The sequence below is a fragment of the Streptomyces sp. NPDC059373 genome (assembly GCF_042751495.1).
Lineage (GTDB): Bacteria > Actinomycetota > Actinomycetes > Streptomycetales > Streptomycetaceae > Actinacidiphila.
Genome location: NZ_JBHYXC010000004.1, coordinates 57,672 through 115,342 on the forward strand (window position 1 = coordinate 57,672; position 57,671 = coordinate 115,342).

Genomic DNA, 57,671 nt, shown 5'->3' on the forward strand with positions numbered 1-57,671 from the left:
GTCATCGACTGGCTGAAGTTCACCGAGTCCCGGGTGGAGCGGCGCGACGAGCGCAAGCGGCGTGGCCGCCACCGGGTGGTCGGTCTGATCGTGGCGGTCGCTCTCGTGGCGGTCGGCGGCGTCGGCTACCTCTGGAAGACCGGCCGGATCCCCGGACTCGGCGGCACCGCCACCACGGCGACGACGGCGACCGGCGCCCAGAAGCGCGATGTGATCGTGCTTCACCTGCGCCCGCTCGACAGCGACCAGACCTCGACCGCGCTGCTGGTCAGCAACTCGACCACCAAGCACGGCACGACCGTCCTGCTGCCCAACTCCCTTGCCATCAACACCGACAGCGACACGACGACCACCCTCGGCAAGTCCGTCGTGGACGACGGCGCCACCCCCACCCGGGACGGCCTCGACACCCTCCTCGGCACCAAGATCGCGGGCACCTGGCGGCTCGACACCCCGTATCTGGAGCTGCTCGTCGACTCCCTCGGCGACATCCTCGTGGACACCGACACCACCGTGAAGTCCCAGGGCAAGACCCTCGTCACGCCCGGCAAGGCCCAGGAACTCAACGGCAAGGCGGCCGTCGCTTACGCCACCTACCGGGGGCCGGGCGAGCCGCAGGCCAAGCAGCTCATCCGCTTCGGGCAGGTCATCCAGGGCATGCTGAAGAAGTTCCCGAGCAGCACCAGCCTGGGCGTCAAGACCATCCAGACGCTGAACGCCATCCCCGACCCCTCGCTGAAGGAGAACGAGCTGGGCGCGAGCCTGGCCGCGCTGGCCGAGCAGGCCAAGACCGGCGCGTACTCCACGGCGACGCTGCCGGTGCAGTCCGACGGCACGCTCAGCGCCTCGGCGACGCAGAGCGTGGTCAAGGACGTGCTCGGCGGCACGGTGACCAACAGCAGCACCGACGGGGTCCTGCGGATCAGCGTCAAGAACGCCACCGGCGCCACGACCAACACCACGCAGGCGCAGGCGGCCGTGGTCAACGCGGGCTACACCTACGTTGACGCCGGGACCGGCACGACTCAGGCGGTCTCGCAGGTCGTCTACACCGACGACGCCAAGAAGTCGGACGCGCAGGACGTCGCCAAGACCCTCGGTCTGTCCACCAAGCTGGTCACGAAGGGCAAGGGCGCGTCCAACGCGGACATCACGGTCGTCCTGGGGAAGGACTACAAGCCTCTGAGCTGACCTGGGGTGATTCAAACCGGTCGGGGACTGTCCGTGGTCCGTGAGACCCTGGAGACATACGTCCCCGACCGGAAAGCCTCACCTGTGACCGCCACGGACCGCTCCATCGAGCTCATCAAGGCCGCCGCCCAAGCGGCCGCCGACAAGCTCGCGCACGACATCATCGCCTACGACGTCAGCGACGTCCTCTCCATCACGGACGCGTTCCTGGTGGCCTCGGCGCCCAACGACCGCCAGGTGAAGGCCATCGTCGACGAGGTCGAGGAGCGGCTGCTCAAGGAGCTGGGCGCCAAGCCGGTCCGCCGCGAGGGCGACCGTGACAGCCGCTGGGTGCTGCTCGACTACATCGACATCGTCGTTCACGTGCAGCACTCCGAGGAGCGGATCTTCTACGCGCTGGAGCGCCTGTGGAAGGACTGCCCCGAGATCGAGCTGCCCAAGGACGCGGTGGCGACCCGCGGCAAGGCCGATGAGCACGCGCGGTCGCTCGCGGCCGTCGACGAGGACGGAGACCTGAGCTGAACGGGAATACTCACGGCCGCGGCCGCCGGCTCGTGCTGTGGCGGCACGGCCAGACCGCATGGAATCTCGAAGGCCGCTTCCAGGGCACGACCGACATCCCCCTGACCGAGGTCGGCCTCGCCCAGGCCAGGCGGGCCGCCCGGCTGCTGGCCGCACTCAAGCCGGACGCGATCATCGCCTCCGACCTGCGTCGCGCCGCCGACACCGCCGCGGAGCTGTCCGCCCTCACCGAGCTGGACGTCGCGCACTACGAGGGCCTGCGGGAGACCTACGCGGGCGTCTGGCAGGGCCTGACGCACCAGGAGATCACTCAGCGCTTCGGCGAGGAGTACGCGGCCTGGAAGCGCGGCGAGCCCGTCCGGCGCGGCGGCGGCGAGCTGGAGACCGAGGTCGCCGATCGCGCCGCCCCCGTCGTCCTCGAGGCCGCCGACAAGCTGCCCGACGGCGGCACGCTCGTCGTGGTCAGCCACGGCGGTGCCATCCGCACCACCATCGGGCGGCTGCTCGGCCTGGATCCCTTCACCTGGGAATCGCTCGGCGGCCTGTCCAACTGCTGCTGGTCCGTCCTCTCCGAGGGCGCCCGCGGCTGGCGTCTCCAGGAGCACAACGCGGGCTCGCTGCCCGAGCCCGTCATGGGCGACGACGACTGAGACCCGATTTCGGGAATCGGGCTCTGACCGGCTAAGCTTCTTCTCGTTCGCAGGGCGGAAAGCCCGGGAACAGCGGGGCTATAGCTCAGTTGGTAGAGCGCTTGCATGGCATGCAAGAGGTCCGGGGTTCGAATCCCCGTAGCTCCACAAGACCGAGGCCGACTCGAGTCCGCAAAAAACGCGGACTCGAGTCGGCCTCGTCTTTTCTGCTCGGCTCCGCCTCGCGGTCCCGCGTCCTCTCAGAGGGTGCGGGACATCTGCTTTTCCGCGATCTCCGCGCTGATCTCCGACAGCCGCCGCGCGTGCACCGGGCAGCCGAGCAACGGGTCGCTCATGCCGCGCAGTTGCTCGATCCGGGCCCAGCTGTCCTCGTCGTTGGGCGTGTAGACCACGATGCGGTGCTCGGGCATGCCGTCGATCGCCAGCGAGACGGACGTGAGGTGGATGACGCCCACCGAGGCGTGCTGGACGAGCTTCATCCGAGAGCCGGCCGGGGCGACATCGCCACTGGCCCACATCTGGGCGAACTCGGCGCTCTCACGGATCAGCCGCTCGACGAAGGACTCCCAGGCCGGCTCGCCCACATGGCGCCCGTACGCCCCGCGCAGCTGGGCGACCATACGGGGCAGCTCCTCGGCGCGGTTGAGGAACGCCGAGCAGCAGGCGGGGCCGGTGAACAGCCGCAGCAGGACGTTGCGGTCGGCGCGCCCGGTGATCTGTACCGCCGGAAAGACGTCCCGGTAGGCCGCGTTGGACGCCCGGACGTCGTAGCGCGCGTTGTAGACCACCGCGCAGAGCGGGTCGAGGGCGTCGATGATGCCCTGCACCTCCTCGCCGACGGCTTCGGCGTCCGGGATGTCGTCGGCGACGAAGGGTACGCCCGCCAGGCGGTAGAGATGCTGCCGCTCGGTCACGTCGAGGCGCAGGGTGCGGGCGATGGCCTCCAGGACCTGGACGCTGGCGTTGATCGGGCGGCCCTGCTCCAGCCACGTGTACCAGGTGACGCCGACCCCGGACAGCTGGGCGACCTCCTCGCGGCGCAGGCCCGGTGTGCGGCGGCGGAACCCGGGCGGCATGCCGACGTCCTCGGGGGTGATCCGGGCGCGGCGGCTGCGCAGGAAGGCGGCGAGTTCGGTCCGGCGCTGGGGCATGCGACCATCGTGCCGTGCGCCCGGAGGCGGTGCCAGGTGCTGCCAGTACCAGTGTCACGGGGCTCTCGTTACCGGTACCGGGCCGCCGCCAGGCTCGAGGGCATGACGAACTCCGCGCTCAGCACTCCTCGTAGTCCTGTCCTCGGGCGGGCGCCCGACGCCGGGCGGCGACCGCCTGCCGGGCTGCTGCTCGGCATCATCCTCACGGGCCAGTTCATGGCCCTGCTCGACGTCTTCATCGTCAATGTCGCGGCCCCGACGATCCGTACCGACCTCAACGCCTCCGGCGCCGGGCTCCAGCTCGTCGTCGCCGGCTACACCATCTCGTACGCCGTGCTCCTGATCACCGGTGCGCGGATCGGCGACCTGTGGGGCCACCGCAGGGCGATGCTGGCCGGGCTCGCGCTTTTCACCGTCGCCTCGCTGGCCTGCGGACTCGCCCAGTCGACGGGGGAGTTGATCGCCTTCCGGATCGTGCAGGGCGCGGGGTCGGCGTTGTTCGTCCCCCAGGTGCTGAGCCTCATCCAGCGCAACTTCACCGGTGAGGGGCGGGTGCGTGCGCTGGGCGTGTACGCGGCCGTGCTGTCCTCCGGCGCGGCGATCGGGCAGTCCCTGGGCGGGGTGCTGGTCAGCGCGGACCTGTTCGGGACCGGCTGGCGGCCGGTGTTCCTGGTCAATGTGCCGATCGGCCTCGCCCTGCTGCTGCTTGCCCCGCGGGTCATCCCGCGTGACGCGCCCGGCGTGCCCGAGCGGCGGCGCGGGCTGGATGTGCCGGGGCTGGTGGTGCTGGGCGCGGCCGTGACGCTGCTGACGGTGCCGCTCGTGCTCGGGCAGGAGGAGGGCTGGCCGGTGTGGGGCTGGGTGTCCCTCGGGCTGAGCGCGGTGCTCTTCGGGGTCTTCGTCGCCCTTGAGGCCCGGCTCGCCCGTGGCGGGGGTGCGCCGCTGGTCTCCGGGCGCGTGCTCCGTGCCCCCGGCATGGTGCGGGCCGCCGCCGTCATCTGGCTGACCATGGCGGTCAACGCGGGCTTCCTGTTCGTCTTCGCCCTGCATCTGCAGAGCGGGCTCGGCGAGAGCGCGCTGCACACCGGCCTGACCTTCGCGGCCGCCGCCGTCACCTTCGGGATCGCCGGGCTGTACTGGCGGCGCCTGCCGAAGCGCTCCTACGGTGCGCTGGCTTCCGGCGGGCTGCTGATCGCCGCGGCCTCCCTCGCCGGACTGGGCCTGGTGATGCGGGACGGCGGGCAGCACGAGGCGGGTCTGCTCGTCGTCCTGGCAGGCCTCGGTGCCGGTCTCGGCCTCGCCTTCAGCCCCACCCTGACCCTCGCCCTCGGCCAGGTCGCCCCCGAGGACGCGGCCGACGCGAGCGGCTTTCTGGCCACGGTCACCCAGCTCGGCCAGCTCATCGGCGTCGCGACCTTCGGCACCCTGTTCCTCAACCGGGTGGCGCTGGCCGGCCACGTCCACCCCTCCGCCCACGCGATCGCCGTCACGGCCGCCGCACTGGCCGCCACGGCAGCCGTGGGCGCGGTGGCGGGCCTGCGGCGGTGACGTAAGGCCCCGGCGGGGGACCTGGTGGGCTCAGCGGCCGGCGTACGCGGGCTGGGAGCGCGGGGCCGTGCGGACGGGCGGGCGGCGGCGCCACGCGGAGGCGGTCACGACGCCGGCGACCGCGAGGAAGACCGCGCCGACGACGGGATAGACGGCGGAGAGGGCCATCTCGCCGACCGTCTGGTTGAGCTCGTGCCGCGTGCCGTCGCCGTGGGGGACCATCCACAGGGCGAAGGAGCAGAAGACCACGCCTGCGGCGACCGCGCCGACGGTCCATCTCCGGTCGTGGCGGCGGACGGCCTCGGCGCCGAGGAGCATGACCATCGGCACGCCCCAGACCCAGTGATGGGACCACGAGATGGGGCTGACGATGAGCGCGGTGACGCCGCAGGAGACGGCCGCCCAGGCCAGGCCGTACGGCAGGCGGTCGCCGGCGAGCAGGGCGGCGACCGCCACCGCGAGCCCCGCGCAGGCGATGGCGGCGGCGGGGATGAGCCACCAGCCGGCGGGGTCGCCGGTGTGGACGGCGCGGGCGAGGATGCCCCGCAGCGACTGGTTGGCGGTGTCCTCGCCGTGGCCGACCCGGTCGGCGGCGAAGATGATCTCGGTCCAGAAGCGCTTGGAGTCGTGCGGCAGTGCCAGCAGCGCCAGCGTGACCGTGGTCGCGAAGGTGGTGGCCGCCACGGCCGCCCGGCGCAGGTGGACGTTCCACCCGGGTCCGCCGCGCCGCATGCGCCGTATGCCCAGCGCCGCACCCGCCACCGCCAGGAAGACCACGAAGAGCGCCGGAGTGAGCTTGATCCCGGCCGCGATGCCGATGCCGACCCCCGCCCAGCGGTGGCCCGCCCGCCGGGTCAGATCCCACAGGACCAGGACGGCGAGCAGCAGGTTGATCTGCCCGTACCGCATGGTCGTCCACACCGGCTCGCACCACACCGCGACGGCGGCCACGGCGAGCGTCACGGCGGCCCGCGGCAGCCGCGCCGGGCGGCCGATGAGCCGCAGCGAGAGGTGCACCAGGGCCAGCAGCAGACCCAGGTTGACCAGGTTGACGGCCAGCCGCGCCGCGCTCTCGTCCAGCCACGTCAGCGGGATGAACAGCAGTGCGGCGAAAGGCGGATACGTAGTGGGCAGCTGGGCGTGGGTGGCCCGCATGTCGTACAGGTCGCGGCCCGCGCGCACGGTCCAGCCCTCGGCCCGGTAGACGTCCAGATCGAGCATGGACACGTTGGCGGCGCGCTGCGCCAGGTAGAAAGCGGTGAAGGACAGCAGACACACCACGGCCGCCACCAGCGTGGGCCGACGCGCGATGAAGGCCCGCACCGCCACCCTGCGCTGGGCGTCGGCGATCGTCTGCGTCGCAGTCACGGTGCGTGGCTCCTGAGGTCCGGGCGGTCGGCGCTGCGTAGGCGGCGTAAGGGGCACAGGCGCCTGACACTACCTTCATTCACCAGGACCGCCACCGGGCTCGAACGGTTCCGTTTCACCCCGCCCCCGCATGCCCCGATAAGGATTTGGCCAAACGCGACGGCAGCCCGTAATGTATGCGGAGTCGCCGGGGGGACCCGGGCACAACGACGCGCGGGGCTATAGCTCAGTTGGTAGAGCGCTTGCATGGCATGCAAGAGGTCCGGGGTTCGAATCCCCGTAGCTCCACTCCACGGAACACCTGGCAACACCGAGGGTCTGGACGCCGATGACGGCGGTCAGGCCCTTTTCTGTTGCCGCCGCAGCCCGGCCATGGCGGGCCTCGCCACGGCGGCGGTGATCATGGCCAGTAGCAGGAAGGCGGCCGGGACGCTCAGTGCGTCGCAGGCCCAGGAGAAGGCCGAGGTCACCAGGGCGCCGGCGGCCAGGCCGATCGCGTTGGCGGCGCCGAGGGTCCGGCCCGCGCGGGCCGGGTCGACGGCGCTCAGCAGCATGGAGCGGCCCGCGATGCGGGTGAGGCCGAAGGTGAAGCCGCCGACGAGGTGGTCAGGCCGCCGGGGACGCCGAAGTGCCGGCGCCGCAGGAGCTGCGTACGGTCATGGCCCGCACCCCCGAGGTGATCGCCCGGCGGCACCGCACCTGAGCTACCGCCGGCCGCCCTCCTCGACGCGCAGCGCCAGCGCCGGGCAGCGGCGCACCGCGCGCTGGGCCTGGCCGGTGAGGTGGGCGGGGACCTGGGTGCCGGCGATGTCGGGGTAGCCGTTGCGGTCGAGGCGGACGATCTCGGGGAGGATGCCGGCGCAGAGGCCGTGGCCCTTGCAGAGGGTCCAGTCGACGACGAGCCGCTGGTTGGTGGAGCCGGAGCCGCCCCTGCCGGTGGGGCCCTCGGAGCCGAGCAGCGGGAGGACGCCCTTGACGGGCCGCCCGCAGCCGCCGCCCAGCACATGCGCGGCGAGGTCGTCCGTGAAGGCGCTGATGGAGGAGAGGACGAAGCGCATGGAGCCGTCGGGGTGCTTGCACACGCCCCGGCCCTTCACGCCCATCGCCACCTTGCGCAGCTCCTCCAGGGCCGCCTGGCCGCCGCCGTTGAGGACGTCGCCGAGCAGCGCGGCCATCGCGGGCAGCCCGAGCTTGCAGGGCCCGCACTGGCCCGCTGTCTCGCCCGCGAGCCACTGGGCGACCTTCAGGGATTCGCCGAGCGGGCACAGGCCCGGGTCCAGCGGCAGCAGCGCGCCCGCGCCCAGCGTCGCCTTGTGGGCCTCCAGGCTCTCGCGGGCGATGGTCACCATCGAGGCGACCGACGGGTCGATCCAGCCGCCGTGGTAGCCGCCGACCAGGACACCCTGGCCGACTCCGGCGCCGCACATCTGCAGGATGTACGACATCGGGACGCCGGTCGGCGTCTCGACGACCACCTGCCGGGGCACCGACCCCGACACGGTCAGCATGGCGGTACCGGGCTCGCCGGCCACGCCCGTGGAGCCGTAGCGGATCGCGCCGAGCCGTGCCCCGATGGCGAGTTGGGTGAAGGTCTCGGTGTTGGAGAAGAGCGTGGGCGCGCCGTCGACACCCGCCTCGCTGGCGCTGACCTTGCGGCCGGGCGGCAGCGGAGTGCCGCCGTTGGCGGCCGAGATGATCGACGAGGACTCGCCGGACACGAAGCGTTCCGGCATCCGTACGATCCGGGCTCTGAGTGCCTTGCCGCGCCGGTCGCCGAGGCCGCGCTCGGCCATGGCGTCGCGTATCGAGGCTTCGTTGGTGTCGCGGGTGACGGCGACGACCAGCTGCGAGGCCCCCATCACCTCGGCGGCCAGCAGCGCCCCGTCGAGCATGAGGTGCGGGGCGCGCCGCAGGATCACCGCGTCCTTGCGGCAGGCGGGCTCGCCCTCGGAGCCGTTGACGACGACGACCGGCCGCACACCGGAGCGCCGCACGCTGTCGGCGACGGCGGTCAGCTTCTTGTGGAAGGGGAAGCCCGCGCCGCCCTTGCCGCGCAGGACCATCAGCTCGGCGAGGTCGATCAGTTCGCTCTCGGTCATGCCGGAGGGCATGGAGCCGTGCACCGACAGATGGGTGACCCGGTCGAGGCGCTCGACCTCGTCGAACCCGGCGGTGACCCGGGGCAGTCCGACCGCGCGCACCTCAGGGAGGACGTCGGCGCTGGCGGTCGCGGCGCCACGGACGGCCGGGAGGTTGTCCGGGCGCGGGCTCATCGCTGTCCTCCGTTGTAGTACGGGCCTTGGGCCTGAGAGGGCTGCTGCCAGTTGACGGGCTGCAGGCGGGTGGCGCTCACGTCGGCGGACTCACCGTACGGCACCTGCGTGGGAACTTCCGTGCCGTACGCCGGCGTCTCGTAGTACTGGCCCTGGTCGGGGATCGGCGGGAGCTGCGCGGTGGCGTCGGCGGGCAGCGGCTCGGCGTAGACCGGGGGCAGGCCGGCCAGTGAGTCGGCGGGCGGCGCGACCGGCGGGAAGTTCGGCAGCGGGGGCAGCGGGTCGGTGTACGCGAGCGGGACGCCGTCGTTGCGGCGGGTGGGCTCTGCGCGGCGCGAACGCCCGCGGCTGCCCTGGGGGCTGAGGCCGCCGGTGCCGGAGGCGGAGGGGCGCAGCGGGAAGAGGTTCTCGCCGCGCGTGCTGCGCAGCCGTACGACCAGGGCGATGGCGACGGCGATCAGGCACAGGACGTACATCACGACGAACTGGGTCTTGGCCGTACGCCCGGCGTTGAGCCCGTGCACCAGGGCCGCGCACCAGGAGGCGTACGAGGTGCAGTGCAGGATCCGCCAGCGCACCGGGTGGCGCCGCTCGGCGAAGGCGCTGCGCAGCGCGCCGGTGACGGCGGCAAGGATCATCGTGTACGAGGCGAAGGTGCCCAGGAAGATCAGGAACGCCTGTCCGGTGAAGCCGGCCGGGAGGAAGACCTGGAACATCGTGGCGTGGCCCTCGGCGACCTTGACCGAGATGTGGACGATCAGGAAGCACACGGCGGCCACCCCCAGCCCCCGGTGGATGCCCTGCGTCATGATCCGCTGGCGCGGGCCGAGGATGATCTCGTCGGTGGAGACCAGTCCCCAGATCACGGTGGAGGTCAGGGCGACCAGGCAGAGTACGCCGACCCCGAAGTCGAGGAAGGCACGGATCTGGCCGCTGGTGCCGGCACCGAGGGCGATCAGAAGCGCGCCGATGCCGCCGACGGCGACGAGGCGGGGCAGGCGGGCGGTGCGGAGAGCCTCGGGGAGGGTGTTGCCGCCTGGGGGATTTGACGCAAAAGGGCGGCTCCCGCGGCGGGAGTTGGAGCGTTGAGGGAGGGGGCGCATGCGCAGACGCTACGCATGGGCCACCCATGAGTGTGGTGCTTTTCAGCAACCCCGGGTGTGGATCATTACGAACTGCTAACGTCGGTCTGATCGGCGTGCAGGGTTTTCCCTCAAATGTGCCTCCCAGGTCGCCACTTGACGCTTTCTTGGTAATTACATTCCTCTGGCATGAACAGTTCACCGTAAGAGTGACGCCCTGACGATCCGTCTCGCAGGGGGTTTGATGAGCTCTTCACGCTCCAGAAAACGGCGCACCGGCCTGGCCTTGGCGGCATCGCTGCCGCTGGTCGCCGGCGCGCTGGCGATGGGTATACCCACCGTCGCCCAGGCCGACACCGGCAGCGCGTCCCGTGACGCACTGAGCGGCACCAAGCCCGCTTGGGCGACGGCCAAGGCCGACAAGGGCGCCACCGCCGACTCCAGCAAGGTCTCCGCCCGGGTCTACTTCGCCGGGCGCGATGCCGCTGGTCTCGCGGCCTACGCGAAGGCCGTGTCCGACCCGAGTTCGGCCCTGTACGGCAAGTTCCTCACCGCGAAGCAGGCCGACGCCCGCTTCGGCACCACCAAGCAGCAGGTGGCCGAGGTCAAGTCCTGGCTGACGTCCTCCGGGCTGACGGTCACCGGGACCACGTCCCACTATGTGACGGTCACCGGTGACGTCGCGGCCACCGAGAAGGCGTTCAGCACCTCGCTGCACAACTACAAGAAGGGCAGCAAGACCTACCGCGCGCCCTCGAAGACGGCCTCCGCGCCGGCGTCCCTGAACGGCGCGGTTCTCACCGTGACCGGTCTGGACAACGCCCCGCACGTGGTCAAGCACGACGACACGACCCTGCCTGACCCGAGCGCGGTCTTCAAGAACTCCGGGCCGTTCTCCTCGTACTACGGCTCCAACACCGCCAGCAGCCTGCCGTCCGCCTATGGCTCCAAGCAGCCGTACGCGATCAAGGGCTACACCGGCACGCAGCTGCGCGGCGCGTACGGCGCGAAGAAGGGCAACACCGGTAAGGGCGTCACCGTCGCCATCACCGACGCCTTCGCCTCGCCGTACATCGTCAAGGACGCCAAGACCTACGCGGCCAAGAACGGCGACGCCGCGTACGGCAAGGGCCAGCTCACCCAGGTCCTGCCGTCCTCGTACCAGTACACCGGCGCCGACGAGTGCGACGCGGCCGGCTGGTACGGCGAGGAGACCCTCGACGTCGAGGCCGTGCACGGCGTCGCGCCGAAGGCCGACATCACCTATGTCGGTGCCTCGTCCTGCACCGACGACGACCTGCTCGACGCGCTGAGCAAGGTCGTCGACAACCGGCTCGCCGACATCGTCACCAACTCGTGGGGCGAGGCCGAGCAGTACGACACCCCCGACCTCACCGCCGCGTACGACCAGATCTTCCAGCAGGGCGCGGTCGAGGGCATCGGCTTCTACTTCTCGTCCGGTGACAACGGCGACGAGCTTGCCAACACCGGTGTCAAGCAGGTGGACGCCCCCGCCAACTCCCCGTGGGTCACCGCGGTCGGCGGCACCTCGCTGGCGGTGAGCAAGAGCAACACGTACAACTGGGAAACCAGCTGGGGCACCACCAAGTCGCTGCTCTCCTCGGACGGCAGCAGCTGGGCGTCCCTGCCCGGCACGTACTCGTACGGTGGTGGCGGCGGCACCAGCAAGATCTACGACCAGCCGTTCTACCAGCGCGGTGTCGTGCCGGACTCGCTGGCCCTGGCCAACGGCGGCACCACCAAGCAGCGTGTCGTCCCGGACGTCTCGGCCGTGGGTGACCCGCAGACCGGCTTCCTGGTCGGACAGAGCCAGACCTTCCCCGACGGCTCGATCCAGTACAGCGAGTACCGCATCGGCGGCACCTCGCTCGCCTCGCCGGTCTTCGCGGCCATCCAGGCGCTGGCGCAGCAGGCGCAGGGCGGCGTGCCGATCGGCTTCGCCAACCCGTCGATCTACAACAAGTACGGCACCGCCGCGTATCACGACGTCACCGACTTCCCGCTGGGTGCGGGCAAGCGGTTCGCCGTGGTCCGGGTGGACTACGCCAACGGCTTCGACGCCAGCGGCGGCACCATCACCTCGCTGCGCAGCCTCGGCCGGGACAGCTCGCTGTCCGCGGTCGTCGGCTACGACGACGCCACCGGCGTCGGCAGCCCGGCGAACGGCTACCTGAAGTCGTTCTCCGCGTACGGTGGCCGTCACCACTGACGGCAGGGGCGGGCCCGCACCGGGGTTTCCTACCTCGGTGCGGGCCCTTCCCGCTCTGCGGTAACCTGAGCGCATGCGTGCCGTACGCCTTCTGCTTAGCGAGCCGCGCTGACCAGGACCCATGTCAGTGCGGCGCCCCCTCCTGTGTGAGGGGCTTTTTCATTTCCGCAGGCAGATGACCGCACGGACGGGCCGCAGGCCGTCATGACATCGATGGAGCACCGAGGACGATGAGCGAGACCACCTCCACCCCCTCCGCCGCCGAGACGGCTGCGCCCCACCGCTACACGGCCGAGCTGGCCGCCGAGATCGAGAGCCGCTGGCAGGACTTCTGGGAGGCGGACCAGACCTTCGCCGCCCCGAACCCCACCGGTGACCTGGCCGGCGACGGCGAGCTGGCCAAGCCCAAGGCCTTCGTCATGGACATGTTCCCGTACCCCTCCGGCGCGGGGCTGCACGTCGGCCACCCCCTGGGCTACATCGCCACCGATGTCTTCGCCCGCTTCCAGCGCATGACCGGCCACAATGTGCTGCACACCCTGGGCTTCGACGCCTTCGGCCTGCCCGCCGAGCAGCACGCGGTCGCCACGGGAACGCACCCGCGCGTGTCGACCGAGGCCGCCATGGAGAACATGAAGCGGCAGCTGCGCCGACTGGGCCTGGGCCACGACAAGCGCCGGTCGATCGCGACGATCGACCCGGACTACTACAAGTGGACCCAGTGGATCTTCCTGCAGATCTACAACTCCTGGTACGACGAGGAGGCCGACAAGGCCCGCCCGATCTCCGAGCTGATCGCGGCCTTCGCCGACGGCTCGCGCCCGACGCCGGACGGCCGCCCCTGGGCCGAGCTGACCGTCGCCGAGCGCGAGGCGGTGCTGGGTGACCACCGGCTGGCGTACTCCTCCCAGTCGCCGGTCAACTGGTGCCCGGGGCTGGGCACCGTGCTGGCCAACGAGGAGGTCACCGCCGACGGCCGCTCCGAGCGCGGCAACTTCCCGGTCTTCAAGGCCAACCTGCGCCAGTGGATGATGCGCATCACCGCCTACGCCGACCGTCTGCTGAGCGACCTGGACGCCCTGGACTGGCCCGAGGCGATCAAGCTGCAGCAGCGCAACTGGATCGGCCGGTCCGAGGGCGCGCGCGTCGGCTTCGCCGTGGACGGCCGCGACGAGAAGATCACCGTCTTCACGACCCGCCCCGACACCCTGTTCGGCGCCACCTACATGGTGCTGGCCCCCGAGCACCCCCTGATCGACACCGTCGTCCCGGCCACCTGGCCCGAGGGCACCCGCGAGGCCTGGACGGGCGGCGCGAACACCCCGGCGGAGGCCGTGGAGGCGTACCGCAAGCAGGCGGCCGCCAAGTCGGACGTCGAGCGGCAGACCGAGGGCAAGAACAAGACCGGCGTCTTCAGCGGCGCGTACGCGGTAAACCCGGTCAACGGCGAGAAGATCCCGGTCTTCGTCGCCGACTACGTCCTGATGGGCTACGGCACCGGCGCGATCATGGCCGTCCCCGGCCAGGACGAGCGCGACTGGGAGTTCGCCACCGTCTTCGAGCTGCCGATCGTACGGACCGTCCAGCCCCCCGAGGGCTGGGAGGGCGAGGCCTTCACCGGCCAGGGTCCGGCGATCAACTCCGCGAACGACGAGATCGACCTGAACGGCCTGGACGTCCCCGAGGCCAAGCGCCGGATCATCGCCTACCTGGAGCAGCGCGGCATCGGCGAGGGGACCGTCAACTTCCGGCTGCGCGACTGGCTGTTCAGCCGCCAGCGCTACTGGGGCGAGCCCTTCCCGATCGTCTACGACGAGGACGGCGTCGCCCACGCGCTGCCCGAGTCGATGCTGCCGCTGGAGCTGCCCGAGGTCGAGGACTACTCGCCCCGCACCTTCGACCCGGACGACGCCGACACCGAGCCCGAGACCCCGCTGTCGCGCAACGAGGACTGGGTCGACGTCGAGCTGGACCTGGGCGACGGGCGCGGTGTGCGCCGCTACCGCCGCGAGACCAACACCATGCCCAACTGGGCGGGCTCCTGCTGGTACGAGCTGCGCTACCTGGACCCGCACAACGACCAGCGCCTGGTCGACCCCGAGATCGAGCAGTACTGGATGGGGCCGCGCGAGGGCCGGCCGCACGGCGGCGTCGACCTGTACGTCGGCGGCGCCGAGCACGCCGTGCTGCACCTGCTGTACGCCCGCTTCTGGTCCAAGGTGCTGCACGACCTGGGGCATGTGTCCTCCGTCGAGCCGTTCCACAAGCTGTTCAACCAGGGCATGATCCAGGCGTATGTCTACCGCGACAGCCGGGGCTTCCCGGTGCCCGCCGCCGAGGTCGAGGAGCGGGACGGCGCCTGGTTCTGGCAGGGACAGCCCGTCAAGCGCGAGCTGGGCAAGATGGGCAAGTCCCTGAAGAACGCCGTCACGCCGGACGAGATCTGCGCCGAGTACGGTGCCGACACGCTGCGCCTGTACGAGATGGCGATGGGCCCGCTGGATGTGTCCAGGCCGTGGGACACCCGGGCCGTCGTCGGCCAGTACCGGCTGCTGCAGCGGCTGTGGCGCAATGTCGTCGACGAGACGACCGGCGAGGTCACGGTCACCGACGCCGAGCCGGACGAGGCGACACTGCGCGCGCTGCACAAGACGATCGACGGGGTGAGGGGGGATCTGGCCGGGCTGCGTTTCAACACCGCCATCGCCAAGATCACCGAGCTGAACAACCACCTGACCAAGGCCGGCGGCCCCGTGCCGCGCTCGGTCGCCGAGCCGCTGGTCCTGCTGATCGCGCCGCTGGCCCCGCACATCGCCGAGGACCTGTGGCGCCGGCTGGGCCACACCGGTTCGCTGGCCCACACCGACCTGCCCGCCGCCGACCCGGCGCTGGTCCAGGACGAGTCCGTGACCTGCGTCGTCCAGATCAAGGGCAAGGTCAAGGCCCGCCTGGAGGTCCCGCCGACCATCGCCGACGCCGACCTGGAGGCCCAGGCGCTGGCCGAGCCGGCGGTCGTCGCGGCACTGGGCGGCGCGGACATTCGCAAGGTGATCGTGCGGGCGCCGAAACTGGTCAACATCGTGACCGGCTGACGCCCCGACGATGTAACCCTTAGGGGCAGGTTGGGGGTTCCCCCGGAACCCCCAACCTGCCCTGTGCGTTTACGGTGGACGTAGTCCACCGAGCAGAGGAGCCGTCGTGGAAATCGCCGTCGCCGTGATCCTGCTCCTCTTCGCCTCCTTCGTGACCCTCGGCGTCGTCGCCACGGTGAAGACCGTGCGGGCCGTGAAGCGTGGCGTCGAGCGCACCGGTCTGCAGGCCCGCCGGATGGTCGAGGACACCACGCTCCGGGCCCGTAGCTACGCCCAGCCGGGGCCGGCGGGGCAGCTCGCGGAGCTGCGGCTCTCGCTGCGCACGTCGATCGCCAGCACCCGGGAGGCGCTGGAGTCGGAGGCGGCGTCGGATCCCTCGCTCACCGAGGCCGTCGGGCTACTGACCCGGCTTCGCGGCCACGCCAGGCAACTCGACGCCGAACTACGGCTGTTGGAGCGGGAGCCCGACCGGGGGCGTATCGCTGCCCGGCTCCCCGAACTCGAGGAACGTACCCGCCGCATCACCCACTCCGCGGACTCGCTGCGCTGGGCCGCCCAGGACCGCGCCCGGCAGTTCGCCGACGACGACCTCGCTGCGCTGGGCCGCGACATCGACATCGAGGCGGGAGCACTGCGGCACTGGGCGCCCGCGACGCCTGAGGCCACGGAGGCGGGCACCGAGGCGAAGCGCCTTGGCTGATCCGGCGCGGTTGGTCCTGGCTGATCCGGCGCGGGGCGGTCCGGGGTGATCCGGGGCGGGGCGGTCCCGGTTGATCCGGCTCGGGGCCTGGGCTGATCCGGGCGGGGTCCGGGGCTGACGGGGGCGGGGCCTCGGCTGATCTTGACGGGGTCTTGGCTGATCCGGGCGGGGCCGTACTGTCCTCGGCCCCCGCCCACGGGTAACCTCCCGCACATGTCGTCCCATGTCGCTATCGTCACCGATTCCACGGCCTACCTGCCGCAGGAGGCCCTGGCCAGGCACCGGATCACCGTGGTGCCGCTCGCGGTGGTGATCGGCGACGAGGCACTGGAAGAGGGTACCGAGGTCTCCGCCCCGGCCGTCGCGCGGGCGCTGCAGCGACGCAAACCGGTGACCACGTCCCGGCCCAGCCCGGAGGAGTTCGCCGCCGCGTACCGGGCGGCGGTGGAGGCGGGCGCGGACGCCATCGTCTCCCTGCATCTGTCGGCCGAGTTCTCCGGCACATACGACGCGGCGCTGCTGGCGGCGGGGGACGCCTCCGTCCCGGTGCGGGTCGTGGACACCGGGATGGTAGCGATGGCGCTGGGCTTCCCCGTGCTGAGCGCGGCGGAGGCGGCAGAGGCGGGCGGCTCCGCCGACGACATCGTGGCGGCGGCGGAGAAGCGGGCCTCGGACACGTCCGCGTACTTCTACGTCGACACCCTCGACTATCTGCGGCGCGGCGGCCGGATCGGCGCCGCGCAGGCACTGCTGGGGTCTGCCCTCGCGGTCAAGCCGCTGCTCCAGCTGGTGGAGGGCCGCATCCAGCTCATGGAGAAGGTCCGCACCGCCTCCAAGGCCGTCGCCCGGCTGGAGGAAATCGTGGTCGAGCGGGCCGGAAGCCGGCGGGTCGACATCGCCGTCCACCACCTCGCCTCCGCCGAGCGCGCCGCCGTCCTCGCCGACCGCCTGCGGGAGCGCGTGCCCGGCCTGGAGAGCCTCGTGGTCAGCGAGGTCGGCGCGGTGATCGGTGCGCACACCGGGCCGGGGCTGCTGGGAGCGGTCGTCTCGCCGCACTGAACTGGTGCCGGTGAGTTGTCGAGTTGGTTATCCACAGGGATTTGCCAAGATCATCTTTGGGGCTCGGGCTTCTCTAACGTCGGCTGCATGGCATCTTTCACCGCACTCCGCCCCAAACGGCCCCGCCCTGCCTCTCTGCTCCTCGACCGCGCGGCCGCGCTGTTCGAGCCTGGGCCTGGGCCCGGGCTTGGGCCTGCTGGGCCTGGGCCTGTGCCTACTGGGCCTGTGCCTGAGGCCGCTGTTTCTGCGGGCTCAGCGCCTGATTCGGCGGGCCGCCCACCGCCTGAGGCGCCGGGAGTCATGGTCCGGGTGCGCGGGTGGCTGTATGTGCGCTGCGGGATGGAGCCGAAGACCGTGGCGGCGTTGGCGGTGGTGCTGGTGGCGGCGGTCTGCTTCGCGGCGTACCACTTCTGGGCGGGGAAGCCGCAGACGGTGGCGGTGCCGCGGGTGTCGGCGGCAGCCCCGGTGGCAGGCGTGCCGCGGCCGGCGCCTTCGCCGGGGCCGCCGGTTGTGGCCGGGGCGCGGACGGGCGCCGGGGTGGTCGTCGACGTCGCCGGCAAGGTCCGCAGACCGGGGGTACGGAAGCTGCCGGCCGGTTCCCGCGTCGCGGACGCGGTGAAGGCGGCGGGCGGGGCGCTCCCCGGCGCGGACACCAGCGGCCTGAACCTCGCCCGCGTCCTGGCCGACGGAGAACAAGTCGTCGTCGGCGCCCCGGCTCTGGCCCCGGCACCCGGCCCGTCCGGCAGCGCACCGGGCCCGACCGCCCCCGTCAGCCTGAGCACCGCCACCCCGGAGCAGTTGGAAGCCCTGCCGGGCGTGGGCCCGGTGCTGGCCCAGCACATCATCGACTACCGCACCCAGCACGGCGGGTTCACCTCCATCGACCAGCTCAACGAAGTCACCGGCATCGGCGACCGCCGCTTCGCGGACCTGAAGCCCCTGGTCACCCCATGACCGCGCCGCCGACTCCGCCCGTACGTCCCGCCGTTCACGCCACCGCCGCCTCACCCCGCGGCGCCTCCAACCCCCACCAGGACACCCCGCCCGACCTCCGCCTCGTCCCGCCCGCCCTCGCCTCCTGGTTCACCGCCGCGTGGGCGCTCGGCGCCCCCGGGGGAGTGTCGGCCGCAGCCTGCGCTTCGGCCGTGGCCCTGGCCATCACGCTGCTCGCGCTCACGCTGCGGCGCCGCCGCGCCCAAGGCGGCCATCCGGTCGCCTTACGGCGATCAGGGGTCGCGGCGGTCACCGTCCTGCTCTGCGCGGCGGCGACCGGTGGTGTCGCCGCCCTGCATGCGGCGGACCTGCACCGAGGGCCGGTGCCCGCCCTCGCCGCCGAACATGCCCGCGCCACGGTGGAGTTGAGGCTCAGCGGGGACGCCCGCACCATCCGCCCCCGGGTCCGGGGAGCGGCTCGGGCGCCGGCGGCGGCGATGGTGGAGGCCGAGGCCGTCCGCGTCACGGCGTACGGCAGCACGGCGGTGGTACGTACGCCGGTGCTGGTCATCGCGGACCGGCCGGCGGAGCCCTGGCTGCGGTTGCTGCCGTCCACCCACGTCACCGTCGATGCCCGGCTGGCCCCGCCGGCCCGCCCGGGCGACCGCGTGGCCGCCGTGCTGTCCGTGCACGGCCTGCCCCGGGTGACCCGGTCGCCCACCTCCGTGCAGCAAACGGCGGGCCGCCTGCGCGCGGGCCTGCGCACAGCCACCGCCGGCCTCCCGCCCGACGCCCGCGCGCTGCTGCCGGGCCTGGTGGTGGGGGACACCTCCCGCATCCCGCCCGAGCTGCACGACGCCTTCGAGGCCACCGACCTGACCCATCTCACCGCCGTGTCCGGTTCGAACCTCGCGATCATCCTGATACTGCTCATCGGCCCGCCAGGCACCGCCATCCTCGCCGAACGAGGCGGCCTGGCACCCCGCCTCGGCATCCCACTCCGGGCGACAGCCGTGCTGGGCGGCGTGCTCACGATCGCCTTCGTGATCGTCTGCCGCCCGGACCCGAGCGTGCTGCGGGCCGCCGCGTGCGGGCTGATCACACTGCTGGCCATCGCCACCGGCCGCCGACGCTCGCTGATCCCCGCCCTGGCGGCCGCCGTCCTCCTGCTGTTGCTCTACGACCCGTGGCTGGCCCGCTCGTACGGCTTCCTGCTCTCCGTCCTCGCCACGGCCGCCCTGCTCACCCTCGCCCCGCTCTGGAGCGCCGCCCTCCAGCGCCGCCGGGTGCCGCCCCGACTGGCGGAGGTGCTCGCGGCTGCGGCCTCCGCGCAGGCGGCGTGCGCGCCTGTGGTGGCCGTGCTGGCCGCGCACGTCAGCCTGGTCGCGGTGCCGTGCAATCTGCTGGCCGAACTCGCGGTCGCCCCGGCCACGGTGCTCGGCTTCGCGGCGCTCGCAGCGGCGCCGGTCGCGATGCCCGCCGCCAAGGCCCTTGCCTGGCTGGCCGGTTGGCCCACGGCCTGGATCGCCGCCGTCGCCCGCCACGGCGCCGCGCTGCCCGGCGCCACCGTCGACTGGCCCGGCAGCTGGGCGGGCGCGGCCCTCCTCGCGGCGCTCACGGTGGCCGGCGTCCTGCTCGGCCGGCGCCTGCTGCGGCACCCGTGGCTGTGCGCCGCGGCCGTGCTGCTCCTCCTGCTGGCAGTCCTGCGTCCCGCCCCGCTGCCCAGAAGCCTCACCGGCTGGCCGCCGCCCGGCTGGCGGCTCGTCGCCTGCGACGTGGGTCAGGGCGATGCCCTGGTCCTGTCAGCCGGGGCCGGCACCGCCGTCGTCATCGACACCGGCCCCGAGCCCGCCCTCGCCGACCGCTGCCTGAGCTCCCTCGGCGTCACGACCATCCCGCTCCTCGTCCTCACCCACTTCCACGCCGACCATGTCGACGGCCTCCCCGGCGTCCTGCGCGGCCGCACGGTGGGCGCGATCGAGACCACCACCCTCGACGAACCGCCCGGCCAAGCCGCCTTCGTGCGACGCCAGGCCGCCGCCGCCCACATCCCCCTCATCCGCGCCGCCGCCGGCGAACACCGCCGCCTCGCCGCCCTGGACTGGCAGATCCTCTGGCCGCCACCAACCCCCTCCGCCCTCCCCGACGACGGTCCCAACGACGCCAGCATCGCCCTCCTCGTCCGCACCGCCGGGCTCACCCTCATGCTCCTCGGCGACCTCGAACCCGCCGCCCAGCAACGCCTCCTCACTGCCGTCCCCGACCTCCCCCGCGTCGACGTCCTCAAAGTCGCCCACCACGGCTCGGCCTACCAAGATCACGCCCTCCTGGCCCGCCTCCACCCCCGCCTCGCCCTCATCTCCTGCGGCGCCGACAACCCCTACGGCCACCCCTCCCCCCGCACCGTCGCGGCCCTCCGCGCCCAGGGCGCCACCGTCCTCCGCACCGACACCGACGGCCCCATCGCCGTCACAGGCAACCCCCAACACCTCCGCGCCGCCCTCATAGGCCCCGCCCTCAGGTAGCACTTCGATTCATCGCGTAGGCGGAACGGCGCAGACGCATGGCCGGCGTCTTCAGATCGCGTCAGGATGCGGTCTCCACCGTGCACTCCTCGATCCATCGCGAGACGACAGAGAAGGTCGCCAAGTACTCCAGCGCCTCCTGCTGACCCCAGGGGACCTTCTCCTCGTGCGCCGCCAAATTGCGGATGCCGAGGAAGGCGCCGGCGGACAGGTACTTCGCTCCGTCCTGCCGGGCTCTCCAGGAGGGCGTAGTCCGATCACCGGGGAACCGTAGACGCGGCTTACCCGGCTCGGGGTCCGATATGCCGAAGGACTGCATGCACAAGACGTTGTCGCCGACGTCGTGGCGCTTCAGTTTCTCCTGGAGGCGACGGTTCACGGTCCGTGCTGCGGCCAGGACGGCGTCCTGGTGGGCGTTCGCGGCCCACAGCTCCGTAACCGACTTCTGAACCCAGGGATGCATGGCCTCCGTGGTGACGGAGGCTGACTTGGGGCGGCGGAAGGCCTCGAAATCCTCAGCGTTCGTTGCCAGCTCCCGGGCCAGCAGGGCCGCATGCCGAGCGGGTCCCCAGCGCCTTTGTTTCCCGTTTCCGGCAGAGGCGGCGTAGTCGCCGGCTCCCTCTTGGTAGGCGTTGGCTATCTTCCTGATCAGCGCTTCCTTGCGGACCAGCGCTTCCACGTCGCTGCGAAGATGCACGAAGGCGTTGAGCCGGTCGACGTCGGCAATGAACTCGTCCAGCTTCTGGATGGCCCACGCGTGATCCATGGCCGGAGGCTACGGGAGTCGGCTCAGCGTGCGCCGGCATTTGCGCCAGGCGGACTCCCCGCTCCTGCGCGGACGCACATCGGGCCCCGCCCTCAGGCAGCCACCGGCTTGCGGACCAGGAGGAAGGCCTGCGGCTGCTTCTCGTCCTCGCCGGGCTCGCGGAGCATCCGGGCGTGCGCTGCGAATCCGGCCTGGCCCAGCAGCTCCGCGACATGGTCGGGCGGCAGCCAGTGGACGTCGAGCGACATCGGGTGCCCATAGCCATGTTCCAGGTGTCTGCGCTCATCGCCCGCCTTGAAGGCGAGCAGCAGGTGGCCGCCGGGGGCCAGCACCCGGTGGAACTCGGCGAACACCCCTGGCAGCAGTTCCGGCGGGGTGTGGATGACGGAGTACCAGGCGACGATGCCGCCGAGCACACCGTCCTTCAGGTCCAGTGCGGTGATCGACCCCTCGTCGAACCGCAGTTCCGGGTGCCTCCGTCGGGCCTCCGCGACCATCGCCGGTGACAGATCGACGCCGAACGCATCCAACCCGAGAGAAGCCAGGTGCGCCGTCACCCGGCCCGGACCGCACCCCAGATCGGCGACCGGCCCCAGATCGCCCGCCTGCACGAGTTCCGCGAACGCGGCAAGCATCGCCCGGTCCAACGGTTTGCGGGCCAGTTCAGAGCTGAGGAGTTCGGCGTAATCGACGGCAACGGTGTCGTAGTTGGCCCGGATGGCGCTCAGGTAGGAAGGCTCCGTCATGGAGGAGGACAGTACTCGCCCGAGCTTTCCGTCACCGGTCCCGCGTATACGCTCCCTTGACCTGCCAGAAACGTAAAAGGCCTTACGCAAGTACCTGCCGAGGTGTAAGTCTACGCGCGTTACACCCGTAAACGGCGTAGACCAGGCCCCCGGAGGCGTAAGTGCCCATCAACCGCAGAGACTTCATCAACCGCTCGGCCGCGACCGGTGCGGGCGTCGCCCTCGCCGGTACGGCCGGGGTGGTCGCCGCCGCGCCGCAGGCGGCCGCCGCCGAGACGAAGAGCGGCGGGAAGGGAGGGCCTGCCCCGAAGACGTACTCGTTCTCGATCCTCGGCACGACGGACCTGCACACGCACGTCTTCAACTGGGACTACTACACCAACGCGGAGTACAAGGACACCAAGGGTGACGAGGTCGGCATCGCCAAGATCGCCACCCTCGTCGAGCAGCAGCGCGAGGCCAAGGGCCGCGACCGTACGCTGCTCATCGACGCCGGCGACATCATTCAGGGCACCTCGCTCGGCTTCTACTACGCCAAGGTCGACCCGATCACCGGCACCGACGGCAAGCCCGGCCCCGTACACCCCATGGCCGCCGCCATGAACCACATGCGGTACGACGCCGCCGCGCTCGGGAACCATGAGTTCAACTACGGCATCCCGCTGCTCCGCACCTTCCAGGAGCAGTGTCACTTCCCCCTGCTCGGCGCCAACGCCCTCGACGCCAAGACGCTGAAGCCCGCCTTTCCGCCCTACGCCATCAAGCACATCCCCGTACCCGGCCGCCCCGCCATCAAGGTCGGCATCATCGGCCTGACCAACCCCGGCATCGCGATCTGGGACAAGGACAACGTCTCCGGCAAGATGGTCTTCCCCGGCCTGGTCGAGCAGGCGGCCAAGTACGTACCCAAGCTGCGCTCCATGGGCTGCGACGTCGTCTTCCTGACCGACCACTCAGGCCTCGACGGCACCACCTCCTACGGTGACGCGCTGCCGTACGTGGAGAACGCGTCCAACCTCGTCGCCGAGCAGGTGCCCGGCATCGACGCGATCCTGGTCGGCCACACCCACGTGGAGGTGGCCACCTACAAGGTCACCAACAAGAAGACCGGCAAGGACGTTGTGCTGTCCGAGCCCTTCTGCTGGGGCAAGCGGCTGTCCGTCTTCGACTTCGAGCTCGAATTCACCTGCGGCCGCTGGGAGGTCACCTCCGTCACCTCCGACGTCCTCAACGCCAACGCGGTGGACGAGGACCCCGGAATCGTCGCCCTGCTCAAGGCCGACCACGACGCGGTCGTCACGTACGTGAACCAGCCGCTCGGCACGTGCACCGAGGAGATGTCGGCCACCGAGTCCTGCTGGAAGGACACGGCGATCATCGACTTCATCAACTACGTGCAGACGCAGACCGTCAAGGCCGGCCTGACCGGCACCGACGCCGACCTCCCCGTCGTGTCCGTCGCCGCCCCCTTCAGCCGGACCGCCGACATCCCCGCCGGGAATGTGACGATCCGTGACATCGCGGGGCTCTACATCTACGACAACACGCTGTACGGCAAGAAGCTCACCGGCGCCCAGCTCCGGGACTACCTGGAGTTCGCGGCCGCGTACTACAACCAGGTCCCGTCCGGCACGAAGGTGGACACCGCCACCCTCACCAACAGCACCTCCGGCGGCGCCACCCGCTGGGACTACACGTACGACATCGCCACCGGCCTCACGTACGAGATCGACGTCGCCAAGGCGGTCGGCTCGCGCATAGCGAACCTGCAGTACAACGGCGCGGCCATCGACGACACCCAGGTCTTCGTCGTCGCGGTCAACAACTACCGCGCCTCCGGCGGCAGCGGCTACCCGCACATCTCCGACGCCGAGATCGTCTACAACGGCGGCCAGGGCATCCAGCAGCTGCTGATCGACTACCTGGTCTCGGCGGGGGCCATCGACCCGACGGTCTTCTTCACCGACAACTGGAAGCTGACGCAGGACGGCACGCCCGTCTTCTGAGCCACATGCGTAAGGGGCCCGCGCCATGACGCGGGCCCCTTACAGGCCCAGACCCTCAGACCCCCAGACCTCAGACCTCAGGCCTCCAGCCCGAGCTCCTCCTCCGGCACCGAGATCACCCAGCGCGTCTCGCGCTTCGGCCGCAGGTACAGCAGCCAGTACAGGCACGACACCGCCACGATGCCGCCCGTGATCAGCAGGTCCCGGGTGGTCTGCTGGGTCAGCACGTACGCCAGCACCGCGATCAGCAGCACCGGCACCGCCGGCCACAGCGGCATCCGCCACGCCTGCCGCTTCTTGTGCTCCCCGCGTCGCGACGCCAGCGACGCCACCGCCACCACGATGTACATCGCGGCCACCGCCACGCCCGTCACGCCGCTCAGCGTCTCCACCGGTACGAAGCACAGCACCGCACCCGGCACACCCACCGCCAGCGTGGCCACCCACGGTGAGCCGAAGCGGCCGCCCAGCCGGCCGAAGGCCCGGTTGACCGGCTTCGGCCAGGCGCGGTCGCGCGCCGACGCGTACAGCACCCGCGAGTTCTGGATCACCATGACAATGCCCGCGTTGATGATCGCCAGCGCGATGCACAGGCTGATGAACGTGCCCATCGCCGAGTTGCTCCAGCCCTGTACGAGGGCTGACAGGTTGCCCTCCGCGAGGGTGTGCAGGTCCGGCGCGCCGAGTGTGATCGCGATGGTCGGGACGATCACGACCAGGGCCCCGATGGCCAGCGTCCACAGCACCGTCCGCGAGACCGTGCGCTTGGGGTTCTCCATCTCCTCCGACAGATACACCGCCGTGCTGAAGCCCTGCAGTACGAAGAGCGCGATCGCCAGCCCCGCGATGATCGTCCCCGCGGTCACCGCCGAACTCATCCCGTGCCCGGCGTCCGTCACCGGGTGCACCAGCACCGACGCCGACCGCGCGCTGTGCGAGAAGCCGAGGAAGGCCACGATGCCGGCCGCGACGACCTCCAGGAAGAGGAAGATGCCGGTGATCCAGGCGTTGGCCCGCAGGTCGAGCAGGCCCATCACCGTCGCCAGGAGCATGACGCCGGCTCCCGCGATCTGGCCGTTGATGTGCACGATCGGCGCCAGATACTCGCCCGTACCGAGCGCGATGATCGGCGGCACGATCATCACCACGATCAGCGACAGGACGAACACCACCCACCCGGCCAGCCGGCCGACGAGGGTGCCCACCATGGCGTACTCGCCACCCGCGCTCGGGATCAGCGTCCCCAGCTCCGAGTAGCAGAACGCCACCGCGATACACAGCACGGCGGCGATCACGATCGTCAGGGCCGTCCCCGTACCCAGATCCGCGAACAGCGGCGGCACGATCACGAACAGCGACGAGGCGGGAGTCAGGCACGACAGCGTCAGCAGCGTGCCTCCGACCACACCGATGGACCGGGTCAGTGCCTTCGGCGCCTCAATCGGCGGAGCCAGCGGCGAATGCGGGGGCGCCAAGGGGTCAAGCGTGTCGGTCATGCGGGATCCGATCGGGTCGGGCTGAGGGGGCTACCGCCTCCGGTCAAGGAAACATGAACGGAATGTGTACTTCCGTCCCGGCATGAAACCCCGCGCATCAACGACCCGTCAAGAGGTCTCGGACAACGAAATCCGTAGCTGTGAGCCGCTGTGACTCCGTAAACCCTCAAGAAACCCCGCTACCGATGCGGATTTACTCGCTTCCGGATCAGAATAGCCACGCCCCATCCCGCATCGGATCCCGGTCTCGCATCTCGGACAACGTCCCCCACGCCTGCACTCACCGCGGCCGCACCGCAACGATGCGCTGCGCTACTCCGCCTCCCGCCAGCCGTCGTACTCCTCGGCAAGCGCCGCCAGTGCCGCCGCGTCCAGTTCGCCGCGCTCGTCCTCGATGATGACGAGCCACTGGGCGTCCTCGGCGTCGTCCTCGCCGGCCAGGGCGTCGCGGACGAGCCGGGGGTGGTGGGGGAGGGCGAAGCGGGTGGCGGCTTCGGCGGCGAGCTCTTCGGCGGAGTCGCGGTCCGGGAGGACGAGAAGATGGCGTAGGTCGTTCACCGGGACATTGTGGCCGAGGTGTCCGAGGGGCGTGCGATGCTGGGCGGCGATGGCCAGGAACAGTGCGAACACGGCGGCGGACGACCCGCTCGCGCCCCTCACGCTTGCGGTGGGGCAGGAGGATCTGCTGCTCGACCGGGCGGTCCAGCAGGTGGTGGCGGCCGCGCGGGCCGCCGACGCGGACACGGATGTGCGGGATCTGGCGCCGGAGGCCCTGCAGCCGGGGACGCTGGCGGAGCTGACGAGCCCGTCGCTGTTCGCGGAGCGGAAGGTCGTCGTCGTACGGAATGCGCATGACTTGTCGGCGGAGACCGTCAAGGACGTGAAGGCGTACCTCGACGCGCCGGTCGAGGAGATCACGCTGGTGCTGCTGCACGCGGGCGGCGCCAAGGGGAAGGGCTTGCTGGACGCTGCCCGTAAGGCGGGGGCGCGGGAGGTGGCCTGCCCGAAGATGACGAAGCCGGCGGACCGGTTGGCCTTTGTGCGGGGCGAGTTCAGGGCGCTGGGGCGGTCGGCGACGCCGGAGGCGTGCCAGGCGCTGGTGGACTCGATCGGCAGCGATCTGCGGGAGTTGGCGAGCGCCTGCGCGCAGCTGGCGGCGGACGTCGAGGGCACGGTCGACGTGGCGGTCGTGGCCCGCTACTACACCGGGCGGGCCGAGGCGACGGGCTTCGAGGTGGCCGACCTGGCGGTGACCGGGCGGGCGGCGGAGGCGCTGGAGCGGCTGCGCTGGGCCCTGGCGGTGGGACAGCCGCTGCCGGGGATCACCTTCGCACTCGCGTCGGGCGTGCGGTCCATCGGCAAGCTCGCGAGCGCCCCGCGCGGCGCCAGGCCGGGAGACCTGGCCCGCGAGCTGGGCATGCCGCCCTGGAAGATCGACCGCGTACGCCAGCAAATGCGCGGCTGGACCGGCGACGGTGTCTCCGCCGCCCTCCGCGCCGTCGCCGAGGCCGACGCCGCCGTCAAGGGCGGCGGCGCCGACCCGGCGTACGCCCTGGAGAAGGCCGTGGTGGCCATCGCCCGGGCCGCGCGCCAGCGCTAGCCGCTGCGCTGCGTGCGTTGCGTGCGCTGCGCCCGGTCCGGGGGTGGGCGTCAGGCCGCCTTGAGCTTCTCCAGGGTGGCCTTGGTGTCGGTCTTGAGCCATTGCGTGGCCTCGTCGACCTGGGGCGGGTCCGTGTCGCTGTCGTAGGAGGAGAGGTAGACGCTCCAGCTCATCTGGTACGTCATCCAGCCGTCGCGGACGGCGAGAGTGGCGGCGCGGGAGCCGGAGGTGGTGCCGCTGGTGGTGTCCTCGGTGACGACGTAGGCCTCGTCGCCTATGCCGGTGACCTTCTCGACCTGGTAACCGTCGTAGCGGTCGCCGTAGTTCTCCCACTGGGCGGTGAACTCGGGGCCGGGGTCGGTGGCGTGGTGGAGGTCGACCTGGACGGAGAAGTAGGCGTCGGAGTAGGACGAGCTGGATTTCTTCAGCGAGATGCTGCAGTAGCTCTCGTCGAGTGCGTCCGCCTTGAGGGCGCTGTGGATGGGGCTGCTGTCGACCTGCGGGTACTCGTTCTTGAATGAGGAGTAGTCGACCGAGGAGCAGAGGTTGGACGTGGCCTGGTAGCCGCGCAGGTCCGCCTTCGGGGTGTTGTCGCCGCCGAGCAGGACGACACCGCCGGCCCAGAACGCGGAGGCGACCAGGGCGCCGAGCAGGATCCACAGGATTGCGCGGCCGGCTCCGCCGGATCTGACCGGTGGTGGCGGGGGCGCGTAGCCGCCGGGCGGGAGCTGGAGCTGCGGCTGGGCGTACGGATTCTGCTGGGGCGGTACGGAGGGCGGCGGGCCGTAGCCGCCGGGCGACTGCGGGTTGGGGTACGGATAGGCGCTCGGCTGTGCCGGCAGCGTGGGCTGGGACGGCGGCTGGGACGGCGGCTGGGACGGCGGCGCGGAGGGCGGCTGCGACGACTGTGGCTGCTCAGGCGGCGTGGACATGACGTGACGATAAAGCAGCACATAGTCATCCCGGCGCCAGTACGCCCAGATCGTTACGGGTGCATGACGAAGGCCCTCGCACCGACCGGTGCGAGGGCCTTCGTCTCCCTGCCCCCGCGTGGCGAACGCAGGCCGCGGGCAGGGTCTGAGCTTGTGGTGCCGGTCCGGGCGGTAGAGGGGCCGCTGCTTCCGGTTTCCGGCGGTGGTGCGTAGTGCTGGTGCTCAAAGCTGGTGGTGCGTAAAGCGGTGAAACGGAAGGTCAGGCGTTGATGCCCGAGACCTGACCGGCCAGCGCCGACTTCTTGTTGGCGGCCTGGTTCTTGTGGATGACGCCCTTGCTCACGGCCTTGTCGAGCTTCTTGGCGGCCAGACGGGCAGCCTCGGTGGCCTTCTCGGCGTCACCGGCGGCCACGGCCTCACGGGTGCGGCGGATGGCCGTCTTGAGCTCGGACTTGACGGCCTTGTTGCGCAGGCGCGCCTTCTCGTTGGTCTTGTTCCGCTTGATCTGGGACTTGATGTTCGCCACGAAAGAGCCTTTTCCTTCATTCGTTCCGGGTGAGCGCCTCGGCTGAGAGGGCACGAAGCGCAGTGGTTCAGGTTACCAGCCGTGCCACCGGCGGCCCAAACCGACGTCGGGCCGCGGACATGGGACTATGGAGGCCGACATCCTTCCATCCTGACGTATCGATCCTTCCGACCAGACTGGACCCTGCGTGCCCGCGACCCCTCTCCACGTGCCGGAGCCGAGCCGTACCGACCCGGCGCTGATCCGCAACTTCTGCATCATCGCGCACATCGACCACGGCAAGTCGACGCTCGCCGACCGGATGCTCCAGCTGACCGGTGTGGTGGACCAGCGGCAGATGCGAGCCCAGTATCTGGACCGGATGGACATCGAGCGTGAGCGCGGCATCACGATCAAGTCGCAGGCCGTCCGGCTGCCCTGGGCGCCGAACACCGGCGAGGGCGTCGGCAGCACCCACATCCTCAACATGATCGACACCCCGGGCCACGTGGACTTCACGTACGAGGTCTCGCGCTCGCTCGCGGCCTGCGAGGGTACGGTCCTGCTGGTCGACGCCGCGCAGGGCATCGAGGCGCAGACCCTGGCCAACCTCTACCTGGCGATGGAGAACGACCTCACCATCGTCCCGGTGCTCAACAAGATCGACCTGCCGGCCGCGCAGCCCGAGAAGTTCTCCGAGGAGCTCGCCAACCTCATCGGCTGCCAGCCCGAGGACGTGCTCAAGGTCTCCGCGAAGACCGGTATCGGCGTGGACGCGCTGCTCGACCGCGTGGTCCGGGACGTCCCGGCGCCGGTCGGCGTCAAGGACGCCCCCGCCCGCGCGATGATCTTCGACTCGGTGTACGACTCCTACCGCGGTGTCGTGACGTACGTCCGTGTCGTCGACGGACAGCTCAACAAGCGCGAGCGCATCAGGATGATGTCCACCGGCGCCACCCACGAGCTGCTGGAGATCGGTGTCTCCTCGCCCGAGATGACCCCGGCCGACGGCCTCGGCGTCGGCGAGGTGGGCTACATCATCACCGGCGTGAAGGACGTCCGGCAGTCGAAGGTCGGTGACACGATCACCTCCCTCGCGAAGGGCGCCACCGAGGCGCTCGGCGGTTACAAGGACCCCAAGCCGATGGTGTTCTCGGGCCTGTATCCGCTGGACGGCTCGGAGTACCCGGACCTCCGCGAGGCCCTGGAGAAGCTTCAGCTCAACGACGCCGCGCTGGTCTACGAGCCGGAGACCTCCGCGGCTCTCGGCTTCGGCTTCCGCGTGGGCTTCCTCGGGCTGCTGCACCTCGACGTGATCCGCGAGCGCCTGGAGCGCGAGTTCGGCCTCGACCTGATCGCCACCGCCCCCAACGTGGTCTACCGCGTGATCATGGAGGACGGTAAGGAGCACACGGTCACCAACCCGAGCGAGTTCCCCGAGGGCAAGATCGACGAGGTCTTCGAGCCGGTCGTACGGGCCACGATCCTCGCGCCCACCGAGTTCATCGGCTCGATCATGGAGCTGTGCCAGACCCGCCGCGGCACGCTGCTGGGCATGGACTACCTCTCCGAGGACCGCGTGGAGATCCGCTACACCCTCCCGCTCGCCGAGATCGTCTTCGACTTCTTCGACCAGCTGAAGTCCAAGACCCGGGGCTACGCCTCGCTCGACTACGAGCCCACGGGCGAGCAGTCGGCCAGCCTGGTCAAGGTCGACATCCTGCTGCACGGCGACAAGGTCGACGCCTTCTCCGCCGTCACCCACAAGGACGCGGCCTACGCGTACGGCGTGCGGCTCGTCGCCAAGCTGCGTGAGCTCATCCCGAGGCAGGCCTTCGAGGTGCCCATCCAGGCGGCCATCGGCTCGCGGGTCATCGCCCGCGAGACCATCCGCGCCATCCGCAAGGACGTCCTCGCCAAGTGCTACGGCGGTGACATCTCCCGCAAGCGGAAGCTGCTGGAGAAGCAGAAGGAAGGCAAGAAGCGGATGAAGATGGTCGGCTCGGTGGAGGTGCCGCAGGAGGCGTTCATCGCGGTGCTGTCCAGCGACGAGAACGCGGCCAAGAAGAAGTGATCCCGGGGCCCTCGGTGCCCTGACCCCCTTAACCCCCCCTTGTGCGGCAAATGGGTGATTGGCGAAAAAGCCGGGCATTCGCGGTTTCTGGTGGGCCGCTGTCGCCGTTACTCATGGTGACAGCGGCGAAGGGCGCCGCTGCGGAAGGGGAACTGAAGTGAAGTACACGAAGGCCGCCGCGATCGTCGCCGGTTCCATGATCGCGCTGGGCGCGGCGGGTGCGGCCCCGGCGTTCGCAGACAGCGGCACGCTGCCGCTGGGTGACGGTGCGACGAAGCTTCTGGAAGCCAAGGACGCGATCACCAAGACCGGCCTGAAGGCCGTCACCGGCAAGGCCGGCGAGGTGCTGGGCGGTGTGGGCAAGACCGGCGGCACGTCCCCGATGGTCGGTGGCCTGCCGCTCGGCGGCTAGTGCGCGGGTCGGCGGGCCCGCCGGTTCCGGGCGGGCCCGCCGTTTGCGTGGACGCGTGTCCGAATACGTGTATGTGTCACGTACCTCACTCGTCACGGTTGCATCGCGGCAGCCGTAGCCCCTTACAAAGCGGGTGTCATTTCTCTACCCTGATCACGACTCGTTGGTTACTCGCGAGTTAACCCAGCAAAGAGGCGGGCTCCCGGAGGTTGTCGTGACGGACACGCAGACGTTGATCGAGAATCGGCCGCCCTCCGTGGCGACGCTCTTCCTTGAGCGGGTCGAGGCGACGCCCGACGCCGATGCGTACAGCTACCCGGTACCGGCGGCGGGCGGTGGCCCCGAGGAGTGGCGGACGCTGACCTGGAGGCAGGCCGCGAGCAGGATCTTCTCCATCGCGGCCGGCCTGATGGACCTGGGCGTACGGCCCGAGGAGCGGGTGGCGATCGCCTCGGCGACCCGGGTCGAGTGGATCCTGGCGGACCTGGGCATTCTCTGCGCCGGCGCGGCCACCACCACCGTCTACCCGAGTACGAACGCGGACGAGACCGCCTTCATCCTGGCCGACTCCGGCAGCCGGGTGCTGATCGCCGAGGACGCGACGCAGCTGGCCAAGGCCGTCGAGCGGCGCGGTGAGCTGCCCGAGCTGGCCCATGTGGTCGTGATCGACCCGGCGGGCGCCGAGCTCGGCGACGACGGCTGGGCGCTGTCGCTGGCCGACCTGGAGCAGCGCGGAGCGGCGTACCTGGAGAAGAACCCGGACGCCGTGACGAAGGCGGTGGCCGCGCAGACCAGGGACCAGCTCGCGACGCTGATCTACACCTCCGGCACCACGGGCCGCCCCAAGGGCGTACGGCTGGCGCAGGACTCGTGGTCGTACATGGGCCGGGCGATCCAGGCGATCGACCTGCTGACCGACGACGACGTCCAGTACCTGTGGCTGCCGCTGGCGCACGTCTTCGGCAAGGTGCTGATCGCCGGGCACATCACGGTCGGCGGGGTCGTCGCCGTGGACGGCCGGGTCGACAAGATCATCGAGAATCTGCCGGTGGTGCGGCCGACGTACATGGCGGCCGTGCCCCGGATCTTCGAGAAGGTCTACAACGGGGTCGCCGCCAAGGCCCGCGCGGGCGGCGGCGCCAAGTACGCGATCTTCAAGTGGGCGGCCGAGGTCGCCCGCGAGTACGGCAAGGTCACCCAGGACAACTTCCGGCGCACCGGGACCCCCAGCGCGCCCTTCGGCCTCGCCGCGAAGCACGCGGTCGCCGACAAGCTCGTCTACGGCAAGCTCCGCGAGGCATTCGGCGGCCGGCTGCGCGCCTGCGTCTCCGGCTCCGCCGCTCTCGCCCCCGAGATCGGCTACTTCTTCTCCGGCGCCGGCATCCACATCCTCGAGGGCTACGGCCTCACCGAGTCCAGCGCCGCGAGCTTCCTCAACCCGGGCGAGGCCTACCGCACCGGCACCGTGGGCAAGCCCTTCCCCGGCACCGAGGTCCGGATCGCGGAGGACGGCGAGATCCTGCTGCGCGGCCCAGGCATCATGCAGGGCTACCACGGGCTGCCGGAGAAGACGGCGGAGGTGCTGGAGTCCGACGGCTGGTTCCACACCGGCGACATCGGCGAGCTGTCCGCCGACGGCTATCTCAAGATCACCGACCGCAAGAAGGACCTGATCAAGACCTCGGGCGGCAAGTACATCGCCCCGGCCGAGGTCGAGGGCCAGTTCAAGGCGGTGTGCCCGTTCGTCAGCAATGTGCTGGTCATCGGCGCCGACCGTAACTTCTGCAGCGCGCTGCTCGCCCTCGACGAGCCCACGATCCTGGGATGGGCGACGGAGAACGGCCTCGACGGCAAGCCGTACGCCGACGTCGTGACCTCCGAGGAGGTGCGCGAGCTGATCGCCGGCTACGTCCAGCGGGTCAACGACGGTCTCCAGCGCTGGCAGCAGATCAAGACCTTCCGTGTGCTGCCGCGCGACCTCGACGTGGAGCACGGCGACCTGACGCCGAGCCTGAAGCTCAAGCGGCCGGTCGTGGAGCGGGAGTTCAAGGACCTGATCGACGACATGTACGCGGGAACGCGCGAGGCGTAGACGTAAACGGGTCGGCGGCCGCCCTGCTCACGCGGGGTGGCCGCGCCCCTGGGCGTGCTCGGTGCGCAGCGCCTGGAAGGCGCGTTCCATGCCGGCGACGCGGCGGCCGAGTTCGGCGACGTCGTCGCGGTCGTCGCAGGACAGCTGCCGCTCGACCGCGCAGAGCCGTTCGTCGATGTCGGCCAGGTGCTTGTGCTCGGCGGTGACGAGGTCGCGTACCAGCAGCTCGCGCAGCTGCTCGGCCTGGACGGCGAGCTGCCGGGTCTTGCGGTGCAGGTCGAGGAAGACGGTGACCTTCGCGCGCAGCACCCAGGGGTCGAAGGGCTTGGTGAGATAGTCGGCGGCGCCGGTGGCGTAGCCGCGGAACGCGAAGCTGGTGTCGAGGTCGTTGCCGGTCAGGAAGATGATCGGGATGTCCTTGGTCTGGTCGAGGCGCTTGATGTTGGCGGCGGTCTCGAAGCCGTCCATGCCCGGCATGAGGACGTCGAGGAGTACGACCGCGAAGTCCTGGCGCAGCAGCGCCTTCATCGCCTCCTCGCCGGAACGGGCGCGCACCAGCGGCTGGTTGAGCGAGCCGAGGACCGCCTCCAGGGCGACCAGGTTGTCCTCCATGTCGTCGACGAGCAGGATTCCCGCCTGGTCGGCACGTGCGGCAGCCGCAGCGGCACCTGAAGTCATGGCGTGGGCCTCGCGTGGTCGACGGGATCATCCGGGCGGTCGGGGTCGTCGGGGCCTTCGCCGTCGTCCTGCTCCGGGGCGAGCAGGGCGCAGGCGACGCTGAGCAGCCGGTCGACGTCCACCGGTTTGGGTACGTAGTCGTTGGCGCCGCAGGCGATGGACTTCTCGCGGTCGCCGGGCATGGCCTTGGCGGTGAGGGCGATGATCGGCAGGTCGGCCCAGCGGGCGGTGCGGCGGATGGCCTCGATGGTCTCGTAGCCGTCCATCTCCGGCATCATGATGTCCATCAGGACCAGGGCCACGTCCGGTTGCCGCTCCAGGGTCTCGATGCCCTCGCGGCCGTTCTCCGCGTAGAGGACCGGCATGCCGACCCGCCCGAGCACATGGGTCAGGGCGAAGACATTGCGGATGTCGTCGTCGACGATCAGCACCCGGCTGCCGGGCAGGATCCGGCCCGCCCGGCCGTCGCGCCACTCCTCCAGGCGGGAGGTGGTGGGCCAGGTGTCGTCCTGGTCGGCGAGCATCGTGAGGCGGAACTCGCCGTCACCGGCGGTGTCGTGCTCTCCCGCGACCGGGGGGCCGGGCAGCGTCCCGGGCTCGGGCTCCCAGCCGGGACCGCCGCCCGGGCCGACGCCGCCGGACTGGCCGCCCGCGTAGACCGCGGGGACGTACAGCGTGAAGGTGGAGCCCCGGCCCGGCTCGCTCTCGGCGACGATGCGGCCGCCGAGCAGCCCGGCGATCTCGCGGCTGATGGACAGGCCGAGGCCGGTGCCGCCGTACTTGCGGTTGGTGGTGCCGTCGGCCTGCTGGAAGGCCTCGAAGATGACGGGCAGCTTGTCGGGGGCGATCCCGATGCCGGTGTCCTTGACCGAGAAGGCGATCAGTTCCTCGTCGGTGCCGGCGCCCTCGCCCCGGTAGCGGGACACGCGCAGCTCGACCCGGCCCTGCGAGGTGAACTTGATGGCGTTGGACAGCAGATTGCGCAGGATCTGCTGGAGCCGCTGCTCGTCGGAGAACATCTCGCGCGGTACGCCCTCGCCGACCGCGACCTCGAAGGCCAGGCCCCGGTCGAGGGTGATCGGGCGGAAGGTGGCGTGGACGTAGTCCAGCACCTTGATCAACGGCAGCTTCTTGGGACGTACGTCCATCCGGCCGGCCTCGATCTTGGACAGGTCGAGGATGTCGTTGATCAGCTGGAGGAGGTCGGAGCCCGAGCGGTGGATGGTGGTCGCGAACTGCACCTCCTGCTCGGACAGCCGGCCGTCGGGATTGTCGCCGAGCAGGCGGGCCAGGATCAGCAGGGAGTTGAGCGGGGTGCGCAGCTCGTGCGACATGTTGGCCAGGAACTCCGACTTGTACTGCGAGGAGGTGGCCAGCAGGGCGGCCTTCTCCTCCAGTTCGGCGTTGCTCCGCTGCAACTCGGCCTGCTGGCGCTGGAGTTCGTCGGAGCGTTCCTGGAGCTGCATGGCGAGCCGCTGGGACTCGCTGAGCAGCGACTCCGTACGGGAGTTGGCGATGATGGTGTTGATGGCCACGCCGATGGTGTTCACGAACTGGTCGAAGAAGGCCAGGTGGACATCGGAGAAGCGGGAGAAGGAGGCCAGTTCGATGACGCCGAGCAGCTTGTCCTCGAAGAGGATCGGGATGATGACGACGCTGGCCGGGGCGGCCTCGCCCAGCCCTGAATTGATCTTGATGTAGTCGGGCGGGGCCTCCTCCATCAGGATCCGCTTCTTCTCGATCGCCGCCTGCCGTACGAGGCCGTGCCCGGGCATGCCGGGGGTGTCGACGGTGGCGCCCTGCGCCGATCCGTAACCGGCGATGAAGGCCAGGCCCTTGTTCTGGTTCTGGCCGGTGGTGTCGGTCTCGGCGAGGAAGAAGGCGCCGTACTGGGCGTTCACCAGCGGGGTCAGCTCGCGCAGGATCAGGTCGGCGACCTCCATCAGGTCGCGGTGGCCCTGCATCAGACCCGCCAGGCGGGCGAGGTTGGACTCCAGCCAGTCCTTGGCGCGGGTGGTCTCGCGGAGGTTGGACACCATGAGGTTGATGTTGTCCTTGAGCTCGTCGACCTCGCCCTGGGTCTCCACGGTGATGGAGCGCGACATGTCGCCCTGGGCGACGGCGGAGGCGACCTCGGCGATGGCACGGACCTGGGTGGTGAGGTTGGACGCCAGGTCGTTGACGTTGGTCGTGAGGCGCTTCCAGGTGCCGTAGACGCCCTCGACGCGGGCCTGGCCGCCGAGCCGGCCCTCGGTGCCGACCTCGCGGGCGACGCGGGTGACCTCGGAGGAGAAGGAGGACAGGGTGTCGACCATCGTGTTGATGGCGGTCTTCAGCTCCAGGATCTCGCCACGCGCGTCCACGTCGATCTTCTTGGACAGGTCGCCGTTGGCGACGGCCGTGGTGACCTGCGCGATGTTGCGGACCTGGGAGGTGAGGTTGTCGGCCATGAAGTTGACGTTGTCGGTGAGGTCCTTCCAGACCCCCGACACCCCCAGCACCTGGGCGCGGCCGCCGAGCCGGCCCTCGGTGCCGACCTCGCGGGCGACGCGCGTCACCTCGTCGGCGAACGCGCGCAGCTGCTCCACCATGGTGTTGACGGTGTCCTTGAGCTCCAGGATCTCGCCGCGCGCGTCGACCGTGATCTTCTTGGAGAGGTCGCCGTTGGCGACCGCCGTGGTGACCTGCGCGATGTTGCGGACCTGCGACGTCAGGTTGGATGCCATGAAGTTGACGTTGTCCGTCAGGTCCTTCCATACGCCGCTGACGCCCCGGACCTGTGCCTGGCCGCCGAGATTGCCCTCGGTGCCGACCTCGCGGGCGACGCGCGTCACCTCGTCGGCGAAGGCGGAGAGCTGGTCGACCATCGTGTTGATGGTCGACTTCAGCTCCAGGATCTCGCCCTTGGCCTCGACGGTGATGGTCTTGCCCAGATCGCCCTGGGCCACGGCGGTCGCCACCTGGGCGATGTTGCGGACCTGGGAGGTGAGGTTGTCGGCCATGAAGTTGACGTTGTCGGTGAGGTCCTTCCAGACCCCCGACACGCCCCGGACGTGGGCGCGGCCGCCCAACTGGCCCTCGGTGCCGACCTCGCGGGCGACGCGCGTCACCTCGTCGGCGAAGGCGGACAGCTGGTCGACCATGGTGTTGACGGTCGACTTGAGCTGAAGGATCTCGCCCTGCGCGTCGACCGTGATCTTCTGGCTGAGGTCGCCGTTGGCGACGGCGGTGGTGACCTGCGCGATGTTGCGGACCTGCGACGTCAGGTTGGACGCCATGAAGTTGACGTTGTCGGTGAGGTCCTTCCAGACCCCCGACACGCCCCGGACCTGGGCGCGGCCGCCCAACTGGCCCTCGGTGCCGACCTCGCGGGCGACGCGCGTCACCTCGTCGGCGAAGGCGGACAGCTGATCGACCATCGTGTTGACCGTCAGCTTCAGCTCCAGCAACTCGCCGGTCGCCTCCACCGTCACCTGCCGGGTCAGATCGCCGCGTGCCACCGCCGTCGTCACCACGGCGATGTCCCGCACCTGGGCCGTCAGCCGGGCGGCCATCGTGTTGACGGCCTCGGTCACGTCCCGCCAACTGCCGGACAGGCCCTGCACCTTGGCGCGACCGCCCAGCCGCCCTTCCGTACCGACCTCACGGGCGACCCGGGTCACCTCGCCGGTGAACAGCGAGAGCTGGTCCACCATGCGGTTCACCGCCCGCCCCAGCCGCCGCAGATCACCGCGCAGCGGCCGGTTGCCGTCGTGCAGGTCCACGCGCTGCGTGAGGTCGCCGCCCGCGACCGCGTCGAGCACGCGGGTGGCGGTGGCCGCCGGTATGACCAGGGCGTCGATCAGGGCGTTGGTGGCCTGCACGCTCATCGCCCACGAGCCCTGCCCCGGACTCGGCGACAGCCGCTCGTCGAGCCTGCCCTGGCGGACCACCTCGCGGCGGACCCGGGTCAGCTCGGTGGCGAAGTGCTGCTCGCGGGCCACGATCTGGTGGAAGACCTCGGCCAGTTCGGCCATCACGCCCTCGTACGGACCGTCGAGCCGCGCCCGGAAGTCGCCGTCGGCCAGGGCTCTCATCGCTGTCAGCAGCGGCCTGAGCCCGGGTGGGGCCGACGGGGATTCGTGCTGGGGTTCGATCTGCTGACGTATTCGGGCGGAAGAGGCGGAATCAGGGGCGGGAACAGCCGATTTAAGAGCCATGACGGCCTTCTTCGGTGACTCGGCGCTTACGAGCCCGCTCAGTCTGTCACGCTGACCCTGCCACTAAGGGCGCAATGCCGGATCTGCTCAGGAGCCGCACAGTGGGGCCAGATTCCATGCCGCGCGAGTTCGTTTCCCGTACCAGCCTGCCCGGGAACCAGCTCGCCGCCTCCGCCGCGCGCAAATTCGTACGCGCCGCGCTCGCCGAGTGGACCACCCGGGACGTCTGGCCGGTCGACGGGGTCAGCGACCGGGTCGTGGACGACGCCGTGCTGGTCGTGAGCGAGCTGGTGACGAACGCCGTCATCCACGCGGGCACGACCGCCGAGGTGCTGTGCCGGCTGGACACGCTGTGCGAGCCGTGCGGGCTGGTCATCGAGGTCTCCGACCACCACCCCGCGCGGGTGATCCGCAACCCGGTGGAAATGGAGCGCGAGGGGCGCGAAGGAGGGCGCGGACTGCAGCTCGTCGCCGCGTTCTCGGAGGAGTGGGGGATCACCTACCGGCGCGACCTCAAGACCATCTGGTCCCGGATCACCGTCGAGCCCGAGGGCGAGCCGGCCGCGGACCTCACCGAGGGCGACCGCGCCCTCCAGCGCGACCTGCGGGCCGCCGAGATCCTCGCGCCCGCCCCGCTGCGTACGTACCGGCGGCACGACAGCGACTGGATCAGCCGCGGCTCGCTCTCCTTCCTCGCCGAGGCCTCCGACCTGCTCGCCGGCCAGCTCGACGAGGACATGGTCGCCTCGCTGGCCGGCCAGCTGCTGGTCCCCCGGCTCGCCGACTGGTGCGCGGTCTGGCTCAATCCGGAGGGCCCGGAGAGCGAGCCCCGGCTGGCCCGTGTCTGGCACCTCTCCGAGAACCGCATCGACGGGCTCCGCATGATCCTGGAGAAGGACCCGCCGCCCTTCTCCACCTCCGCACCGGTCCGCCCCGGCGCCATGCCCTGGCCCTGGCCCGTCGCCGCCGAGACCTTCGACCCCGGGGGTGCCGCCCTCGCCTGCCCGCTGATCGTCGGCAGCCGCTGCCACGGCACGCTGCTGCTCGGCCGTACAGGGCTCATGCGCATCCCCGACGAGGTCATCGGGCTCATCGAGGACTTCGCCCGCCGGGTGGCCCTCGCGATCGGCACGGCCCGGCAGTACGCCCGCCAGGCCATGATCAGCCAGGTCCTGCAGCGCGGACTGCTGCCCGCCACCATCGCCCGCATCCCCGGCGTAGAGACCGCCATCGTCTACGAGCCCACCGGCGCCGATGTCGTCGGCGGCGACTTCTACGACCTCTTCCCGGCCGGCGGCGGCCGCTGGTGCTTCGCCCTCGGCGACGTCCAGGGCAACGGCCCCGAGGCGGCCGCCGTCACCGGGCTGGCCCGGCCGGTGATGCGGCTGCTCGCTCGCGAGGGCTACGGGGTCGCCGAGGTCCTGGACCGGCTCAACCGCGCCCTTGCCGACGAGGCCGCCGCCGCGCTCGGCGGTGAACCGCCGCGTTTTCTCTCCCTGCTGTACGGCGAGATCGTGCCGCACTGCACCGGCCGCGGCGCCCGCTGCACCCTCGCCAGCGCCGGGCACCCGCTGCCGCTCCTCCTCTCCGCCGCCGACGGGCAGGTGCGGGCCGTCGCCCTCCCGCAGATACTGCTCGGGATCACCGACGACGCCCGGTACGAGAGCGAGTCCTTCGACCTCGGGCCGGGCGACACGCTCCTGTGCGTGACGGACGGGGTCACCGAGCGGCGCAATGGCAACCGCCAGTTCGACGACGACGACGGCCTCACGACCGCCCTGTCGGCCTGCGCGGGGCTCGGTGCCGGTGCGGTGGCGGAGCGGATCCGGCGGGCGGTGCACGAGTACGACGCGGCCCCGCCGGACGACGATCTGGCGCTGCTCGTTCTCCAGGCGCAGTGAGTCGCTGTCCGGGCGCACCGAGTCGCCGTCCCGATGCCGGACAATGGGTGGCATGCCTTCCGTACTGCCTGACGGCGAGCCCCTGCCCGAGAACGGCGCCCTGCCCATCGCCGCGCTCGCCGGTGCCGGGGAGCGCCCGCTGGGGTTCTACCTGCACGTTCCCTACTGCGCGGCGCGGTGCGGCTACTGCGACTTCAACACGTACACGGCGAGCGAGCTGCGGGGCAGCGGTGGCGCCCTGGCCTCTCGTGGCAACTACGCCGACACGCTGATCGAGGAGATCCGGCTCGCGCGGAAGGTGCTGGGGGACGACCCGCGCGCCGTCGAGACCGTTTTCGTGGGCGGCGGCACGCCGACGCTGCTGGCCGCGGGTGACCTGGTGCGGATGCTGGGCGCGATCCGGGACGAGTTCGGGCTCGCGGACGGTGCCGAGGTGACGACCGAGGCCAATCCGGAGTCCGTGGACCCCGGCTATCTGGCCGAGCTGCGGGAGGGCGGCTTCAATCGGGTCTCCTTCGGCATGCAGAGTGCCAAGCAGCACGTGCTGCGGGTGCTGGACCGGCAGCACACCCCCGGCCGCCCCGAGGCGTGCGTCGCCGAGGCGCGGGCGGCCGGCTTCGACCACGTCAACCTCGACCTCATCTACGGCACCCCGGGCGAGTCCGACGACGACTGGCGGGCCTCCCTGGACGCCGCGATCGGCGCCGGCCCGGACCACGTGTCGGCGTACGCGCTGATCGTGGAGGAGGGCACGCAGCTCGCACGGCGCATCCGGCGGGGCGAGGTCCCGATGACGGACGACGACGTCCACGCCGACCGCTACCTGATCGCCGACGAGAGGTTCGCCGCCGCGGGCTTCGACTGGTACGAAGTCTCCAACTGGGCGGCCTCCGTCTCCGGGCGCTGCCGCCACAACGAGCTGTACTGGCGCGGCGCCGACTGGTGGGGCGCCGGGCCCGGCGCCCACAGCCACGTCGGCGGCGTGCGCTGGTGGAACGTCAAGCATCCCGGCGCGTATGCGCAGGCGCTCGGGGAGGGGCGTACGCCCGGCGCCGGGCGGGAAGTGCTGGCTGACGAGGACCGCCGGGTCGAGCGCATCCTGCTCGAGCTGCGGCTCGTGGAGGGGTGCCCGCTGGACTTGCTCAAGCCGGCCGGTGCGGCCGCCGCGCAGCGCGCGGTAAGCGACGGCCTCCTGGAGAGCGGTCCTTACGCGGACGGGCGCGCCGTCCTCACCCTGCGCGGGCGGTTGCTGGCGGATGCGGTCGTCCGGGACCTGGTCGACTGATCACTCGCCGGAGTGAACCGGTGCGGATTCGCGGTGCGGCTGCCTAGGCTGTTCCTAGGCTGCTGCCGTGCAGACGGCAGCGGGAAGTGGAGGGCCACGGAGATGACCGCTGTGGATGATCGCCGGATGACTGAGTTCTTCGAGAGTCTTGAGGCTCCCGAGGGTGTCAAGGTGGAGCTCCTCAGGGGGGAAATCGTGATGATGGCGGGGCCGGACCTGGTCCACAACCTCATCGTGCAGACGGTTCAGGACGCGATTCCCCGTGATCGCTGGCACAGGCTGCAGACGCAGGACATCGATCTCCTCCGCGAGGCCAGTGAGCCTCAGCCCGATCTCGTTGTACTGGCTCGGGACTCGGCTCCCCTGTCCGGGCGGCTGCTGCCCGCTGGACTTGTCACGATGCTCGTCGAGGTGGTGTCCAAGACGAGCAAGCTCCGCGACTATGTGACCAAGCGGTCGATCTACGCGGCGGGGGGTGTACCCACGTACCTGATCATTGACCCTTTCTCGGCCAAGTGCGTGGTCCTTACCGAACCTGGCGGCGTCGGCGAGCAAGCCGATTACCGCGCCGAGCGGACCAGTAAATTCGGAGAGCCGGTTCCTCTCGACGCCGTGGGCGTGACGCTCGACACTTCGGAGTTCGGCACGCTCCCCGACGTCATGAAGGCGCCGTGACGAAGTCGATCAGCTCCTCCACCCGCCCCAGCAGCTCGGGCTCCAGGTCCTTGTAGCTGCGCACGCAGCCCAGAATCCGCTGCCAGGCCGCCCCCGTGTTCTCCGGCCAGCGCAGCGCCCGGCACACTCCCGTCTTCCAGTCCTGGCCGCGCGGGACGGTGGGCCAGCCCGGAATCCCGACGGAGGAGGGCTTCACGGCCTCCCAGACGTCGATGTAGGGGTGGCCGACCACGAGCACGTCCGCCCCCGTGACCTGAGCCGCGATACGGGACTCCTTGCTGCCCGGCACCAGGTGGTCGACCAGGACACCCAGCCGGGCGTCCGGTCCGGGGCTGAATTCGGCCACGATCGCGGGGAGGTCGTCGACGCCCTCCAGGTATTCGACGACGACGCCCTCGATGCGGAGGTCGTCGCCCCAGACGCGTTCGACCAGTTCCGCGTCGTGGCGGCCCTCGACGTAGATGCGGCCGGCGCGGGCGACCCGGGCGCGGGCGCCGGGGACGGCGAGGGAGCCGGAGGCGGTGCGGGCGGGGGTGCGGGGGGCGCCGGGGGAGGGGCGGACGAGCGTGACCTGCCGGCCCTCGAGGAGGAAGCCGCGGGGGGTGAGGGGGAAGACGCGGTGCTTGCCGAAGCGGTCTTCGAGGGTGACGGTGGGGCCCTCGGCGGACTTCTCGCAGCGGATGACGGCACCGCAGAAACCGGTGGTGGCCTCTTCGACGACGAGGCCGGGTTCGGCGGCGACCTCGGGCGCGGGGGCCTTCTTCTTCCACGGCGGGGTGAGGTCGGGACCGTAACTCCTGCTGCGCATGAGGCAGATCGTATCTAGTGCCCCTCCCGGCACTAGGACGGGCCGAAACGCGCGGCCAGTGTGTCCCGTTGGGCGCGTACGAACCGCGCGTCCACCACCGCGCCGTGGCCGGGGACGTACAGGGCACCGTCGCCGCCCAGCCGGAGCAGCTCGTCCAGGGTGGCGGGCCAGGCGGCCGGGGACGCGTCCGGGCCGGCCTGGGGTTCGCCGGACTCCTCGACCAGGTCGCCGCAGAAGACGACGCGGGGAGTGCCGGGGACGACGACCGCCAGGTCGTGCGTGGTGTGGCCGGCGCCGGGGTGGACCAGGAGGACCCGGCGGCCGCCGAGGTCGAGTTCATGGTGCCCGGAGACGAGGTTGCCGGGGCGTACGAGAGCGGCGGCGGCCTCGGCGGCGGAGGCAGGGTCGGCACCGTACGTGACCGCGTCCCGGGGCAGGGAGGGGCGTTCGCGGTCCAGGTAGGTGTCGAGGGTCACGCCGCCGTGGATCCGCACGCCGGGGAAGGCGGCGGCACCGAAGACGTGGTCGAAGTGGCCGTGGGTGAGCGCGATGTCGGTCACAGGGCGCCCGGTGAGGGCGGTGATCTGCTTGCGCAGCTGAGCGCCCTCCGCGAGGGTGGAGCCGGTGTCGATCACGAGGACGCCGTCGTCACCGGTCACGACGCCGATGGTCACGTCGAGGAAGGGCAGCCGCCGCCGGGCCACCCCGGGGGCAAGACGCTCCCAGCCGTCGGTAGTCACGCGGCGACCGTATCGGGCCGCCCTTGCCGGGGCCTTGCTACCGCGCCGTACACTGGCTGCGGGGAAGCTGGCACTCCTCCGACATGAGTGCCAGGGTGACGGGTGAGAAAGTCTGGAGGTGTGCGCTGGTGCTCAGCGAACGTCGGCTCGAAGTGTTGCGCGCCATCGTCCAGGACTACGTGGGTACGGAGGAGCCGGTGGGCTCCAAGGCGCTCACGGAGCGGCACAGCCTCGGGGTGTCGCCCGCCACGGTCCGTAACGACATGGCGGTGCTGGAGGACGAGGGCTATATCCACCAGCCCCACACCAGCGCGGGCCGGGTCCCCACCGACAAGGGCTATCGGCTCTTCGTCGACAAGCTCGCGGGCGTCAAGCCGCTGTCGACGGCGGAGCGGCGGGCGATCCAGAACTTCCTGGACAGCGCTGTCGATCTTGACGACGTCGTGGGCCGCACGGTGCGGCTGCTGGCGCAGCTGACCCGGCAGGTCGCGGTGGTGCAGTACCCGTCGCTGACCCGTTCCACCGTCCGTCATGTCGAGCTGCTCGCGCTGGCTCCGGCCCGCATCATGCTCGTACTGATCACGGACACCGGACGGGTCGAGCAGCGGCTGGTGGACTGCCCGGCGCCGGTCGGCGAGACGGTGCTGGCTGATCTGCGGGCCCGGCTGAACAGCCGGGTGGTGGGCCGCCGTTTCGCGGATGTGCCGCCTCTGGTGCAGGATCTGCCGGAGGGCTTCGAGCAGGACGACCGGCCGGCCGTCTCGATCGTGCTCGCCACCCTGCTGGAGACGCTGGTCGAGGAGACCGAGGAGCGGATCATGCTCGGCGGCACCGCGAACCTGACCCGCTTCAACCACGATTTCCCGCTGACGATCCGTCCCGTGCTCGAAGCACTCGAGGAGCAGATGGTGCTCCTGAAGCTGCTCGGCGAGGCCAAGGACTCGGGCATGACCGTGCGAATCGGTCACGAGAACTTCCATGAGGGCCTGAACTCCACATCGGTGGTCGCCGTCGGCTACGGTTCGGGCGACGAGGCGGTGGCAAAACTCGGCGTGGTCGGACCGACCCGCATGGACTACCCCGGAACGATGGGAGCGGTACGCGCAGTGGCACGTTACGTCGGACAGATCCTGGCGGAGTCGTAAGTGGCGACGGACTACTACGCCGTCCTGGGTGTGCGCCGCGACGCGGGCCAGGACGAGATCAAGAAGGCATTCCGCCGGCTCGCGCGCGAACTGCACCCGGACGTCAATCCGGATCCGAAGACCCAGGAGCGGTTCAAGGAGATCAACGCCGCTTACGAGGTGCTCTCCGACCCGCAGAAGAAGCAGGTCTACGACCTCGGCGGCGACCCCCTGTCGGCGACCGGCGGTGCCGGCGCGGGCGGTGCGGGCGGCTTCGGCGCGGGCTTCGGCAACTTCAGCGACATCATGGACGCCTTCTTCGGGCAGCAGTCGCAGCGCGGGCCGCGCTCGCGGACCCGGCGCGGCCAGGACGCGATGATCCGGCTGGAGATCGAGCTCGACGAGGCGGCCTTCGGCACCACCAAGGACATCCAGGTCGACACGGCTGTGACGTGCGGCACGTGTGCCGGCGAAGGCGCGGCTCCGGGCACCTCGGCGCAGACCTGCGACATGTGCCGCGGCCGCGGTGAGGTCTCCCAGGTCACCCGGTCCTTCCTCGGCCAGGTCATGACCTCGCGGCCCTGCCCGCAGTGCCAGGGCTTCGGGACCGTCGTGCCCACGCCGTGCCCCGAGTGCGCGGGCGACGGCCGGGTCAGGTCGCGCAGGACCCTCACGGTCAAGATCCCGGCCGGCGTCGACAACGGGACGCGGATCCAGCTCGCCGGTGAGGGCGAGGTCGGCCCCGGCGGCGGTCCGGCGGGCGACCTGTACGTCGAGATCCGCGAGCTGCCGCACCCGGTCTTCCAGCGGCGCGGCGACGACCTCCACTGCACGGTCACCCTGCCCATGACGGCCGCCGCGCTCGGCACGAAGTGCCCCCTGGAGACCCTGGACGGCCTGGAGGAGGTCGACATCCGGCCCGGCACCCAGTCCGGCCAGTCGATCCCGCTCCACCAGCGCGGCATCACCCACCTGAGGGGCGGCGGGCGCGGCGATCTGATCGTCCACGTCGAGGTCATGACCCCGAGCAAGCTCGACCCCGACCAGGAGGAGGTGCTGCGGCGCCTGGCGAAGCTGCGCGGCGAGGAGCGGCCGCTCGGCCAATTCCAGCCCGGGCAGCAGGGGTTGTTCTCGCGGCTCAAGGACGCGTTCAACGGCCGGTAGCGGTTCCGGTCCGGCCGGTGGTGGCAGGGGGCGGGGTGCGGCAAAACGCCCCGCCCTCCGCCATGAAACGATGGCCTCATGCCAGCGCTGACCGAGCTTTCCGCGTACCCCATCGTCCAGGCGCCCATGGCCGGCGGTGCGTCGAACCCGACGCTCGCCGCCGCCGTGAGCGACGCCGGAGGGCTCGGCTTCCTGGCCGCCGGGTACAAGACGCCGGCGGCGATGTACGAGGAGATCAAGCAGGTCCGCAGCCTGACCTCGAATCCGTTCGGCATGAATCTCTTCATGCCGCAGCCCGCGACCGCCGACCGCTCCGCCGTCGAGTGCTACGCCGAGCAGTTGGCCGGTGAGGCCGCCTGGTACGACACCCCGCTGGGCGACCCGGACTCCGGCAGCGACGACGCGTACGACGCCAAGCTGGCGATACTCCTCGACAACCCGGTGCCGGTGGTGAGCTTCACCTTCGGCTGCCCGGACCGCGACACGCTGGACGCGCTGGCGGACGTCGGCACGGTCACCGTGGTCACCGTCACCTCGGCCGCCGAGGCGCTGGCCGCGCAGTACGCGGGCGCGGGCGCGGTGTGCGTTCAGGGCGTCGAGGCCGGCGGCCACCAGGGCACCCACCGCGACGACCCCGAGCTGGACGGCGCCGGGGTGGGGCTGCTGGCGCTGGTGCCGCAGGTGCGTGAGGCGGTGCAGCTGCCGGTGATCGCGGCGGGCGGGCTGATGCGCGGCGACCAGATCGCCTCGGTGCTGGCCGTCGGCGCGGACGCGGCGCAGCTCGGCACGGCGTTTCTGGTGACCCCGGAATCGGGGGCCAACGCCCTGCACAAGCGGGCCGTCACCGACCCCGTCTTCACCCACACCGAGCTCACCCGGGCCTTCTCCGGCCGTCCCGCCCGCGGCCTGGTCAACCGCTTCATGCGCGAGCACGGCCGGTACGCCCCCGCCGCCTACCCGCAGGTCCACCACCTCACCTCGCCGCTGCGGAAGGCCGCGGCGGTCGCCGGTGACGTGCAGGCCATGGCCCTGTGGGCGGGCCAGGGACACCGCCTCGCCCGGGACCTCCCGGCGGCCCGCCTGGTCGAGCTCCTGGTCTCCGAATGCGACGCCGCCCGTGGCGCGATGGCCGCCAGGACCGGTTCCGGGAGCGCCCTGTGACCGCCCCGGTCTTCATCGTCGGCCCCGAGCAGCCGCTCGCCGTCGGGCGGATCGTGCTGTCCGGCACCGAGGGCCGCCACGCGGTCTCCGTACGGCGGCTGCGGGCCGGCGAGGACATCGTGCTGACCGACGGCGCGGGCACGGGTGCGTACGGCCGCGTCGCGGCGGCCGAGGGCAAGGACCACCTCGAGGTCGACGTGACACAGGTCAGGGCCGAGCCCGCCCCCCGCCCCCGGATCACCGTCGTCCAGGCCCTCCCCAAGGGCGACCGGGGCGAGCTGGCGGTCGAGACGATGACCGAGACCGGCGTCGACGCGATCGTGCCCTGGGCCGCCGCCCGCTGCGTCACCCAGTGGCGGGCCGAGCGCGGCGCCAAGGCCCTCGCCAAGTGGCGCTCCACCGCCCGCGAGGCCGCCAAGCAGTCCCGCCGCCTCCGGTTCCCCGACGTGGCCGACCTCATGACGACCCGTCAGGTCGCCGACCTCCTCGGCGCCGCAGCCTTCGCCGCCGTCCTCCACGAGGAGGGCTCGCAACCGCTCGCCGCCGCCGCCCTCCCGGACGACGGCGACATCGTCCTCGTCGTCGGCCCCGAAGGCGGCGTCGCCCCGGACGAGCTCGACGCCTTCGCCACCGCCGGCGCCAAGCCGTACCGGCTCGGCCCGACCGTGCTGCGCACGTCCACGGCGGGGGTCGCGGCGACGGCACTGCTGCTGGGGCGGACCGGGCGCTGGGGCTGACAGTGACCGCAAAGTGATCGTGCAGGCCGTCGCCGCTGGTTAGGGTGACGACGTGACGCAGCCCTCGTACCTCCGCTTTCCGCACCTGCACGGCGATTTGATCACCTTCACGGCCGAGGACGACGTCTGGGCGGCGCCGCTCGACGGCGTCGGCCGCGCGTGGCGTGTCAGTGCCGACAACGTTCCGGTCGACCATCCCCGGATTTCGCCGGACGGGGAGTGGATCGCGTGGACGTCGACGCGGGACGGGGCGCCGGAGGTGCATGTCGCGCCGGTGGACGGGGGACCGTCGAAGCGGCTGACGCACTGGGGGAGTTGGAAGACCTCGGTGCGGGGGTGGACGGCCGCGGGCGAGGTCGTGGCGATCACGACGTACGGTCAGGCGTCGCTGCGGCGGAGCTGGGCGCGGTCGGTGCCGCTGGACGGCGGGCCGGCGCCGACGCTGCCGTTCGGGCCGGTGGGGGACCTGGCGTACGGGCCCGAGGGCGCGGTGCTGCTGCAGTCGGTGGCGATGAGCCGCGAGGCGGCGGCGTGGAAGCGCTACCGGGGCGGGGCGGCGGGCAAACTGTGGCTGCGGGCGGCGGAGGACGCGGACTTCGAGCGGGTGCACGCCGGGCTGGACGGCAACCTGGAGTGCCCGCTGTGGGTCGGGGACCGGATCGCCTTCCTGTCGGACCATGAGGGCGTCGGGGCGCTCTACTCCAGCCTTGCCGACGGCTCCGACCTGCGCCGGCACACCCCCGTCGACCGCTTCTACGCCCGGCACGCGTCCACGGACGGGGCCAGGGTCGCGTACGTGTCCGGGGGCGAGCTGTACGTCCTCGACGACCTGGAGGGCGCCGAGCCCCGCCCGCTCGCCCTCCGGCTGGGCGGCCAGCGCACCGACCTGCAGCCGCACCCGGTCCGGGCCGCGCACCACCTCGGCGACGCCCGCCCCGACCACACCGGGCGCGGCAGCGCGGTCGAGGTGCGCGGCACCACGCACTGGGTGACACATCGCGGCGGCCCGGCGCGGGCGCTGGCGGCGGAGCCGGGGGTGCGGACGCGGCTGCCGAGGGTGTTCGGCGGCGAGGGCGACCAGCAGGTGGTGTGGGTGACCGACGCGGAGGGCGAGGACGCCCTGGAGGTCGCCCCGGCGGCAGGGCCGACGGCAGGACCGGGGCCCGGCGCGGCGCCGCGCCGGCTGGCGGCGGGGCGGCTCGGCCGCGTACTCGGGCTCACCGTCTCGCCCGACGGGCACCGGATCGCGGTGGCCTCACACGACGGGCGGATCCTGCTGGTCGAGACCCAGACCGGAGAGGTCAGGACGGTCGCCACCAGCGAACACGGCAACGCCGACGGCCTCGCCTTCTCGCCCGACTCGGCCTGGCTCGCCTGGTCGCACCCCGGCCCGGCGCCGCTGCGCAGCCTCAAGCTCGCCGCCACGGCCGACCTCACCACGATCGACGCGACCCCGCTGCGCTTCAACGACTTCTCGCCCGCCTTCACCTCCGACGGCAAGCACCTCGCCTTCCTGTCCGAGCGCGCCTTCGACCCGATCTACGACGAGCACGTCTTCGACCTGGCCTTCCTCGGCGCCTGCCGCCCGCACCTGATCACGCTGGCCGCCACCACGCCGTCCCCCTTCGGCCCGCAGCGGCACGGCCGCCCGGTCGACCCGTCGGCCGACGACAAGCCGGCGGACGACGGCGCGAAGAAGAAGGACGACGGGGGTTCGTCGACCGCCTCGCCCGCGCCCGCCACCAAGGTCGACGCCGAGGGCCTCGCCGACCGCATCGTGCCCTTCCCGGTCGAGGCCGCCCGCTACTCGACGCTGCGCGCCGCCAAGGACGGTGTGCTGTGGCTGCGGCACCCACTGCGCGGCGTCCTCGGCGCGGGCCTCGCGACGCCCGACGCGGAGCCGCCCGCCACCACCCTGGAGCGGTACGACCTCAAGCAGCTGCGGATCGAGGAAATCGCCGACGACGCCGACGACTTCTCCGTCAGCGGCGACGGCAACAAGGTGCTGATCGGCTCCGGCCACCGGCTGCGGGTCGCCTCCGCCGACCACAAGTCCACGCCCTCCGAGGACGACTCCGACTCCAACGTCACCGTCGACCTGTCGCGGATCCGCCTCACCGTCCATCCCCAGGCCGAATGGCGCCAGATGTACGACGAGGCGCACCGCCTCATGCGCGACAACTTCTGGCGCGAGGACATGGGCGGCGTCGACTGGGACGGCGTGCGGGAGCGCTACCGGCCGGTGCTGGAGCGGGTCGCCACCCATGACGACCTCGTGGACCTGCTCTGGGAGGTCGCCGGCGAGCTCGGCACCTCGCACGCGTACGTCATGCCGCACGGCGGGCCCGGCGACTCCCTGCACCGGCAGGGCCTCCTCGGCGCCGACATCTCCCGTGACACGGAGGGCGTCTGGCGCGTCGACCGCGTCCTGCCCTCCGAGACGTCCGACCCCCGTGCCCGCTCCCCGCTCGCCGCGCCCGGCGTCGCCGTCCGGGCCGGGGACGCCGTCCTCGCCGTGGACGGCCGCCCCGTCGACCCCGTCGCCGGCCCCGGACCGCTGCTCATCGGGACCGCCCGCAAGCCGGTCGAGCTGACCGTCGGCACCGATGCGGGCGTACGGCACGTCGTCGTCGTACCCGTCGCCGACGAGGAGCCGCTGCGGTACCACGACTGGGTCGCCGGGCGACGCGCGTACGTCCACGAGCGCTCGGGCGGCCGCCTGGGCTACCTCCACGTCCCCGACATGGTCGGCTCCGGCTGGGCCCAGCTCCACCGCGACCTCCGCGTCGAGGTCGCCCGGGAAGGTCTCGTCGTCGACGTCCGCGAGAACCGCGGCGGCCACACCTCGCAGCTCGTGGTGGAGAAGCTCGCCCGCCGCATCGTCGGCTGGGACCTCCCGCGCGGGCTCCCCGCCCTGAGCTACCCCATGGACGCCCCGCGCGGTCCCGTCGTCGCCGTCGCCAACGAGCACTCCGGGTCCGACGGCGACATCGTCAACGCCGCCATCAAGGCGCTCGGCATCGGCCCCGTCGTCGGCACCCGTACGTGGGGCGGCGTCATCGGCATCGACTCCCGCTATCACCTCGTCGACGGCACGCTCGTCACCCAGCCCAAGTACGCCTTCTGGCTCGAGGGCCAGGGCTGGGACGTCGAGAACCACGGCGTCGACCCCGACATCGAGGTCCTCCACACCCCCCAGGACTGGGCCGCCGGCCGCGACCCCCAACTCGACACGGCCATCGCCGTGGCCCTCGACGCCCTGACCGAACACCCCGCCAAGACCCCGCCCCCGCTGCCGTAACAGGGCCCGTGGCGGGGCGGGTTCACTCCGCCGGCCCGCCGCTTCTCCCCGCGGGGCGTTACCCAGCAAGGGGCGCCGCCAGGTTTAGGTATACCGATCTTTTGGCGGCCGCAGGCAGGGCACCGCAGGGCTCGGGGAGACTCGGAGGGTGCCCGAGGCAATGGAGCTCGACCACGACCGTGCGGTGGATATCGCGGGGCTGTTGCGGGATGCCCGGTTTGTGACGATCACCGGGATGGCGGGAGTCGGCAAGACCAGGCTGGCCGCCGAGGTGGCGAGGCACGCCGGGCTGCCGACGTTCGGGCGGGATCTGACGGAGTGCCGGGTGCCGGGGTTGTTGCCGCAGGCGGTGGCGGGGGTGCTGGAGCTGGCGCGGTACACGGATCTGCCGCCGGCGGAGGCGCTGGCGCGGGCGCTGACGAACCGGGAGGCGGTGCTGGTCCTGGACACGTGTGAGCATCTGACCACCGCGTGCGGCGAGTTGGCGGAGTATCTGCTCGACGCCGCGCCGGGGCTGCGGATCATGGCCACCAGTCGCAGGGCGATCGGGGCGGAGGGGGAGCGGGTCGTACGGCTGCGCCCGCTGCGGCAGGACCGGGCGGTGCGGTTGCTGATGCGGCGGGCGGCGGCGTACGGGGCGGTGTTGCCGGACTACATGGCGGCCCGGGTCTGCGCGTACCTGGACGGGGATCCGCTGAGTGTCGAGCTGGCCGCGCGCCGGCTGCGGCACATGTCGGGCAAGCGGCTGTCGGAGCGGCTGAGCGTGCCGGGGGCGCGGTTCGCGCTGCTGACCGACGGGCCGACGGAGCCGTTGCGGCATCACACGTGCCGGGCGGCGATCGGCTGGAGCCATGAGCTGTGCACGCGGGAGGAACGGCTGCTCTGGGCGCAGTTGTCGGCGTTCCCGGGGGAGTTCGGCGCGGAGCAGGCCGAGCGGCTGTTTCCCGGCGGGGCGCAGTGCACGGACCTCGAGGCGGCGTCGGTGCTGATCCGGGGGCCTGACGGCGGGCTGCTGCTGCCGCTCGGCCACCGCGAGTACGGCGCCGACTGGCTGGCACAGCTGGGCTAGGCTGCGCAGCGTCAAGCGTAGAGCCAATGAGAGGTGCGGCACCGTGGCGGGAGAACCGCAGGCCGACTGCCTGTTCTGCAAGATCGTGGAGGGCAGCATCCCCGCGACTGTCGTACGGGAGACCGAGACCACGGTCGCCTTCCGCGACATAAACCCCCAGGCCCCCACGCACGTCCTGGTCATCCCCAAGGCGCACTACAAAGACGCGGCCACCCTCGCGGCCGCCGATCCGCAGCTCACCGCGGACGTGCTGCGCGAGACGGCCGAGGTCGCGGCCGAGGACAAGGTCGACGCGACGGGCTACCGGGTGGTCTTCAACACCGGCGCCGGCGCCGGGCAGACCGTCTTCCACGCGCACGCGCACGTCCTGGGCGGGCGCGGCCTGGAATGGCCCCCGGGATAGCCGAGCAGATCGAGCAGATCGAGTAGATGTCGTAGATGTCATCACGTGAACTCGTCGTGCTCGGCACGGCAAGCCAGGTCCCGACCCGGCATCGCAACCACAACGGCTACTTCCTGCGCTGGGACACCGAGGGAATCCTCTTCGACCCCGGCGAGGGCACCCAGCGGCAGATGCTGCGCGCCGGGGTGGCGGCCCACGACCTGACCAGGCTGTGCGTCACCCACTTCCACGGCGACCACAGCCTGGGCCTGGCCGGGGTGATCCAGCGGATCAACCTCGACCGGGTCCCGCACCCGGTCACCGCCCACTTCCCGGCCAGCGGGCAGCGCTTCTTCGACCGGCTGCGCTACGCGACGGCGTACCGCGAGTCGGTGAAGCTGAACGAGGAGCCGGTGCGCGCCGACGGGGTCATCGCCCGCACCCCCGCCTTCCGCCTGGAGGCCCGGAAGCTGTCGCACCCCGTCGAGTCGTACGGCTACCGCGTGGTCGAGCCGGACGGCCGCCGCATGCTGCCCGAGCGGCTGGCGGCGCACGGGATCAGCGGCCCGGCGATCGGCCGGCTCCAGCGCGAGGGCGCCGTCGGCGGCGTCACCCTGGAGGAGGTCAGCGAGCCGCGCCGCGGCCAGCGTTTCGCCTTCGTCATGGACACCCGGCTGTGCGACGGGGTGTACGCGCTCGCCGAGGGCGCCGACCTGCTGGTCATCGAGTCGACCTTCCTGGACGAGGACGCGGAACTCGCCGCCGAACACGGTCACCTGACCGCCGGTCAGGCAGCCCGTGTGGCCGCAGACTCGGGCGTACGGCACCTGGTCCTCACCCACTTCTCGCAGCGCTACACCGACCCGGCCGACTTCGAGTGCCAGGCGCGCGACGCCGGCTACGAGGGCGAGCTCACCGTGGCGGAGGACCTGGGCCGGGTGTCCGTGCCCAAGCGGGTAACGTAGACCCCTATGTCGATCCCCAAGGCAGAGCTCCACCTGCACATCGAAGGCACCCTCGAGCCCGAGCTCGCCTTCGCCCTCGCCGCGCGCAACGGCGTCGAGCTGCCCTACGCCACCACCGAGGAGCTGCGCCGCGCGTACTCCTTCTCGGACCTGCAGTCCTTCCTGGACCTGTACTACGCCCTGATGGCCGTGCTGCGCACCGAGCAGGACTTCGCCGACCTCGCGGACGCGTATCTGGCCCGGGCCGCCGAGCAGGGCGTACGGCACGCCGAGATCTTCTTCGACCCGCAGGCGCACACCGCGCGTGGCATCGGGATCGGCACCGTCATCGAGGGCCTGGCCCGCGCCCTGGACAGCAGCGAGGAGCGGCACGGCATCAGCACGCGGCTGATCATGTGCTTCCTGCGCGACGAGTCCGCGGAGTCGGCGATGGAGACCTTCGAGGCGGCCCGCCCCTTCTTCGGCTGCATCTCGGCGGTCGGCCTGGACTCCGCCGAGGTCGGCAACCCGCCGTCGAAGTTCCGGGAGGTGTACGCGGCTGCCGCCGAGGCCGGGCTGCACCGGGTCGCCCACGCCGGCGAGGAGGGCCCGCCGGCCTACATCCGGGAGGCCCTGGACCTCCTCGGCGTCGAGCGTGTCGACCACGGCATCCGCTGTATGGAGGACCCGGCCCTGGTCGAGCGTCTGGTCCGCGACCAGGTGCCGCTGACCGTCTGCCCGCTCTCCAACGTCCGGCTCCGCTGCGTCGACACCCTCGCCGACCACCCGCTGCCGGCGATGCTGGACGCCGGCCTCCTCGTCACCGTCAACTCCGACGACCCGGCCTACTTCGGCGGCTACGCGGGCGACAACTTCGACGCCGTACGGGACGCCCTCCCGCTGGACGCCGACGCCCTGCGGACGCTTGCCCGCAACTCCTTCCGAGCCTCGTTCCTGGACGACGCCGCCCGTGCGGCCTACCTCGCCGAGGTGGAGGCGTACGAGTTCGGCTGAATGGGGCATTCCGTGCAACCCCCGACACAGGTGAGATGTCTGGACCAGTGAGAGGCGGAGGGAACGGCAGACGTTCCTGACCACTTCGCCTCGACATCACACCCACGGGGAGAAGACATGACGAAGAACATCCGCACGCGCACCCGCGGCCGCCTGGCGATCGCCCTCGCGGCCGCCTCGGTCACCGCCGTCACGATGGGCACGACGGCAGCGTCCGGCGCCACGCCGAGGGTGGCGCAGGCCCAGGCCCAGGAGACCAAGCAGATCGCGTCCTCGCAACTCGGCCAGGACTACAAGATCACCCTCACGGCTCTGCACTCCACGACCGACCAGTACGCCGCCTCGGTGCGGCTCCAGGTCTTCGTGCCCAGCGGCAGCACCTGGAAGGAGAGCGACCGCGTCACCGTCGGGGACGTGGACGGCTGGTACTGGTACCCGCTGGGCGGCAAGGGCGCGGTCTGCGAGTTCTCCACCGCCGGCACCGAGCCCGCGCCGATCGCGGTGAGCCTGCTGATCACCCCGTCCATCGGCTGCTCCGACGCCGTCCACTACGAGATCAGGAACGGCAAGGTGTTCGCGGCCTGATTCCGGGAATGTCCCGGCGGTGGCGGCGTCCGGAAGCCGTCACCGCCGGGAATCGTTAGCCTCGTGCTGTCCCATTCCTCTGACGCAAGGGATTCCCGGGGTGGACGACAATCCGGTCCTCGATCCGCTCGCCGCGGTCCGCGCAGGCGGCGATCCGGCGACCGACGTGTATCTGACCGGGACCGTCTTCCTGGACATCATCTTCACCGGGCTCGACAGCGCGCCCGTGCGCGGCACCGAGTCGTGGGCGCGCGGCATGGGCTCCAGCCCCGGCGGCATCGCCAACATGGCCACCGCCCTGGCCCGCCTGGGCCTGCACACCTCGCTGGCGGCGGCCTTCGGCGACGACATGTACGGCGACTACTGCTGGGACAGTCTCGCCGACGGTGAGGGCATCGACCTGGGGCTGTCCCGGAGGATCCCCGGCTGGCACTCGCCGGTCACCGTCTCCATGGCGTACGAGGGCGAGCGCACGATGGTCAGCCACGGCCACGAGGCGCCGCCCCCCGAGGAGGCGACACCGGAATGCCCGCCGAGCTCGCGGGCCTGTGTCGCCTCGCTCGTCCCGGCCGCGCCCCGCCAGGAGTGGATCGGGCACGCCGCCCGCAAGGGCAGCCGGGTCTTCGCCGACGTCGGCTGGGACGACTCCGGCCGCTGGGACCCCGCCGACCTCGCTGACCTGGAGCACTGCGAGGCCTTCCTCCCCAACGCCACCGAGGCCATGCACTACACCCGCACCAGCAGCCCCCGCGAGGCCGCCCGCAAGCTCGCCGAGCTGGTGCCGCTGGCGGTGGTCACCCTCGGCTCGGAGGGCGCGTACGCCGTCGACTCCGCGCGCGGCGAGACCGCCGAGGTCCCCGCCCTGTCCGTCGAGGCCCTCGACCCCACAGGGGCCGGGGACGTCTTCGTCGCCGGCTTCGTCACCGGCACCCTCGCCGACTGGCCGCTGGCGGAGCGTCTCTCCTTCGCCTGCCTGACGGCCGCCCTCTCCGTCCAGGAGTTCGGCGGCTCGCTCTCCGCCCCCGGCTGGATCGAGATCGCCCGCTGGTGGCAGCACGCCAAGGCCTACGACGACCAGGACCGCGCCGCGCTGCGCCGCTACGCCTTCCTGGACGACCTCCTCCCGTCCGGCACCCGGCGCTGGCCCCTGCGCCGCGCGGTTCCGACGATCGGCTTCCGTCAGCAGCCGTAAATCCCTCGGACCCGGGGCGGCAGCGTCGTACCCTTGGCACCAAAGGCCTCACGGGCGATTCGATCAGCGGAAGGCGGGATGAGCAGGCCTAGAGCCGGCCCATGACTCAGACACCGACAACGCAGCAACCACAGGCGCGCGCCCATTTCGTCGTACCGGCCAAGCACCCCATGGTGACCGTGCTGGGATCGCGAGACGCGCTCCTTCGCGTGATCGAGAGGGCGTTCCCGGCCGTCGACATCCATGTCCGGGGGAATGAGGTCAGCGCGACCGGCGACCCGGCAGAGGTCGCACTGGTCCAGCGGCTTTTCGACGAGATGATGCTGGTGCTCCGCACCGGCCAGCCGATGACGGAGGACGCAGTGGAGCGGTCTATCGCCATGCTCCGGCAGGACAGCGGTCCGGACGGGCTGGAGGAGACCCCTTCCCAGGTCCTCACCCAGAACATCCTGTCCAACCGGGGCCGCACCATCCGGCCCAAGACGCTCAACCAGAAGCGTTACGTCGACGCCATCGACAAGCACACCATCGTCTTCGGCATCGGCCCGGCCGGCACCGGCAAGACCTACCTCGCCATGGCCAAGGCCGTCCAGGCCCTGCAGTCCAAGCAGGTCAACCGGATCATCCTCACCCGCCCGGCCGTCGAGGCCGGCGAGCGGCTCGGCTTCCTGCCGGGCACGCTCTACGAGAAGATCGACCCGTACCTGCGCCCGCTCTACGACGCGCTGCACGACATGATCGACCCCGACTCCATCCCCCGGCTGATGGCCGCCGGGACGATCGAGGTCGCCCCGCTGGCGTATATGCGTGGCCGGACCCTCAACGACGCCTTCATCATCCTCGACGAGGCGCAGAACACCAGCGCCGAGCAGATGAAGATGTTCCTGACCCGGCTCGGCTTCGATTCGAAGATCGTCATCACGGGTGACGTCACCCAGATCGACCTTCCCGGCGGCGGTACGAAGAGCGGGCTGAAGCAGGTCGTCGACATCCTGGAGGGCGTCGAGGACGTTCACTTCTCGCGTCTGACGAGCAGCGATGTCGTACGCCATAAGCTGGTCGCGCGCATCGTGGACGCCTACGAGCGCTACGACGACCAAAACGGCAGCAACAACGGCAACGCCGGCAACCGAAAGTAGCCACGCAAGCACTATGGCGATCGACGTCAACAACGAGTCCGGCTGGGAGCTCGACGAGCAGGCGGTGCTCGACATCGCGCGCTACGCCATCCAGCACATGCGCATCCACCCGCTCTCCGAGCTCTCCGTCATCGCGGTCGACGCCGCCGCCATGGAGCAGCTGCACATCCAATGGATGGACGAGCCGGGCCCGACCGACGTCATGTCCTTCCCGATGGACGAACTGCGTCCCGGGAAGGACGACGAGGAGCCCCCGCAGGGCCTGCTCGGCGACATCGTGCTCTGCCCGGAGGTCGCGAAGCGGCAGGGCGAGGAGGCCGTCACCAAGCACTCCATGGACGAGGAGCTGCAACTCCTCACCGTCCACGGTGTGCTGCACCTCCTGGGCTACGACCACGAGGAGCAGGACGAGAAGACCGAGATGTTCGGCCTTCAGAAGGCCATCCTCGACGGCTGGCGCGCCGAACGAGGCCTCACCGGGCCCTCCCCGGCCCCGACCACCACCCACTGACGGCTGACGGCCACCAATGATCGTTTACGCCGTCCTGCTGGTCGTCGTCGCCTGGCTCGCCGCCTGCGCCGAGACCGGCCTCGCCCGCGTCTCCCGCTTCCGCGCCGAA

47 protein-coding genes and 2 tRNA genes (2 of these 49 cut by a window edge) are annotated in these 57,671 nt (G+C 71.3%); 34 read left to right on the forward strand and 15 right to left on the reverse strand.

The annotated features are described in order from the left end of the window. The 4 genes from ACFXJ5_RS10410 to ACFXJ5_RS10425 form a co-directional block, all read left to right on the forward strand. Nucleotides 1-1,191: the 3' portion of an LCP family protein gene (locus ACFXJ5_RS10410; protein ID WP_384629693.1), read on the forward strand. 435 nt of this gene lie to the left of the window's left edge; 1,191 of the gene's 1,626 nt are visible here — the last part of the coding sequence; the start codon falls outside the window, past its left edge; its stop codon occupies nucleotides 1,189-1,191. Nucleotides 1,192-1,275: 84 nt separating this feature from the next. Further along, nucleotides 1,276-1,713, forward strand: a complete 438-nt coding sequence (rsfS, locus tag ACFXJ5_RS10415; RefSeq protein ID WP_384630063.1) for a ribosome silencing factor — start codon at nucleotides 1,276-1,278, stop codon at nucleotides 1,711-1,713. Beyond that, entirely contained in the window at nucleotides 1,710-2,363 is a 654-nt protein-coding gene (locus ACFXJ5_RS10420; RefSeq protein WP_384630065.1) for a histidine phosphatase family protein, read from the forward strand. Before rsfS ends, ACFXJ5_RS10420 begins: the two co-directional genes overlap by 4 nt. A 74-nt stretch (nucleotides 2,364-2,437) precedes the next feature. Next, nucleotides 2,438-2,510, forward strand: a tRNA-Ala gene (locus ACFXJ5_RS10425). A 92-nt stretch (nucleotides 2,511-2,602) separates the two neighbouring features. Here ACFXJ5_RS10425 and ACFXJ5_RS10430 read toward each other — a convergent pair. Further along, on the reverse strand, nucleotides 2,603-3,514 hold the full coding sequence (locus ACFXJ5_RS10430; protein WP_384629695.1) for a helix-turn-helix transcriptional regulator: 912 nt from the start codon (nucleotides 3,512-3,514) through the stop codon (nucleotides 2,603-2,605). A gap of 102 nt (nucleotides 3,515-3,616) precedes the next feature. Here ACFXJ5_RS10430 and ACFXJ5_RS10435 point away from each other — a divergent pair, with 102 nt between their 5' ends. Then, nucleotides 3,617-5,062, forward strand: a complete 1,446-nt coding sequence (locus ACFXJ5_RS10435; RefSeq protein ID WP_384629698.1) for an MFS transporter — start codon at nucleotides 3,617-3,619, stop codon at nucleotides 5,060-5,062. A 30-nt stretch (nucleotides 5,063-5,092) separates the two neighbouring features. Here ACFXJ5_RS10435 and ACFXJ5_RS10440 read toward each other — a convergent pair whose 3' ends face one another. Beyond that, nucleotides 5,093-6,430: a glycosyltransferase 87 family protein gene (locus tag ACFXJ5_RS10440; protein WP_384629701.1), complete on the reverse strand. Its 1,338-nt coding sequence runs from the start codon at nucleotides 6,428-6,430 to the stop codon at nucleotides 5,093-5,095. Between the two features lie 215 nt (nucleotides 6,431-6,645). Here ACFXJ5_RS10440 and ACFXJ5_RS10445 point away from each other — a divergent pair. Further along, nucleotides 6,646-6,718: transfer RNA gene (locus ACFXJ5_RS10445), tRNA-Ala, on the forward strand. Between the two features lie 50 nt (nucleotides 6,719-6,768). On the opposite strand, the gene ACFXJ5_RS10450 is transcribed toward ACFXJ5_RS10445, so the two are convergent. From ACFXJ5_RS10450 to ACFXJ5_RS10460, 3 genes are all read right to left on the reverse strand, one after another. Further along, complete coding sequence (locus ACFXJ5_RS10450) at nucleotides 6,769-6,984, reverse strand: hypothetical protein (RefSeq protein ID WP_384629704.1); 216 nt, start codon at nucleotides 6,982-6,984, stop codon at nucleotides 6,769-6,771. 150 nt (nucleotides 6,985-7,134) lie between these two features. Next, on the reverse strand, nucleotides 7,135-8,703 hold the full coding sequence (locus tag ACFXJ5_RS10455) for an NADH-ubiquinone oxidoreductase-F iron-sulfur binding region domain-containing protein (protein WP_384629706.1): 1,569 nt from the start codon (nucleotides 8,701-8,703) through the stop codon (nucleotides 7,135-7,137). Then, on the reverse strand, nucleotides 8,700-9,806 hold the full coding sequence (locus ACFXJ5_RS10460; protein WP_384629708.1) for a cytochrome b/b6 domain-containing protein: 1,107 nt from the start codon (nucleotides 9,804-9,806) through the stop codon (nucleotides 8,700-8,702). Before ACFXJ5_RS10460 ends, ACFXJ5_RS10455 begins: the two co-directional genes overlap by 4 nt. Nucleotides 9,807-10,029: 223 nt before the next feature. On the opposite strand from ACFXJ5_RS10460, the gene ACFXJ5_RS10465 reads away from it, so the two are divergent. The 6 genes from ACFXJ5_RS10465 (at nucleotide 10,030) to ACFXJ5_RS10490 (ending at nucleotide 20,324) form a co-directional block, all read left to right on the forward strand. After that, nucleotides 10,030-12,015, forward strand: coding sequence for a protease pro-enzyme activation domain-containing protein (locus ACFXJ5_RS10465; protein WP_384629711.1), 1,986 nt, complete (start codon nucleotides 10,030-10,032; stop codon nucleotides 12,013-12,015). A gap of 230 nt (nucleotides 12,016-12,245) precedes the next feature. Further along, entirely contained in the window at nucleotides 12,246-15,107 is a 2,862-nt protein-coding gene (gene leuS, locus ACFXJ5_RS10470; protein WP_384629714.1) for a leucine--tRNA ligase, read from the forward strand. Nucleotides 15,108-15,213: 106 nt separating this feature from the next. Continuing rightward, the gene (locus ACFXJ5_RS10475) at nucleotides 15,214-15,807 is read left to right on the forward strand and encodes a hypothetical protein (RefSeq protein WP_384629717.1); all 594 of its coding nucleotides are present in this window, start codon (nucleotides 15,214-15,216) and stop codon (nucleotides 15,805-15,807) included. 213 nt (nucleotides 15,808-16,020) lie between these two features. Beyond that, nucleotides 16,021-16,866 (forward strand): DegV family protein, encoded by an 846-nt coding sequence (locus ACFXJ5_RS10480; protein WP_384629720.1) that lies wholly within the window; start codon nucleotides 16,021-16,023, stop codon nucleotides 16,864-16,866. A 300-nt stretch (nucleotides 16,867-17,166) separates the two neighbouring features. Continuing rightward, entirely contained in the window at nucleotides 17,167-17,820 is a 654-nt protein-coding gene (locus tag ACFXJ5_RS10485; protein WP_384629723.1) for a helix-hairpin-helix domain-containing protein, read from the forward strand. After that, nucleotides 17,817-20,324, forward strand: coding sequence for a ComEC/Rec2 family competence protein (locus ACFXJ5_RS10490; protein WP_384629726.1), 2,508 nt, complete (start codon nucleotides 17,817-17,819; stop codon nucleotides 20,322-20,324). Before ACFXJ5_RS10485 ends, ACFXJ5_RS10490 begins: the two co-directional genes overlap by 4 nt. Before the next feature lie 61 nt (nucleotides 20,325-20,385). Here the strand turns inward: ACFXJ5_RS10490 and ACFXJ5_RS10495 are convergent, their stop codons facing one another. After that, nucleotides 20,386-21,090 carry a TIGR02391 family protein gene (locus ACFXJ5_RS10495; RefSeq protein ID WP_384629729.1) on the reverse strand — a complete coding sequence of 235 codons (705 nt, stop codon included), beginning with the start codon at nucleotides 21,088-21,090 and terminating at the stop codon, nucleotides 20,386-20,388. Between the two features lie 92 nt (nucleotides 21,091-21,182). Beyond that, a complete protein-coding gene (locus tag ACFXJ5_RS10500; RefSeq protein WP_384629731.1) occupies nucleotides 21,183-21,836 on the reverse strand; it encodes a class I SAM-dependent DNA methyltransferase in 654 nt (217 codons plus the stop codon). A gap of 161 nt (nucleotides 21,837-21,997) precedes the next feature. Between ACFXJ5_RS10500 and ACFXJ5_RS10505 the strand changes: the two genes are divergently transcribed. Continuing rightward, a complete protein-coding gene (locus ACFXJ5_RS10505; protein WP_384629734.1) occupies nucleotides 21,998-23,842 on the forward strand; it encodes a bifunctional metallophosphatase/5'-nucleotidase in 1,845 nt (614 codons plus the stop codon). A gap of 77 nt (nucleotides 23,843-23,919) precedes the next feature. On the opposite strand, the gene ACFXJ5_RS10510 is transcribed toward ACFXJ5_RS10505, so the two are convergent. Together ACFXJ5_RS10510 and ACFXJ5_RS10515 are read right to left on the reverse strand one after the other, a co-directional pair. After that, on the reverse strand, nucleotides 23,920-25,338 hold the full coding sequence (locus tag ACFXJ5_RS10510) for an APC family permease (protein WP_384629736.1): 1,419 nt from the start codon (nucleotides 25,336-25,338) through the stop codon (nucleotides 23,920-23,922). 312 nt (nucleotides 25,339-25,650) lie between these two features. Next, on the reverse strand, nucleotides 25,651-25,896 hold the full coding sequence (locus tag ACFXJ5_RS10515; RefSeq protein WP_384630066.1) for a hypothetical protein: 246 nt from the start codon (nucleotides 25,894-25,896) through the stop codon (nucleotides 25,651-25,653). 49 nt (nucleotides 25,897-25,945) lie between these two features. Here ACFXJ5_RS10515 and holA point away from each other — a divergent pair, with 49 nt between their 5' ends. Continuing rightward, nucleotides 25,946-26,938 carry a DNA polymerase III subunit delta gene (gene holA / locus ACFXJ5_RS10520; protein WP_384629739.1) on the forward strand — a complete coding sequence of 331 codons (993 nt, stop codon included), beginning with the start codon at nucleotides 25,946-25,948 and terminating at the stop codon, nucleotides 26,936-26,938. A 50-nt stretch (nucleotides 26,939-26,988) separates the two neighbouring features. On the opposite strand, the gene ACFXJ5_RS10525 is transcribed toward holA, so the two are convergent. Together ACFXJ5_RS10525 and rpsT are read right to left on the reverse strand one after the other, a co-directional pair. Continuing rightward, the gene (locus ACFXJ5_RS10525; RefSeq protein ID WP_384629741.1) at nucleotides 26,989-27,870 is read right to left on the reverse strand and encodes a hypothetical protein; all 882 of its coding nucleotides are present in this window, start codon (nucleotides 27,868-27,870) and stop codon (nucleotides 26,989-26,991) included. 259 nt (nucleotides 27,871-28,129) lie between these two features. Next, complete coding sequence (rpsT, locus tag ACFXJ5_RS10530; protein WP_384629744.1) at nucleotides 28,130-28,396, reverse strand: 30S ribosomal protein S20; 267 nt, start codon at nucleotides 28,394-28,396, stop codon at nucleotides 28,130-28,132. A 187-nt stretch (nucleotides 28,397-28,583) separates the two neighbouring features. Between rpsT and lepA the strand changes: the two genes are divergently transcribed. The 3 genes from lepA (at nucleotide 28,584) to ACFXJ5_RS10545 (ending at nucleotide 32,953) form a co-directional block, all read left to right on the forward strand. Next, nucleotides 28,584-30,449 (forward strand): translation elongation factor 4, encoded by a 1,866-nt coding sequence (lepA, locus tag ACFXJ5_RS10535; protein ID WP_384629747.1) that lies wholly within the window; start codon nucleotides 28,584-28,586, stop codon nucleotides 30,447-30,449. Between the two features lie 157 nt (nucleotides 30,450-30,606). Continuing rightward, nucleotides 30,607-30,861, forward strand: a complete 255-nt coding sequence (locus ACFXJ5_RS10540; RefSeq protein WP_384629749.1) for a hypothetical protein — start codon at nucleotides 30,607-30,609, stop codon at nucleotides 30,859-30,861. Between the two features lie 214 nt (nucleotides 30,862-31,075). Beyond that, complete coding sequence (locus ACFXJ5_RS10545; protein WP_384629752.1) at nucleotides 31,076-32,953, forward strand: AMP-dependent synthetase/ligase; 1,878 nt, start codon at nucleotides 31,076-31,078, stop codon at nucleotides 32,951-32,953. Nucleotides 32,954-32,980: 27 nt separating this feature from the next. Here the strand turns inward: ACFXJ5_RS10545 and ACFXJ5_RS10550 are convergent, their stop codons facing one another. Both ACFXJ5_RS10550 and ACFXJ5_RS10555 read right to left on the reverse strand, forming a co-directional pair. After that, nucleotides 32,981-33,631: a two-component system response regulator gene (locus tag ACFXJ5_RS10550; RefSeq protein ID WP_384629755.1), complete on the reverse strand. Its 651-nt coding sequence runs from the start codon at nucleotides 33,629-33,631 to the stop codon at nucleotides 32,981-32,983. Continuing rightward, on the reverse strand, nucleotides 33,628-37,707 hold the full coding sequence (locus ACFXJ5_RS10555) for a HAMP domain-containing protein (RefSeq protein WP_384629757.1): 4,080 nt from the start codon (nucleotides 37,705-37,707) through the stop codon (nucleotides 33,628-33,630). The genes ACFXJ5_RS10550 and ACFXJ5_RS10555 overlap by 4 nt, the downstream gene beginning before the upstream one ends. A 239-nt stretch (nucleotides 37,708-37,946) precedes the next feature. Between ACFXJ5_RS10555 and ACFXJ5_RS10560 the strand changes: the two genes are divergently transcribed. The 3 genes from ACFXJ5_RS10560 to ACFXJ5_RS10570 all read left to right on the forward strand — a co-directional run bounded on the left by ACFXJ5_RS10560 (nucleotide 37,947) and on the right by ACFXJ5_RS10570 (nucleotide 41,691). Next, entirely contained in the window at nucleotides 37,947-39,731 is a 1,785-nt protein-coding gene (locus ACFXJ5_RS10560; protein ID WP_384630068.1) for a SpoIIE family protein phosphatase, read from the forward strand. A gap of 43 nt (nucleotides 39,732-39,774) precedes the next feature. Continuing rightward, on the forward strand, nucleotides 39,775-41,016 hold the full coding sequence (hemW, locus tag ACFXJ5_RS10565; RefSeq protein WP_384629760.1) for a radical SAM family heme chaperone HemW: 1,242 nt from the start codon (nucleotides 39,775-39,777) through the stop codon (nucleotides 41,014-41,016). 102 nt (nucleotides 41,017-41,118) lie between these two features. Further along, nucleotides 41,119-41,691, forward strand: a complete 573-nt coding sequence (locus ACFXJ5_RS10570) for a Uma2 family endonuclease (protein WP_384629762.1) — start codon at nucleotides 41,119-41,121, stop codon at nucleotides 41,689-41,691. Here ACFXJ5_RS10570 and ACFXJ5_RS10575 read toward each other — a convergent pair. Together ACFXJ5_RS10575 and ACFXJ5_RS10580 are read right to left on the reverse strand one after the other, a co-directional pair. Then, nucleotides 41,675-42,499, reverse strand: a complete 825-nt coding sequence (locus ACFXJ5_RS10575) for a DUF3097 domain-containing protein (protein ID WP_384629765.1) — start codon at nucleotides 42,497-42,499, stop codon at nucleotides 41,675-41,677. The genes ACFXJ5_RS10570 and ACFXJ5_RS10575 overlap by 17 nt on opposite strands. A gap of 32 nt (nucleotides 42,500-42,531) precedes the next feature. Continuing rightward, nucleotides 42,532-43,239: an MBL fold metallo-hydrolase gene (locus tag ACFXJ5_RS10580; protein WP_384629768.1), complete on the reverse strand. Its 708-nt coding sequence runs from the start codon at nucleotides 43,237-43,239 to the stop codon at nucleotides 42,532-42,534. 128 nt (nucleotides 43,240-43,367) lie between these two features. Here ACFXJ5_RS10580 and hrcA point away from each other — a divergent pair, with 128 nt between their 5' ends. The 14 genes from hrcA to ACFXJ5_RS10650 all read left to right on the forward strand — a co-directional run. Then, nucleotides 43,368-44,384 carry a heat-inducible transcriptional repressor HrcA gene (hrcA, locus tag ACFXJ5_RS10585; protein WP_384629770.1) on the forward strand — a complete coding sequence of 339 codons (1,017 nt, stop codon included), beginning with the start codon at nucleotides 43,368-43,370 and terminating at the stop codon, nucleotides 44,382-44,384. Next, nucleotides 44,385-45,527: a molecular chaperone DnaJ gene (gene dnaJ, locus ACFXJ5_RS10590; protein WP_384629772.1), complete on the forward strand. Its 1,143-nt coding sequence runs from the start codon at nucleotides 44,385-44,387 to the stop codon at nucleotides 45,525-45,527. Between the two features lie 78 nt (nucleotides 45,528-45,605). Beyond that, nucleotides 45,606-46,688 (forward strand): nitronate monooxygenase, encoded by a 1,083-nt coding sequence (locus ACFXJ5_RS10595; RefSeq protein WP_384629774.1) that lies wholly within the window; start codon nucleotides 45,606-45,608, stop codon nucleotides 46,686-46,688. Then, nucleotides 46,685-47,425 carry a 16S rRNA (uracil(1498)-N(3))-methyltransferase gene (locus ACFXJ5_RS10600; RefSeq protein WP_384629776.1) on the forward strand — a complete coding sequence of 247 codons (741 nt, stop codon included), beginning with the start codon at nucleotides 46,685-46,687 and terminating at the stop codon, nucleotides 47,423-47,425. Before ACFXJ5_RS10595 ends, ACFXJ5_RS10600 begins: the two co-directional genes overlap by 4 nt. A 52-nt stretch (nucleotides 47,426-47,477) precedes the next feature. Next, nucleotides 47,478-50,726, forward strand: a complete 3,249-nt coding sequence (locus ACFXJ5_RS10605; protein WP_384629778.1) for a S41 family peptidase — start codon at nucleotides 47,478-47,480, stop codon at nucleotides 50,724-50,726. A gap of 148 nt (nucleotides 50,727-50,874) precedes the next feature. After that, entirely contained in the window at nucleotides 50,875-51,795 is a 921-nt protein-coding gene (locus ACFXJ5_RS10610; protein WP_384629779.1) for an ATP-binding protein, read from the forward strand. Nucleotides 51,796-51,838: 43 nt separating this feature from the next. Next, entirely contained in the window at nucleotides 51,839-52,198 is a 360-nt protein-coding gene (locus tag ACFXJ5_RS10615) for a histidine triad nucleotide-binding protein (protein WP_384629781.1), read from the forward strand. Between the two features lie 35 nt (nucleotides 52,199-52,233). Next, nucleotides 52,234-53,142, forward strand: a complete 909-nt coding sequence (locus ACFXJ5_RS10620) for a ribonuclease Z (protein WP_384629783.1) — start codon at nucleotides 52,234-52,236, stop codon at nucleotides 53,140-53,142. A gap of 6 nt (nucleotides 53,143-53,148) precedes the next feature. After that, entirely contained in the window at nucleotides 53,149-54,135 is a 987-nt protein-coding gene (locus ACFXJ5_RS10625) for an adenosine deaminase (RefSeq protein WP_384629785.1), read from the forward strand. Nucleotides 54,136-54,252: 117 nt separating this feature from the next. Further along, nucleotides 54,253-54,720 (forward strand): hypothetical protein, encoded by a 468-nt coding sequence (locus ACFXJ5_RS10630; protein ID WP_384629787.1) that lies wholly within the window; start codon nucleotides 54,253-54,255, stop codon nucleotides 54,718-54,720. A gap of 100 nt (nucleotides 54,721-54,820) precedes the next feature. After that, nucleotides 54,821-55,912, forward strand: coding sequence for a carbohydrate kinase family protein (locus ACFXJ5_RS10635; protein WP_384629789.1), 1,092 nt, complete (start codon nucleotides 54,821-54,823; stop codon nucleotides 55,910-55,912). Nucleotides 55,913-56,013: 101 nt separating this feature from the next. Then, nucleotides 56,014-57,051 carry a PhoH family protein gene (locus tag ACFXJ5_RS10640; RefSeq protein WP_384629790.1) on the forward strand — a complete coding sequence of 346 codons (1,038 nt, stop codon included), beginning with the start codon at nucleotides 56,014-56,016 and terminating at the stop codon, nucleotides 57,049-57,051. 13 nt (nucleotides 57,052-57,064) lie between these two features. Continuing rightward, nucleotides 57,065-57,562 carry an rRNA maturation RNase YbeY gene (ybeY, locus tag ACFXJ5_RS10645; protein WP_127358379.1) on the forward strand — a complete coding sequence of 166 codons (498 nt, stop codon included), beginning with the start codon at nucleotides 57,065-57,067 and terminating at the stop codon, nucleotides 57,560-57,562. 16 nt (nucleotides 57,563-57,578) lie between these two features. After that, nucleotides 57,579-57,671 carry the start of a hemolysin family protein gene (locus ACFXJ5_RS10650; protein WP_384629792.1) on the forward strand. The gene runs 1,218 nt beyond the window's last position, so the window shows 93 of its 1,311 coding nt (coding positions 1-93); the start codon lies at nucleotides 57,579-57,581; its stop codon lies beyond the right edge, outside the window.

Excerpts from the sequence above, each read along its gene's own strand:
- ACFXJ5_RS10430 (WP_384629695.1), bottom strand. The coding sequence starts at position 3,514 with ATGCCCCAGCGCCGGACCGAACTCGCCGCCTTCCTGCGCAGCCGCCGC.
- ACFXJ5_RS10435 (WP_384629698.1), top strand. The coding sequence starts at position 3,617 with ATGACGAACTCCGCGCTCAGCACTCCTCGTAGTCCTGTCCTCGGGCGG.
- ACFXJ5_RS10450 (WP_384629704.1), bottom strand. The coding sequence starts at position 6,984 with ATGCTGCTGAGCGCCGTCGACCCGGCCCGCGCGGGCCGGACCCTCGGC.
- ACFXJ5_RS10455 (WP_384629706.1), bottom strand. The coding sequence starts at position 8,703 with ATGAGCCCGCGCCCGGACAACCTCCCGGCCGTCCGTGGCGCCGCGACC.
- ACFXJ5_RS10460 (WP_384629708.1), bottom strand. The coding sequence starts at position 9,806 with ATGCGCCCCCTCCCTCAACGCTCCAACTCCCGCCGCGGGAGCCGCCCT.
- ACFXJ5_RS10465 (WP_384629711.1), top strand. The coding sequence starts at position 10,030 with ATGAGCTCTTCACGCTCCAGAAAACGGCGCACCGGCCTGGCCTTGGCG.
- leuS (WP_384629714.1), top strand. The coding sequence starts at position 12,246 with ATGAGCGAGACCACCTCCACCCCCTCCGCCGCCGAGACGGCTGCGCCC.
- ACFXJ5_RS10480 (WP_384629720.1), top strand. The coding sequence starts at position 16,021 with ATGTCGTCCCATGTCGCTATCGTCACCGATTCCACGGCCTACCTGCCG.
- ACFXJ5_RS10485 (WP_384629723.1), top strand. The coding sequence starts at position 17,167 with ATGGTCCGGGTGCGCGGGTGGCTGTATGTGCGCTGCGGGATGGAGCCG.
- ACFXJ5_RS10490 (WP_384629726.1), top strand. The coding sequence starts at position 17,817 with ATGACCGCGCCGCCGACTCCGCCCGTACGTCCCGCCGTTCACGCCACC.
- ACFXJ5_RS10495 (WP_384629729.1), bottom strand. The coding sequence starts at position 21,090 with ATGGATCACGCGTGGGCCATCCAGAAGCTGGACGAGTTCATTGCCGAC.
- ACFXJ5_RS10500 (WP_384629731.1), bottom strand. The coding sequence starts at position 21,836 with ATGACGGAGCCTTCCTACCTGAGCGCCATCCGGGCCAACTACGACACC.
- ACFXJ5_RS10510 (WP_384629736.1), bottom strand. The coding sequence starts at position 25,338 with ATGACCGACACGCTTGACCCCTTGGCGCCCCCGCATTCGCCGCTGGCT.
- holA (WP_384629739.1), top strand. The coding sequence starts at position 25,946 with ATGGCCAGGAACAGTGCGAACACGGCGGCGGACGACCCGCTCGCGCCC.
- ACFXJ5_RS10525 (WP_384629741.1), bottom strand. The coding sequence starts at position 27,870 with ATGTCCACGCCGCCTGAGCAGCCACAGTCGTCGCAGCCGCCCTCCGCG.
- ACFXJ5_RS10550 (WP_384629755.1), bottom strand. The coding sequence starts at position 33,631 with ATGACTTCAGGTGCCGCTGCGGCTGCCGCACGTGCCGACCAGGCGGGA.
- ACFXJ5_RS10555 (WP_384629757.1), bottom strand. The coding sequence starts at position 37,707 with ATGAGAGCCCTGGCCGACGGCGACTTCCGGGCGCGGCTCGACGGTCCG.
- ACFXJ5_RS10560 (WP_384630068.1), top strand. The coding sequence starts at position 37,947 with ATGCCGCGCGAGTTCGTTTCCCGTACCAGCCTGCCCGGGAACCAGCTC.
- hemW (WP_384629760.1), top strand. The coding sequence starts at position 39,775 with ATGGGTGGCATGCCTTCCGTACTGCCTGACGGCGAGCCCCTGCCCGAG.
- ACFXJ5_RS10570 (WP_384629762.1), top strand. The coding sequence starts at position 41,119 with ATGACCGCTGTGGATGATCGCCGGATGACTGAGTTCTTCGAGAGTCTT.
- ACFXJ5_RS10575 (WP_384629765.1), bottom strand. The coding sequence starts at position 42,499 with ATGCGCAGCAGGAGTTACGGTCCCGACCTCACCCCGCCGTGGAAGAAG.
- ACFXJ5_RS10595 (WP_384629774.1), top strand. The coding sequence starts at position 45,606 with ATGCCAGCGCTGACCGAGCTTTCCGCGTACCCCATCGTCCAGGCGCCC.
- ACFXJ5_RS10620 (WP_384629783.1), top strand. The coding sequence starts at position 52,234 with ATGTCATCACGTGAACTCGTCGTGCTCGGCACGGCAAGCCAGGTCCCG.
- ACFXJ5_RS10625 (WP_384629785.1), top strand. The coding sequence starts at position 53,149 with ATGTCGATCCCCAAGGCAGAGCTCCACCTGCACATCGAAGGCACCCTC.
- ACFXJ5_RS10630 (WP_384629787.1), top strand. The coding sequence starts at position 54,253 with ATGACGAAGAACATCCGCACGCGCACCCGCGGCCGCCTGGCGATCGCC.
- ACFXJ5_RS10640 (WP_384629790.1), top strand. The coding sequence starts at position 56,014 with ATGACTCAGACACCGACAACGCAGCAACCACAGGCGCGCGCCCATTTC.
- ybeY (WP_127358379.1), top strand. The coding sequence starts at position 57,065 with ATGGCGATCGACGTCAACAACGAGTCCGGCTGGGAGCTCGACGAGCAG.